Origin of the sequence: Ferrovibrio sp. (genome assembly GCF_017994015.1) — a bacterium.
Classification (GTDB): domain Bacteria; phylum Pseudomonadota; class Alphaproteobacteria; order Ferrovibrionales; family Ferrovibrionaceae; genus Ferrovibrio.
Map to the genome: position 1 here is coordinate 1 of NZ_JAGOLP010000026.1, position 46,898 is coordinate 46,898.

Consider the following 46,898-nt stretch of genomic DNA (forward strand, 5'->3'; position numbering starts at 1 on the left):
GCGCCAGCCCGCTACCGCGGAAATGCGCCTTGAAATAGTCGCGGTCGGAGAGATTGATCGGCGGCGGCGGGTAGCTACGGGTGAAGTTCAGAATGTCGCCATTCAATGCCACCACGGTTGCTACATCCACTTGCGGCACCACGCCGGCGCGTTGCAGCAGGCGCTCGTAGGTATCACGCCCGGCCATCATGGCCCGGAACTGCTCCGGTGTGCGGGCATCGGCGCGGCGCACATCATCGGCCACCGATTCCAGCACGATATTGGCGGCGGTAAGTATCTGCTGCGTATGCGCCGCCAGCAGGCGTGAACGCCCTTCCAACTCGCGCTTCGCATTATCCAGCGCTTCGTTGCGCTCGTAATACAGCACAAAGGCCACACCGGCCGCCTGTATCACAGCGAAGGCCAGTCCGCAGACCAGGACCGTCGCAGACAGGCGGAGGCGAAAACGTTTCAACAATGCATGCATGGTGGCTCACCGAAAATGCAAAATGCAGTTAGTGCGCCGCACTACTAGCCGCAAAAAAAGTCCGCAGAACGTTACTTTTTGCTAACCGGAGCGCCTGTTAACGCAAAGTTCGTTGGCCGCAGCCGGGCGCGTTAGTAAAGCAGCGGCACTGACATGCGACAGGTAAGATGCAGATTCGGAACGCGACAATACTGGTGGTAGACGACAACGAGAGCATGCGGCGTCTGGTTCGGCTGCTGCTGCGTGATCTCGGCGTGCGCGACGTGCTGCTGGCCGCCACGGTGGATGAAGCATTTACCGCGCTGCAATCCAGGCCAGTCGACGTGATCTTCACTGACTGGGAGCTGGACGGCGAAACCGGGCTGCAATTGCTGCAAAGGCTGCGCATAGCCGGCGATGGCCGCATACGCAGATTACCGGTGGTGGTGATGACCGCTCATGCCGAAAGCTGGCGGGTGGCTTCGGCCCGTGATGCCGGCGCCTCGGAATTCCTGGTCAAACCGCTATCGCCGGCGCAGGTTTCAGCCAAGCTGCGCGCCGCGCTGCTGCATGGCCGCAATTTTATCCATAACGATGCCTATTCCGGCCCGGATCGCCGCCGCAGCCAGCGCCCGTTTTTCGGCCCCGACCGACGCCAGAACAGCAATGACGACGGGCAATCCGAAAATGAAAATGTAACTGCGGCGGAAATGGCCGATGCCCTGGCCACATTGGCCCGGTTGCGCGCCGAATTCGAGCGCTTCCTGGCCGATGCCGCGCACCAGATTACGCTGGATGCGCGTAATGCCCGCATACGCCCCGAACTGGCGGCGGAAATCAGTCAGCGCATTTTCCGCCTGGCGCATAACATCAAGGGCCAGGGCAGCAGCTTCGATTACCCGCTTGCAACGGAAATCGCCAATGAGTTGTGCAACTTCCTGCGCAATAGACAGAATATCGGCGAGCGCGATGCCGCCCTGATCAGCGGCTATGCTGCCGCCTTGGATACCGTGGCGCGCAACAAGGTGCAGGGCTCCGGCGGCGAATTGGGCCAGCGTCTGATTAGCCGCCTGCGCAGCTTTGTCGCCGCCTGAGGCACAGAGCGGGGCTGCCCCCTTGCCGAATGCTGGCAGCTTGGCTAGAAACGGCCCCGGCCCAGCCGGGTTAGCTCAGCGGTAGAGCAGCGGTTTTGTAAACCGAAGGTCGGGGGTTCAATCCCCTCACCCGGCACCATCCACATTACAGCTTAGTGAATATTTTATCGGCAGCTTAATTTGCCAACAGCAATATTGACGAAAATCGGCAAATTCGTTTAGTCTCCATGCTGGAGTTGCAAAGTGGGCGAGAAACGCGCCCTTTGTTCAAAGATATACAGCGGGGGACCCCAGATTATGATCCGCAAGCTTTTCCTTGCCTTGGCCGGCTTCGGCATGATGGCCGCAGCGCCGGCATTCGCCGCTTCCGATGTGAGCAATAGTGGCGCCGTTTCGGTGCAGGCGACCACGGCGGTTGCCTCCCCAATCGCTGCGGGCCAGACCGTGAGCATCATCAGCGGCGCGGTCAGCGGCGGCTTCAGCGGCGCGGTCGGCGGCTTCAGCGGCGGCGGCGGCGGCGGCTTCTCACCGTCTGGCGGCGGCGGCGGCTTCAGCCCGAGCGGCGGTCAGCAGCGGAGTTTCCTCAATTCGCGCGATGCCGGCCGCGCCGGCGGCGCGGGCGACAAGCGCTTTGGCGCCTGGATGCAGGGTGCCTATTCCACCATCGACAACAACCAGGCTGGCCTGCTGTTTGATGGCTCGGTCTACAATCTTGTTGCCGGCCTGGATTACATGCTGTCTGACCGCGTGGTGGCCGGTGTGGCCTTCGGCTACGAATCGCTTGATCTCACCACCGCGTTCAACAACGGCAGCACCGAAGGCACCGGCCTTTCGATCACGCCGTATATCGGCTTCTCGCTGACCAATGCCTGGAGCGTCGATCTGGCGGCCAGCTATGGCACGATTGATTATGACGTGGTGCGCAACACCAACATCCGTGGTTCGTTTGACGCCGAACGCTGGTTCGTGGCGGGTAACCTGAACGGCGATTATGGCTTTGGCCGCCTGCGCGTTATGCCGAAGGTGGGTGTGCTGTATCTCGAAGAAAAGTCGGATAGCCATGTCGACTCGACCGGCGCCACCGTGGTGGGCAGCACCACCAAGCTGGGCCGTATTTCGGCCGGCGGCCGCGTCGGCTATGCCTTTGATTCGGTGATGCCTTATGTGAAGGTGATCGGCGAGTATGATTTTGAGAAGAATGCACCGGTGGCGTTGTCCAACGGCACCTTCTCGCATGACGACGATATGGGCGCCCAGCTTGGTGTCGGCTTCGATTTCTACGGCTCGAACACTTTCTCGGGCACTGTGGAAGCCGCCTATCTCTCGGCCGGCCGTACCGATCTGGATGTGTGGACCACCTCGGCCCGCCTGCGCGTCAAGTTCTGATCCAAGCGGCATCAGCCGCAGCAAAAGAAAGGCCGGAGCAATGCTCCGGCCTTTTTTTGTTGCCCGTTATTTGAACGGGTATGGCCCCGGGAAATCGTCGATATAGACGTAATTGGAAACCAGGCCGGTTTCCGGGCGCCAATCATGCAGCACGATTTTGGCCGGCTCCAGGCAGAAGCCCAGCGGCGCCGCTTCGCGCAGGTCGAGCGTGATCTGGTGCGCCGAGGATGGCGCCAGCAGCACCGGCACGCCGCCAATGGCAGCATGAATCACCCGATGCACATGGCCGCAGAGAATGCCGGCAATGCGCCCGGCCTTGGCCGTTACCAGGGCGCGGAATTCGTCCAGCCCCTGTAACAGGCCGCAGGCATCCATCGGCGCAATGCCGGTGCGGAAAGGCGGATGGTGCATGAAGATCAGCGCCGGCCGCGCCGCATCGGCCTGATCCAGCTGCGCCGCCAGCCAGGCCAGGCGCTGCGCACAGAGCGCACCTTCGGAACGGCGCGGCACGATGGAATCAAGCCCGATCAGCCGCAATGGCCAATCCGGCTGCGCCGCCGCGACGCAGAAAGGCGCATCCTCCGCCCCGGCCTCAGCCGCCGCCATGCCGGGAAACGCCCGGCGCATCGTGGCGCGATCATCGTGATTACCCGGCACCACATAATACGGCAGCCCTAGCGGCGCCAAGGCCGCCTTGAGATAGGCATATTCCTCATCGGTTGCCGTCTCGGTCAGGTCGCCGGTGATCAGCAGCAGGTCTGGCCGTGGCTCCAGCCGGGCCAGCCGGGCCACGCATTTATTCAACGCCGCCCTTGTATCGACGCGGCCGGCGAGCAATTCCCCCGCCCGGGTAACATGCAAATCGGTGATCTGGGCAATCAGCATGGCAAATCTCCACAAACTGGCTGGGCTGGCCGTATTTCCAGCCATGTCAGACAGGAAATAAGCGGTCTGAACCCGTTATGCGAGATTTATTTTGTGGCATTTTGACTAAAATTGCGGCTAACATTTCAGGCAAATACCGATTGTTTCCACACAAACAGTCGGAATTTGGGGGGATAAAACCAAATAAACGCACAAATTTCATCATAGAGTCATCAAACCGTAAAGCATGGCACGGAATGTGCTGTTCCCGCCTGGGAACACCCGCTCCGGCGGCTGGATGAGTGGCGTACCAGGACTGGCTAAGACGGACATAACCAAAAGGGACAGACGCGATGAAGACGACAAACTTCCACATTTCCAGGCGGCATTTCCTCAAGGGCAGTGCCGCTGCGGTTTCCGTCGCCGGCATGTTTGGCGCAAGCCCGCTGCTGGCGCAGGGCAATGACGTGGTGAAGCTGCAATTCATGTACCCGATCGGCGTATCGGGCGACATCAACCGCATCGTCACCGGCATGATCAACGAATTCAACGCCGCCCATGAGAAGATCAAGGTGGAGGCGATCTACGCTGGCAGCTACGACAACACCGAGCAGAAGGTGATGACCTCGCTGGGCGTGGGCGAGCCGCCGGCGACCTGGCTGCCGATCAATTCCGCGCTTCAGACCTTCCTGGGCATGGATGCGCTGGCCGATGTGACGGCTCTGGCCAAGGCCGACGACATCTATCAGGATTTCCTGCCCGGCTTCCTCGGCATCTGCGAATCCGACAGCAAACTCTACGGCCTGCCGTTCCAATGCTCCACCCCGGTGCTGTATTACAACAAGGCCGCCTTCGCCAAGGCCGGCATCACCAAGGTGCCGGATACCTGGAACGAATTGCTGGAAACCGCCAAGGCGCTGACAGTGCGCAGCGGCGCCGACGTGACCCAGTGGGGCCTGACCATCGGCGGCGGCTGGCATGACTGGATTTTTGAAAGTTATGTGCGCCAGAACGGCTTGGTGCCGTGGCAGAAGGACAAGGTGATGTTCGAGGCGCCGGAAGCCGTCGACGCCCTGGAATTCTGGGTCAAGATGGTGAAGGCGGGCGTGATGCCGGCGGCTTCCACCTGGGAAAGCTCGGCCAATGATTTCATGGCCGGCCGCACTGCCATGCTGTATCACTCCACCGGCTCGCTGACCAACCTGCGCAAATCCTCGCCCTTCGATGTGGGCGTCGCCTTCATGCCGAAGAACAAGACCTACGGCGCCACCATCGGCGGCGGCCCGATCTTCCTGGCCAAGAAGCAGCCGGAAGCGCATCTCAAGGCCAGCTGGACCTTCGCGCGCTGGATGACCAACACCAAGAACCAGACCGAATGGTGCCAGGCCACCGGCTATATCGCGGCGCGCAAATCGTCGTGGGAAAGCGCCGAACTGAAGAAGTTCGTCGGCGAAGTGCCGGCGGCCAAGGTGGCGCTGGATCAGGCCGCCTATGCCGGCGCCTTCCTGCAAGTGCCGGGCTATCACAAGGTGCGCGAATTCCTCAAGAGCGCGCTTGATCGCACGCTGGCGGGTGAAATCGCGCCGGGTGCTGCCCTCAAGGAAGCCAATGCCAAGTCGAATCAGGAAATTCAGCGCCTGATGCGTCGCCGCGGCTAAACCTCCCGCCCCGGCCGGCGCCACCTCCGTCGCCGGCCGGGGATTTCCTTCCACTTCCTCTTTCCGTTTTGGTTTTTTCGCATGCGACGCATCCTATCGGCCCCGACGCGCGAAGCCCTGGTGGCAGCCATCATGCTGCTGCCCTCGCTGGTTTTCCTCGCCGCCTTCACCTATTGGCCGATCCTGCGGTCGCTGTATTTCAGCTTTCACGATGTGATGCTGGGCTCCAGCAAGATCATCTACCTGGGCTGGGAGAATTATGAGCGCCTGTTCCAGGATGATCTGTTCTGGAAATCCTTCCGCAACACCGCCTTCTACACCCTGATCACCATCCCGCTGGCGCTGATCTGCGCCCTGCTGCTGGCTGTGGCGCTGGATAGCAAAATTCGCGGCATGGCGATTTACCGCTCGGCCTTCTTCTATCCGGTGATGATCCCCTCGGTGGCCGCCGGCATGGTGTGGGTGTTCCTCTATGCGCCGGGTTATGGCCCGATCAACGGCATGATGGATTTCCTCGGCCTGCCCAAGCTGGAATGGCTCTATTCATCCGACTGGGCGATGCCGGCCATCATCGTGATGAGCATCTGGAAATATTCCGGCTATTTCATGCTGATCCTGCTGGCCGCACTCCAGCTTGTGCCGCGCGACCTGTATGAAGCCGCCAAGCTGGATGGTGTGTCGGCCTGGCATCAGCTGATTCACATCACCATCCCGCTGATTTCGCCGACAATCTACTTCGTCATCGTCATCGGCATCCTGCATTCCTACCAGATTTTCGACTATGTGTTTGTGATGACGCTGGGCGGCCCGGCCGATGCCACCAATGTGCTGACCTTCTACATCTACCAGAATGCCTTCCAGTATCAGGATATCGGCTTCGCCAGCACAGTCGCCAACATGCTGCTGCTGTTCATCGGCGGCCTGATCGCCATCATCGCCTCGACCATCGGTCGGCGCGTACATTACCTGGGGCGCTGAGCCATGCTGAAACTTTTCAAGCGCAACTGGCTGCATCTGGTGCTGATCCCGGTCACGCTGTTATGGCTCAGCCCGCTGGCCTGGATTCTCATCACCTCGGTGAAAAGCCGCATCGAGGTGTTTGATCCCAATGCCGGCATCCTGCCGCAAAGCTTCATCTGGGAGAATTATCCCGCCGCGCTGGCAGTGGCGCCTTTCGGCACCTATCTGCTCAATTCGATCATTGTCACCGGCAGCATCCTGGCCACGCAGCTGGTTTCCATCTCACTCGCCGCCTATGCCTTCGCGCGGCTGAACTTCCCGGGGAAGAATTTTATCTTCGGGCTGTTCCTGCTGCAAATCATGTTTCCGATCTACGCCATCTTCCTGACCAACTTCGTCACCGTGCGCGAAATGGGCCTGCTCAACAGCCTGCCGGCCATGGTGGTGCCGTTTGTCGCCAGCGGCTATGGCACCTTCATGCTGCGGCAATCCTTCCGCCAGGTGCCGACCGAACTGGGCGATGCCGCCAAGCTGGATGGCTGCGGCCATTTCGCCACGCTGTGGCATGTCTACCTGCCGCTGGTGCGCCCCACCCTGATCGCCTTCGGCATCATTTCGGTGGTGACACACTGGAACGACTATATGTGGCCGTTGCTGGTGACCAATTCGGAAGCGGTGCGCACCATGCCAATCGGCCTCGGCCTGCTGGCCAAATCGGATAGCGGCGCCGACTGGACCCGGCTGATGGCAGCCACCGTGATGGTGGTGTCGCCGCTGCTGCTGCTCTTCGTGATTTTCCAGCGCCGCTTTGTCGACAGCTTCATGCATGCCGGTCTCAAGTAAGTAAGGACGATATTCCATGGCCACCGTTTCCCTGCAACGCATCACCAAACGCTATGGCAACCAGACCGCCGTGCAGGCGCTCGATCTGGAAATTGCCGACAAGGATTTTATGGTGCTGGTCGGTCCCTCGGGCTGCGGCAAATCCACCACGTTGCGCATGGTGGCCGGGCTGGAGGACATTACCGAAGGCAAGCTGCTGATCGACGGCGTGGATGTGACCGAGACCGAGCCGCAGAAGCGCGACATCGCCATGGTGTTCCAGTCCTATGCGCTCTATCCGCATATGACTGCCTATATGAACATGGCCTTCGGCCTGATGAAGACCACCCGCTTGAGCAAGGCCGAGATCGAGGCCCGCGTGCTGGAGGCGGCCGATATCCTGAATATCCGCGAGCTGTTGCAGCGCAAGCCAAAAGAAATGTCTGGCGGCCAGCGCCAGCGTGTTGCCATCGGCCGCGCCCTGGTGCGCAAGCCCAAGGTCTACCTGTTCGACGAGCCGCTTTCCAACCTGGATGCCAAATTGCGCGGCCGCATGCGTGCTGAACTGAAGCGCCTGCATGGCGAACTCGGCATCACTGTGATCTATGTGACGCATGACCAGGTGGAAGCGATGACACTCGGCACCCGCATCGCGGTGATGCATGATGGCCGCATCCAGCAGCTTGACGAGCCGATGACGGTGTATCGCCGGCCCAGCAACACTTTCGTGGCTTCCTTCATCGGCGCGCCGGAAATGAACATGCTGCATTGCCAGCTTGATGCCGGTGGCCTGTCGCATCCTGCCTTCCTCAAGCCGCTCGGACTTGCCGGCGGCAACGGAGCCGGTGCCGTGCTGCTGGGTGTGCGGCCCGAGGAAATCGCCCTTACCGCGCTGGAGCAGGCCACCATGGCCGGCGAGATCGAGCGGGTGGAACTGCTCGGCGCCGAAGCGCTGGCCGATATCCGCGTTGGCGGCGACCGCCTCACGGCGCGGCTGCCGGTGGAAGGTGTGCCGCCAGTTGGCGCCCGGGTTGGCCTTTTGATTGACAGAAGCCGGGCGCGGCTTTTCAATGCCGGCACCGGGCAGGCACTCGACCTATAAGCGATATCCAAGGCGGAAAATCGATATGCGAGAGGGCGTAGCACTGAATATCCGGCAACAGAATATTGCCGAATGGCTGCAAAAAACCCAGTCGGCCTCGATCCAGGATCTGAGCGAGCAGTTTCAGGTTTCGGACGAGACGATCCGCCGCGACCTGCGCTATCTGGCGCAGCAGGGCCTGGTGGAGAAATTCCATGGCGGCGTGCGGCTCAACGAGGAGCGCACCGAGGCGCCATTTCAGCGCCGCATGCGTGAAATGGCCGATGCCAAACGCCTGATCGGCATTGCCGCCTCTGCCTTGATTGCCGACAAATCCACTGTCTTTCTCGACAATTCCTCCACCTCCTGCTTCCTGGCACGGCAACTGGCCTTGCGCAGCGGCCTTACGGTGATCACGCTGTCGCTGGAAGTGGCGAAAATCCTCTCGGCTTCCGGCCAGCGCCACCGCGTCATCCTGCCCGGCGGTGAATTGCGCGTGGATGACCAGACCCTGATCGGCGCCGATGCGATCCGCTTCGCTTCACAATTCACGCCGAATTACTGCGTCATCTCGGTGGCGGCGGTCAGCCCCGACCATGGCTGTATGGATTTTGACCTGTTCGAGACCGAGTTCAAGCGGGTGATGATGCCGCTGGCCGAAACCGTGATCCTGCTGGCCGATAGCAGCAAGTTCCGCAAATCCGGCCTGATCAAGGTATGCGACCTCGCCGCCTTTGACATCATGGTGACCGAGGCTGCTCCGCCGGCCATCATCGCCGACCAGCTCGACCATGCCGATACCAGCCTGGTGATCGCACCGGGCGAGGCTGGCACGTAAGCTGCCCCGCCTCGCCCAGCATCCTGATCAGGCGCGCTCGCCCGCTGCTGCTTCCAGCAATTGCGCTTGCAGCAATGTGGCGCTGCTGACCGCCTTGGCGGCGGCAAGCCTGGCTTGTTCCAGATCCTGCTCCATCATGGCCGGCATGGTGCGGAACTGGATCGGCGGCACTTTGGCATATTGCGCTGCTGTCATGGCAGCATCGCCCTTCTCTATGCTGCCGCCAAGCGCGCGCGCAATGGCTTCGGCGCGGGCCTGGGCCAGTGCCGGCCCGCTGCCTTGCGGATTGCCAATCTGTGGCAACCCGTTGAGCTTCGACGCCATCGCGTTGGAACACATCATGGCGCCGCTGTTGTAGAGCGTGGCAACCACCTTACCCTTCACCTTGACCTCGGCATAAACCTGCTGCGACGGGTGATCCTGCAAATTGACCGGCTCCTGGTATTGCTGTTCCAAGAGGCGGCGGAACTCTGCCATCTGCTCGTCGGACAGCTTTACCGGCTGCAATACGGCGCTGAGCGGGGTGAAATTTTCTAGGCTTGATATGGCTATGCCGGGCATGGGTTTTCCTGCGATTTTTTTTGACGCAGCAACGGCAGCAGGAACCATGCCAGGCATAACCAACCCGTGCCGGCGCGGATTTCCGGTGCTTTGTGGTTATGGTTAGTTTTGTTTAGGATATTTCCTGCCGGGTAGGCGGCAAAGTCTGCTCAGCCAGCCATCAGCATCTCCACAACCAGCCACACGAAATTTACCCATGTTCAGCCCGCCCTCCTCCCATGCCATTGCCGCCGGTCTGCTGGCAGCCTTTGTCGGCTTTGCCTCGTCCTTTGCCGTGGTGGTGCAGGGCCTCACTGCGGTTGGCGCCAGCCCGGCCCAGGCGCCTTCCGGGCTAATGGCGCTGAGCCTGGCGATGGGGCTGTGCTCGATCCTGGTTTCGCTGCGCAATCGCATGCCAATCAGCATCGCCTGGACCACGCCGGGCGCTGCCCTGCTGGCGGCTTCCGGGGATGCGGCAGGCGGCAATTTTGCCCTGGCGGTGGGCGCCTTCATGATCTGCAACCTGCTGATCGTGATTGCCGGGCTGTGGAAGCCGCTGGGCCGCTGGGTGGCGGCGATCCCGGCGCCGCTGGCCAATGCCATGCTGGCCGGCGTGCTGCTGCCGCTTTGCCTGGCGCCGGTAAAAGCAGTGGCGGCCGATCCCTGGCTCGGGCTGCCGATTGTGCTGAGCTGGGCGCTGATGGCGCGCTGGAAACGGCTCTGGGCGGTGCCGGTGGCGGTGCTGGTGGCGGTGGTGCTGATTGTGCTGGCCACGCCGCCGATCACGCTTGATCCGGCCACGTTATGGCCGCGCCCGGTGCTGGTGCTGCCGGAATTCTCCTTCGCCGCGCTGGCCGGCATTGCGCTGCCGCTGTTCATTGTCACCATGGCGTCGCAGAACATCCCCGGCTATGCCGTGCTGCAAGCCAATGGCTATCACCCCGATCCCAGCCCGCTTTTCCGCGATACCGGCCTGTTCAGCCTGGCGGCCACGCCCTTTGGCGCCATATCGGTGAACCTGGCCGCCATCACTGCCGCGATCTGTGCCGGCCCGGAAGCCGATCCCGATCCGAAGCGGCGCTACTGGGCCGCCACCGTGGCCGGCCTCGCCTATGTGCTGCTCGGCCTGGGCGCCGGGCTGGCCACCGCCTTCCTGATCGCCGCGCCGCCCTTGCTGATCCAGGCGGTGGCAGGCCTGGCTTTGCTGGGTTCCTTCGGCAATGCGATGATGGGCGCCCTGGCCGATGCCCGCGACCGCGAGGCGGCAGTGATCACCTTTCTGGTGGCCGCTTCCGGCCTCAGCTTCCACGGCATCGGCGGCGCCTTCTGGGGCCTGCTCGCCGGTGGCGCGATCTATGCCCTGAGCCGCTCGCGTAAGGGAAGCTGACTTGTCCCGCAATATGGAACGGCGTCACATTCAATCACAATCCGTTTTAATTGTGTGGAATGTTGCCTCTAGGTTGCGCCAAGCCTGGTGGCTATGCTGATCCGAGCGTCGGCCAATGTGGCAGGCGAAGGATTTAGCGTCATGACTCTTCAGAGCCTCAATCTGGGCAGCCTCAACTTTCTGGTCGCCGATCCAAACCCGTATTTCCAGAGCCTGTTGAAAGGTGTGCTACAGGCTTTTGGGGCGCGCCATATCACGACGGCGGAAACCGGCAGCCAGGCATTGGACCTGACCCGCCACCACGCCTACGACCTGCTATTCTGCGATTGCTATCTGCCGCTGCTGGATGGCTTTGATCTGGTGCGCCAGGTGCGCGCCGATAACCTGAACCAGAACCGCTATACACCGATCATCGCCCTGACCAGCCATACCCAGGAGCGCAATGTGGCACGCGCGCGTGATTGCGGCACCAGCTTTGTGCTGGCCAAGCCGATTGCGCCGAAGCAGCTTTATGATCGCCTGCTCTGGGTGGCGGAAGACCCGCGCCCTTATGTGATGGCCGAGAGTTATGTCGGCCCCGATCGCCGCTTCAAGCGTGATGAGCGCAATATGCCGCGCGAGCGGCGTGGCATCGCGCTGCCGGAGGCCCCGGCCGCTGCCGCCACCGGCGCCGAGATAGCACCGGCCATGCTGCCGGTGGCCAGCGTTGATCCCGCCCTGGCGAGGCTGTGATGCTGCTGCAACGCCCCAAACCCGCCACCCTGCTGCCGGTGACATCGCGCTTCTCGCGCCTGGCCTTGCGCGATGGCGGCAAAAGTGCCGGCGATGCCCTGGCGGCGGCGGAAGCCTTTATCGCCGCCGAGCAGGAGAAGTATTTCGGCTGGGTGGCGGCTGATCTGGATGAACTGGACCGGCGCCTGGCCCGCTTGGCAGCCGAGCGCGACAATGCCGAGGCCAACGAGGCGGCCTATATCAAGGCCAGCCATATCCGCGATCTGGGCGGCAGCTTCGGCCATGACATCATCACCCAGGCCGCCGACAGCCTGTGCGAATTGCTCTACCGCCTGCGCGCCGCGCAAACCTACAGCCAGGAAGCCATCTCGGCGCATCGGGCGGCGTTGAAGCTGGTCTGCGCCATCAGTTTTGGCGCCATGCCGCCGGAAAGCGGCCCGGCGCTGCTGGCCGGTCTGCGCCAGGTGGTGGACAAATATCCCCGGCCGACGCGCTAGCGGATAAAAAAACAGCGTTACGGGTTGGCTTGCCGGGCGCCGCCTTGCGGTATATGGGTTGGATAACCCAGACCGTAAAATCAGGCCAGAACCCCATGCCGCTTTCCCCTCCGGCGCCGCGCCGGCACTATCATACCCGCGCCATCGAAGCGCAGGGCTTCCGCCGTGATGACGGCATGTGGGATATAGAAGCCCATATCCGCGACACCAAAGCCTACGAATATGAGGAATTCTATCGCGGCACCATGCCGCCGGGCCGCCCGGTGCATGACATGAGCCTGCGCCTGACACTGGATGACGACATGATCGTGCGCGGCGTGGAAGCGGTGACCGACGAGGCGCCCTACATGCCCTGCCGCGAGGTGGCGCCGAATTTCCAGAGCCTGTTGGGCCTGCGCGTTGGCGCCGGCTGGCGCAATGAAGTGCGCCGCCGCCTGGGCGGGATCAAGGGCTGCACCCATATGGTGGAATTGCTGGATGTGATGGCCACGGTGGCATTCCAGACCACCGCCGGCGGCACCGAGCCGGCCAACCGGGCGGTGAACCAGGATTGGGGCGCCGATGGCAAACGGCCGTTCTTCCTCAATGGCTGCCATTCCTGGGCGGTTTCCAGCAGCGTGGTGCGCGACCAGTTGCCGCAATTCTACCAGCCTGCTGACACCGCCAAGACCGGGGAATAATGCCGGTCATGACACAGCAGCATGATCGGCTGGATACGCTTTCCATCGCCACCATGGTGGTGTTGTGTTTCCTGTGGGGTGTGCAGCAGGTGGTGATCAAACTCACCACGCCGGAAATTCCGCCGCTGCTGCAAGCCGGCCTGCGTTCCGCCATCGCCAGCCTGCTGGTGCTGGCCTGGCTCGGCTGGCGCGGCGTGGCGCTGTTTGGCCGTGACGGCTCGCTGCGCGCCGGGCTGCTGGCCGGCAGCCTGTTCGCGCTGGAATTTGCGCTGATCTATCACGGCCTGCAATTCACCACCGCCTCGCGCGCCGCCATCCTGCTCTATACCGCGCCGTTCTGGGTGGCTTTGGGCGCGCATTGGCTGATCCCGGGCGAACGGATAGGCCGCGCCCAGCTGGCCGGGCTGCTCTGCGCCTTTGCCGGCATCCTGGTGGCTTTCGGCGATGCGCTGCATGTGCCCAATCCCGACGAGTTGTTTGGCGATGCCCTGCTGCTCGGCGCGGCCTTGCTGTGGGCCGCCACCACGGTGGTGATCAAGGCCAGCGTGCTGACCCGGATTCATCCCGGCAAAACCCTGCTGTATCAGCTTGGCCTTTCGGCCCTGCTGCTGCCGCTGGCCTCGCTGGCGCTGGGCGAAGGCGGCATGGCCAGCCCGAGCCGTTTCGCCATCGGCTCGCTGGCCTTCCAGAGCATTGTGATTGCCTGCGTCAGCTACATGATCTGGTTCGGCCTGATCGCGCGCTATCCGGCTTCGCGGCTTTCGGCGCTGAGTTTTCTCACGCCGCTTTTTGGCGTTGCCATCGGCGCCTTGTGGCTGGGTGAACCGCTCACCCTGGCATTGCTGCTGGCCCTGCTGCTGGTGGGCTTGGGTATCCATCTGGTGAACCGGCCGCGGCCTGCAACCTGATTGTTGACGCGGCGCCCGCAAGCCTGCCAAGCTGGCGCCATGTGCCGTTGGTGCGATAGCGATCCCGATCTGAGCCAGATGCCGCCCGAGGCGCGTGGCGTGCAGCGCCGCATCGAGATGCTGCTGCCGCTGATCGAAACCCCCGACGCCCTGCCCGCCCCCGATGCCCTGCGCATCAGCCAGACCATCCTGGCCCTGCTGGATCAACTTGATAGCCTGCTGGGTGATGACCGCCCCTGCCAGGCACGTTTTGGACTGCCGCGCGCCCAGCCCGGCCAGCCGCCCGCCTTTTCACCCTTCGCCTGAGGACAGAACCGCATGACCGCCCAGCCCACCAATCTGAAAACCGCGCAGCGCTCGGCCCATGCCTACAGCCTGATCGACGCATTGCTGCCCGAGCTGGAGCGCATCTATCTTGACCTGCATGCGCATCCGGAATTGTCGCTGCAGGAAGTGCGCACTGCTGGGATCGCAGCAGATTGGCTGGAACGCTGCGGCGCCGAGGTGCATACCGGCATCGGCAAGACCGGCGTGGTTGGCCTGCTGAAAAATGGCGACGGCCCGGTTATTCTGCTGCGCGCCGATATGGACGGCCTGCCGGTGAAGGAAAAAACCGGCCTGCCCTATGCCAGCCAGGCCAGCGGCGTGGATCGCTTCGGCCAGTCAGTGTCGATCATGCATGCCTGCGGCCATGACATGCATGTCACCTGGCTGATGGCGGTGATGAAAATCCTCAGCGAAACCCGCGATAGCTGGCGCGGCACGGTGATGGCGGTGTTCCAGCCGGCCGAGGAGATCGGCGCCGGCGCCAGCGGCATGCTGGCCGATGGCATGGTGAAGCGTTTCCCCAAGCCCACGGTTTGCCTGGGCCAGCATCTGGTGCCGCTGCCGGCCGGCCAGGTCGGTTATCGCGCCGGCACCGCGATGTCGGCGGCGGATAGTTTTGAAGTGAAGATGTTTGGCCGCGGCGCGCATGGCTCGCAGCCGCAGAACAGCGTCGATCCGGTGGTGATGGCCTCGGCCACTGTGCTGCGGCTGCAAACCATCGTCAGCCGCGAAGTGGCGATGATGGATAGCGCCGTGGTGACAGTTGGCACCATCCAGTCCGGCCTGAATGAAAACGTGATCCCGGATGAGGCGATCCTGCGCCTCAATGTGCGCAGCTTCAAACAGCAGGTGCGCGAGCGTGTGCTGGCCTCGGTGAAACGCATCGTGGAAGCCGAAGCCACCGCCTCGAATGCGCCGAAGCCGCCGGAATTCACCGTGATCAGCCAGTTCCCGGTCACCATCAACGACGAGGCCGCCGCCGCCCAGACCATGGACGGCATGGCTTTGCATAGCGGCCTGGCGCCGCTGCATTTGCCCGAGCCGCTCACCGGCAGCGAGGATTTTGGCCTGTTCGGCACTGCCTGGAACGTACCATCCGTCTTCTGGCTGGTCGGCGGCACCGATCACGCCATCTGGCAGGCGGCGCAGGAAAAGGGCGAACCATTGCCGGTGAACCATTCACCCTTCTTCGCCCCACAACTGCACCCCACGCTCAAAACCGGCGTGCAGGCCATGCTCGGCGCCGCCTTTGCCTGGCTGGAGTGAGGCGGGTTACGCCGCCTCAAACGAAAGCAAAATACTGCTTCACCACTCACCATGCCTGCATTATAATGCAGCGAAGGCCGTGAAGGCGGCTTTGGGAGGGGTGGCTATAAATGTGCGTCGGGTTCACCGGCGCCGGGGGTGATTTCTCTCAAATCCTGGCTTGACGTGATCGGTCTTGGCGTGGACTTGCCGCGCTGCTGCCGCTAGGTTTTGCGTCGATAGGTGCTGCGATAAGCACGCCGCATCGGGCTGATCGGGTAATTCATAATGGCGGGGCCATGCAGCCCTGGCCGCAACGGGAGAGAAACGATGACATTTTCCACGCTGCTGCGCATGACCTCGGCGCTGACGCTGGCTGCCCTGCCTTTCCTGGCGCAGGACGCGGCGGCCCAGGCCAACAAGAAGATCAAGATCGGCTTTGTCACCACCCTCTCGGGCCCGAATGCCGCCTATGGCCAGGACATGAAGAATGCCTTCGACCTGGCGCTGGAACATCTGGGCAAGAAGATGGGCGGCATCCCGGTGGAAGTGGTTTATGAAGACGACGAGCAGAAGCCGGAAGTAGGCAAGCAGAAGACCGAAAAGCTGTTGCAGCGCGACAAGGTGGATTTTGTTGCCGGCTTCATCTGGTCGAATGTGCTGCTGGCTTCCTACAAGCCGGTGGTGGATAACCAGACCTTCCTGATCTCGGCCAATGCCGGCCCGTCGCAGCTTGCCGGCGAGATGTGCAATCCGTATTTCTTCGCTGCCTCGTGGCAGAATGACCAGAACACCATGGCGATGGGCGAATTGCTCAATCAGAAGGGCGCCAAGAAAGCCTATCTGGTGGCGCCGAACTACGCTGCCGGCCAGGATATGGTGAATGGCGTGAAGGCCACTTTCAAGGGCGAAGTGGTGGGCCAGGACATGACCAAATGGCCCGACCAGCTTGATTTCTCGGCCGAGATTTCCAAAATCCGCGCCGCCAAGCCGGATGCGGTGTTTGTGTTTTTCCCGAGCCGCTGGGGTGTGCAATTCTACACCCAGTATGCCCAGGCCGGCCTGAAGAAGGACATCCCGCTTTATTCCACCTACACCGTGGACGCAGTTACGCTGAAGCTGCAAAAGGACCTGGCGCTGGATACTTTCCTGACGCTGTGGTGGGCGCCCGACCTGCCCTATGCCGCCAACCAGAAGCTGGTGGGCGATTTCAAGAAAAAGCATGGCTCCAGCCCGACCTTCTACGGCGCGCAGAGCTATGACGCCGCCAACCTGATCAATTCGGCGGTGGTGGCCACCAAGGGCAACCTGAAGGACAAGGAAGCAGTGCGCGCCGCGCTCAAGGCCGCCAAGTTTGATTCCGTGCGCGGCCCGATGAAGTTCGGCAACAACCAGTTCCCGATCCACAACATCTACCAGCAGGAAGTCTACAAGGTGTCGGAAACCGAATACGACATCCGCACCGTCAGCACCGTGTTGAAGGATTTCCAGGACCCCTATGCCAAGAAATGCACCATGAAGTAAGCCGATTGTGCATGGCGGCCCGGCCCCGCAAGGGATAGCCGGGCCGCCATTTGCGTTAAACATCATTCATCCGTAACGTATCGGCCAGGGGGAAACATCCGCAGGGCTTGAAGCCACCAACGGCAGCATTGGGCAGCTTTTAACAGCCAGCCAACGCGCCGCCTTTCATTCCTGTAGGAGCCAGTCATGCCGCCGCGTCCTTCCTCCCCCTCCCGTCTTTTGCCGGCCTTTGCCGCCCTGTCGATGCTGGGCCTGGGCCTTGCCGCGCAGCCTGCCGCAGCGCAGCCGAGCAAGAAGATCAAGATCGGCTTTGTCACCACCCTCTCGGGTCCCAATGCCGCCTATGGCCAGGATATGAAACAGGCCGTGGAACTGGCGCTGGAGCATCTCGGCCGCAAGGCCGGCGGCGTGGCGCTGGATGTGGTGTTTGAGGATGACGAGCAGAAGCCGGAAGTGGGCAAGCAGAAGACCGAAAAGCTGCTTCAGCGCGACAAGGTGGATTTCCTCGCCGGCTATATCTGGTCGAATGTGCTGCTGGCTTCCTACAAAGCCGCCACCGACAGCCAGACCTATCTGATCTCGGCCAATGCCGGCCCGTCGCAACTGGCCGGCGAAGCCTGCAATCCGTATTTCTTCTCGGCTTCCTGGCAGAATGACCAGCCGCATATGGGCGTGGGCGAATTGCTGAACCAGAAGGGCGCACGCAAGCTTTACATCGTGGCGCCGAATTATGCCGCCGGCCAGGATGGCGCCAATGGCGTCAAAAGCCTGTTCAAAGGCCAGGTGGTGGGCCAGGACATGACCAAATGGCCTGATCAGCTCGATTTCTCGGCCGAGATTTCCAAAATCCGCGCCGCCAAGCCGGATGCGGTTTACGTGTTTTTTCCCGGCCGCTGGGGCGTGCAGTTCTTTACTCAATACAGCCAGGCCGGCATGAAGGCGGAAGTGCCGCTCTATTCGGCTTTCACCGTGGATGCCGTGTCGCTGAAACTGCAAAAGGACACCGCGCTGGATACCTATCTGGCGATGACCTGGGGGCCGGACCTGCCCTATGCCGCCAACCAGAAGCTGGTGGGCGATTTCCGCAAGAAGCATGGTTCCAGCCCGACCTTCTATGCTGCGCAGAGTTACGACACGATCAACCTGATCGCCTCGGCTGTGGCCGCCACCAAAGGCAATGTGAAGGACAAGGCAGCGCTTGGCGCGGCGCTCAAGGCGGCGCAATTCGATTCCGTGCGCGGCCCGTTCAAATTCGGCAACAACCACTTCCCGATCCAGAATATCTATCAGCAGGAAGTGTATAAAACGGCCGATGGCGGCTATGACCTGCGCACCATCAGCACTGTGCTGACGGCGCATCAGGATGTGCATGCCGCCAAATGCCTGATGAAATGAACCCCTAACCGGAACGCCCCGCGCCCATCATGTCGGTATTGATTCTAGAGCAATTCCTCAATGGCCTGCAGATCGGCCTTTTGCTGTTTCTGCTGGCTGCCGGCCTCACCCTGGTCTTCGGTATCATGGATCTGGTGAATCTGGCGCATGGCTCGCTCTACATGATGGGCGCGTATTTCGCTGCCGTGTTTGTGCAATGGACCGGCAATTTTTATATCGGCGCGCTGCTGGCTTTGCCGGCCGGCCTGCTGCTCGGCGTGGTCACCGAATATGTTGCTTTGCGTAATCTCTATTCCCGCGACCATCTGGATCAGGTGCTGGCGACTTTTGGCCTGATCCTGTTTTTCAACGAACTGGCCCGCCTGGTTTTTGGCGCCGGCGGCATGGCGATTGAACTGCCTGCCATCCTGGCCGGCCAGATCGAAATCCTGCCCGGCCTGCCCTATCCCACCTATCGCTTCGCCATTATCGCCATGGGCCTGCTCTGCGCCCTGGTGCTGTATCTGCTGGTGCAGAAAACCCGGCTTGGCATGCTGATCAGGGCCGGCGCCTCGAACCGCGAAATGGTTGGCGCGCTCGGCATCGATGTCAAGCTGCTCTTCACCCTGGTCTTCGGCCTCGGCTCGGCCCTGGCGGCTTTGGCCGGGCTGATGGCCGGGCCGATTGCCACGGTGCAGATCGGCATGGGCGACAATGTGCTTATCCTGTGCTTTGTGGTCATCGTCATCGGCGGCCTCGGCTCGATCCGCGGCGCCTTCATCGCCGCCGTGCTGGTGGGGGTGCTGGAAACCATGGGCCGCGCCTTCCTGCCGCAAATCCTCGGCCAGTTCCTCAATCCGTCGCAGGCCGGCTTCCTGGCGCAGTCGCTCTCCTCCATGCTGGTTTATATCCTGATGGCCGGCGTGCTGGTATTGCGCCCGGCCGGGCTGTTTCCGGCACCCGGCTCCAGCATCGGGCGCTGACCATGCAGAAACCTTTCTCCGTCAGCACCGCCGTCGCCCTGCTGCTGCTTGCGCTGCTGGCGCTGGTGCCCACCGCCTCGCAGGTCTTCAGCGACCCGTTCCTGCTCACCCTGTTCACCCGCATCGTCATCCTGGCTTTGGCCGCCGTGTCGCTGAACTTCATCCTCGGCTATGGCGGCATGGTCAGCTTCGGCCATGCGGCGTTTATCGGCGTGGGCGGCTACAGCGTCGGCATCCTGGCCAAGCACGAGGTATTCGCCGCCTGGATTCAATGGCCGGTGGCTTTGCTGATGTCAGCCCTGGTGGCGTTGTTCATGGGCCTACTGTCACTGCGCACACGCGGCATCTTCTTCATCATGATCACGCTGGCGCTGGCGCAGTTGGTCTACTACATGGGCAATGGCGCCTATGCCTATGGCGGCGATGACGGCCTCACCATCCTGCGCCGCTCGGATTTTGGCGGCCTGATTGATCTAAAGCACCGGCCCAGCTTCTATTATCTGTGCTGGGCTTTGCTCTGCCTGGCCTTGTTCCTCACCCATCGCGTGGTGCGCGCGCGCTTCGGCATGGTGCTGCAAGGTGCCAAGAGCAATGATCGCCGCATGGCCGCCATCGGCTTTCCGGTCTTCCGCTACAAGCTGGCGGCTTTTGTCATCGCCGGCACGGTTTGCGGTCTGGCCGGCGTGCTGCTGGCCAACCATACCGATTTTGTCAGCCCGGCATTGATGCACTGGACCCGCTCGGGCGACCTGATCGTGATGGTGGTGCTGGGTGGCATGGGCAGCCTGTTCGGGCCACTTTTCGGCGCCGTGGCTTTCCTGGCCTTGGAGGAAATCCTCTCCAGCTATACCGAATACTGGAAACTGTTTTTCGGCCCGATGCTGGTGCTGGTGGTGTTGTTCGCCCGTGGCGGCATCGATGGCGCCATCCAGCGCGGCCATGGCGGCGTACTGCTCAGCATCCTGGCCGGCTTTGTGCTGTTGCATGGCATCCACCTGTATTACGAGGATATGTGGGGCATCCCCGCCGCCCTGCTGGGTGCTGCTGCCGGCCTGGTCTGGCTGGTGGTGTGGCTGCAACAGCGGAGGCAGGCATGAACACGCCGGTGCTTGAGGTGAACAACCTGGTGAAACGCTTCGGCGGCCTCACCGCCACCGATGATTTCTCGATTGATATCCGGCCCGGCGAAGTGCATGCGGTGATCGGCCCGAACGGCGCCGGCAAGACCACGCTGATCGGCCAGTTGATCGGCGAATTGCAGCCCGATGCCGGCAGCATCCGCTTTCTCGGCCACGACATCACGGCGCTGCCGGTGCATAAACGCTCGCATCTCGGCCTTGCCCGCTCGTTCCAGATCACCTCGATCTTCCAGGCCTTCACGGCGTTGGAGAATGTTGCCCTGGCGGTGCAGGCGCATGACGGTCATTCCTTCCGCTTCTGGCGCCCGGTGGCCGATGATGCCGCCCTGCGCGCACCGGCCTTGCGGGCGCTGGAACTGGTGGGCCTGCACCAGCGTGCCGATATTCCCGCCAATGCGCTGAGCCATGGCGAACACCGCCAGCTTGAACTGGCGATGGCGCTGGCAACGCAGCCGAAGCTTTTGCTGCTGGACGAGCCGATGGCTGGCATGGGGCCGGATGATTCGGCACGCATGGTGCAGATGCTGCTGAAACTGAAAGGCAGTGTTTCGATCCTGCTGATCGAGCATGACATGGAAGCGGTGTTTGCGCTGGCCGACCGCATCACCGTGCTGGTTTATGGCCGCGCCATCGCCACCGGCACACCGGAGGAAATCCGCGCCAATGCCGATGTGCGCGAAGCCTATCTCGGCGCAGAGGCCCAGCCATGACTAGCCTGCTGGAAGTGGATGGCATCAACACCTTCTACGGCCGCAGCCAGGTGCTGTTCGGCATGCATCTGGCAATCCGCGCCGGCGAAGTGGTGACGCTGATGGGCCGCAACGGCATGGGCAAAACCACTACGATCCGCTCGATCATGGGCCTTACCCCGGCGGCCAGCGGCAGCATCCGGTTTCGCGCCAATGATATCCGCGCCTATCCGTCTTATCGTGTTGCCAAGATCGGCATCGGCCTGGTGCCGGAGGGGCGGCAGATTTTCCCCAATCTCAGTGTGCGCGAGAATCTGATTGCGACCGCAGCCAACCGGCGCGGCGCGGCCCAGCCCTGGACGTATGACAAGGTGGTGGCGCTGTTTCCGCGCCTCGCTGAACGTGCCGGCAATATGGGCAACCAGCTTTCCGGCGGCGAGCAACAGATGCTGGCGGTGGGCCGGGCGCTGATGACCAATCCGCATCTGCTGATCCTGGATGAAGCCACCGAAGGCCTGGCGCCGCTGATCCGGCAGGAAATCTGGGCCTGCATCGCGCAGCTCAAGGCCGCCGGGCAATCGATCCTGATCGTCGACAAGAATGTGGAAGCGCTGACCCGGCTGGCCGATCGCCATTATGTGATCGAAAAAGGCCGCGTGGTGTGGCAGGGCTCGTCGCCGGAACTGGCCGCCAGCCCGGATATTCAGCATCGTTATCTCGGAGTCTGATTAAACTTTCGCCGCATATGACATTGTGACGAAATCTTTCTGAATCGGCGCCAACGGCGTTGCCAAGCCCAGGTTGTTGCCGCCACAATGCAGCCTCTATCCGGAGGATTGGTTTGCTGAACGACGACATGCAGCGCGCGGCGGAATTTGCCCATGCGGCCGTGGCCAGCATGGCCCGGCATGGCATCCCGCCCACCCCGGTGCATTTCACCGTCTGGTATGAATATCATGCCGGCCGCGATCATGCCCTGGGCCGTGCCATGGATGCCCTGGTAGCGGCCAATCAGGCTTTCACGCCCGAAGTGGTGCGTGCGCTGTATGAGCAGCATCTTTCGCCTGCCCGGCTGTTTCATGCCTCGCGTGATGCAGCAGACAAGCTGGATGCCGTGATGGATGAATTGCGCGACCATATCGGCAGCGCCGAGGAAACCACCCGCGCCTATGGCGACCAGCTTGAGCGTTTCTCCGACAAGCTGGATGCCGAGCCGGCCACCGCCCCGGCCCAGGTGGATGGCATCGTGGATGCCATGCTGCTGGAAACCCGCGCCATGCAGGAGCGCAACAAGGAGCTGGAAACCCGCCTGGCCGAAGCCACGGCGGAAGTGACCGAATTGCGGCGCGGCTTTGAGCAGGCCCGCCGCGAGGCTCTCACCGATCCGCTCACCGGCCTGGCCAACCGCAAGGCTTTTGAGCAGGCGATGCACCTGCTGGTGCGCGAGACACAGCAGGATAATGCGGCTTTGTCGCTGCTGATGCTGGATATCGATCACTTCAAGCATTTCAATGATAATTTTGGCCACCAGACCGGCGACACCGTGCTGCAACTGGTGGGCCGCATGCTGGCCGATAATGTGAAGGGCCGCGATGTGGCAGCGCGTTATGGCGGCGAGGAATTTGCCATCCTGCTGCCCTTCACCCGGCTGGATCAGGCACATGGCTTGGCCGACTCGATCCGCCGCGGCATCAGCGCCCGCAAGCTGGTGAAACGCAGCAGCGGCCAGGAGCTTGGCCGGGTCACGATCTCCGTAGGTGTGGCCGAATACCGCCCGGGCGAGCCGCTTTCCGGCCTGGTGCAACGTGCCGATGATGCGCTTTATGCTGCCAAGCATGCCGGGCGCGACCGCGTGATCACCGAGCGTGAAATCGGCATCCCGGCCGGCGGCGGCTAACCCTCTACTGCCGCGCCTTGCCGTGACGGCAGGCTTTTGCTGCCGCACAGCCTCGGCTAACATGCGTTTGAAAAAGCCTGTCCGGGAGAGAAACGCATGGCCTACGCCACCTTGCTGGTTGATAAAAAAGACCGCGTCGCCACTATCACGCTGAACCGGCCCGAGCGGCTCAATGCGCTCAGCGCCGAATTGATGACCGAATTACTGGCCGCTTTGCGCGAGATTGAAAATGACGGCGAAAGCCGCGCTGTGCTGCTGACCGGCGCCGGCCGCGGCTTCTGCTCGGGTGCCGATCTGGCCAGCGGCGATCTCGGCCAGGGCGATGGCCCGCCTGATCTGGGCGTTGCGTTGCATGATCGCTACCATCCGGTGATCCGCAAGATGAACGGCTATCGTATGCCCATCGTCTGCGCCGTGAATGGTGCGGCGGCGGGCGCTGGCATGAGCCTGGCGCTGGCCGGCGATATCGTGATTGCCGCCAAGTCCGCCACCTTCCTGCAAGCCTTCTGTAATATCGGCCTGGTGCCGGATGCCGGCTCCACCTGGTTTCTGCCGCGCCTCGCCGGCTCGGCCCGCGCCCTGGGCATGACCATGCTGGGCGAAAAGCTGCCGGCGGCCACGGCTGCAGAATGGGGCCTGATCTGGAAATGCGTCGAGGATGCCGAATTGCTCGGCGCCGCTCAGGCCATCGCGCTCAAGCTTGCCAACGGGCCGACGCTGGGCCTCGGCCTGATCCGCAAGATTGTGCGCCAGTCGCAGACCAATTCGCTCGACGAACAGCTTGAAGTGGAGCTTGAGGCCCAGCGCGTCGCCGGCCGCAGCCGCGACTTTGTAGAGGGTGTCACCGCCTTCCTGCAAAAACGCCCGGCCAAGTTCACCGGCCAGTAAGAATGCCAGAAGGCATGACACCAAACCCGCAGCAGGCAGACCCGCAGCAGGTGGCCGAGGCAGTGGGCCGCGCCATGTATGCCGCCGATGCCGCCACGCGGGGTTTGGGCATCGAACTGCTCGATATCGGCCCGGGCCGCGCCCGCCTGCGCATGGCGGTGCGGCCCGACATGCTGAACGGCCATGGCATCTGCCATGGCGGCTTCATGTTCACGCTGGCCGATTCCGCCTTTGCCTTTGCCTGCAATTCCTACAACAAAGCTGCGGTGGCGCAGCGCGCCGATATCAGCTTCCTGGCCATGGTGCCGCATGATGCGGTGCTCACTGCGGAGGCGCGCGAAATGGCCGGCGGCGGCCGCAGCGGTGTTTACGACATCGAATTGCGCGACCAGCATGGCAAGCTGGTCGGCCTGTTTCGCGGCCATTCGCGCCAGATCAAGGGCGAGGTTGTGCCGGGCCTCACCTGAGCGGGGCTTGCCACCATCGCATACGCATTCTAACATTGGTTAGGTCGCCGGATGGTCCGGCGGCCAACGTTCTCAGGGCGGGGTGAAAGTCCCCACCGGCGGTATATGCCATGGCTTCGGTCCGGCATGAGCCCGCGAGCGCCTGGCCGCTTTCATTCGGCAGCCGGGGTCAGCAGATCTGGTGCGATGCCAGGGCCGACGGTCATAGTCCGGATGGAAGAGAGCGGTACAAGCGACAGGCCCTGGCCTGCGGCGTTGCCTGCCGCCGGCTTGGCATGCCGTTATGGCCGTGCGCCCTGATTCTGGCTGGCAAAAGGAGCCCCCATGAATCAGCGCCTGGAACTTTCAAGCGTGAATACCAAAACCGCAGCCGAACCGCGTGTGGCCTTTGTACAGGCCTGCTGGCATCGCGATATCGTCGATCAGGCCTGGGAATCTTTCCTGCCTGAAATGGTGCAAGCCGGGCTGCCGCAACGCTGCATCGATCGGTATGAACTACCCGGTGTGTTCGAAATCCCGCTTCAGGCCAAATTGCTGGCCCAGAGCGGGCGTTATCACGCCATTGTTGCCGCCGGCTTTGTGGTGGATGGCGGCATCTACCGCCATGATTTTGTCTCGGCGGCGGTGATCGACGGGCTGATGCGGGTGCAGCTCGACACCAGCGTGCCGGTGCTGAGCTGTGTGCTGACACCACATCGTTTCCATGAACATGAAGAGCATGGCAGCTTCTTCCGCAGCCATTTCCGCATCAAGGGCCGCGAGGTGGCCCTTGCCTGTGCCGCCACGCTGCACAATATCGCAAGCCTGCGCCAAGCCGCGTAACATGCCGCCCCGCCGCCCAGTCCAAAACAACCGGGCGACGGGGCTTTTTCCAGGGGAGGAAGATCGAATGACGATGCCGCAACGCAGCCTTGGCAAGCACGGCCCGCTAGTTTCCGCCCTCGGCCTTGGCTGCATGGGTATGTCGGAATTCTATGGCCCGACCGACGACGCCGAATCGCTGCGCGTGCTGCACCGTGCCGCCGACCTCGGCGTCACGCTGTTTGACACGGCGGATATCTACGGCTTCGGCCGCAATGAGGAGCTGCTCGGGCGCTTCCTGAAAGAAACCCCGCATCGCGTGCATATCGCCAGCAAGGGCGGCATCGTGCGGCGTGAAAATAGTTATGAGCGCCGCATCGACAATTCGCCGGCTTATCTGCGCCAGGCCGTGGAAGACTCGCTCGGCCGTCTCGGCGTGGAGCGTATCGACCTCTATTACATTCACCGCAATGAAGCCGGCCGCGCCATCGAGGAAGTGATCGACACCCTGGCGGCGCTGGCCCGCGCCGGCAAGATCGGCCATATCGGCCTCTCGGAAGTTTCTGTCGCCACGCTGCGCCGCGCCGCCGCCGTGCACCCCATCGCCGCCGTGCAGAGCGAATATTCACTGTGGAGCCGCGAGCCCGAAGACGGCATGCTGGCCGCCTGCGCCGAACTCGGCACCGCCTTTGTGCCCTATTCCCCGCTTGGCCGCGGCTTCCTGTCGGGCCAGTTCGACAGCAGCGACGACCTGCCCGATGGCGATTTCCGCAAGGGCAATCCGCGTTTCCAGGCCGACAGCCTGGCCCGCAACCGCGCCGCCCTGGCCGGCTTCCAAAAGCTTGCCGCGCGGCTTGGCTGCACCCCGGCGCAACTGGCACTGGCCTGGGTGCTGGCCCAGGGCGACCACCTGATCCCGATCCCCGGCACCAAGCGGCTGGCCTATCTGGAGCAGAATCTCGGCGCGCTGGCCATCCCGCTCGACGCCACCACCCTGGCCGAGATCAACACCCTGCTGCCGCGCGGCTTCGCCGCCGGCGCCCGCTACACCCCGGAAGGCTTCAAAGGCACCGAGACGGCGGAGGCGTGAGGTAACAAACCGATTGACCGCCGCCCCGCCTGCATGCTGAATTATCCGACCAATTGGTCGGATAATATAAAAGCCGGGAGGGACCATGACGGGAGCGGGACAGGCGCGCGCGCTTAAGCGGGCGGTGGCGGGGGCCGAGCGCGCCTTGCAGGAACCGATTGAACATGCGAGCCGCGACGAGATAACCGCCTTGCAGCTTTTCCGCCTGCAATGGAGCCTGCGCCACGCCTATGACAATGTGCCCGCTTATCGCGCCAAGTTTGACGCTGCCGGGGTGCATCCCGATGACCTGCGTGATTTGAGCGACCTGGCGCGTTTCCCCTTCACCACCAAGGCCGACCTGCGTGATGGCTATCCCTTCGGCATGCTGGCGGTGCCGCGCCGCGACTGTATCCGGCTGCATGCCTCTTCCGGCACCACCGGCAAACCCACCGTGGTGGCCTATACCCGCGCCGATATCGACAACTGGGCCGGGCTGATGGCGCGCTCGATCCGCGCCGCCGGCGGCCGGCCGGGCGATCTGGTGCATGTGGCCTATGGCTATGGCCTGTTCACCGGCGGCCTGGGGGCGCATTACGGCGCCGAGAAACTCGGCTGCACCGTGGTGCCGATGTCTGGCGGCCAGACCGAGAAGCAGGTGCAGCTGATCCAGGATTTGCGGCCCGACATCATCATGGTGACGCCGAGCTACATGCTGGCCATCGCCGAGGAATTCCGCCGCCAGGGGCTGGAACCGCGCAACACAAGCCTGGCGATCGGCATCCATGGCGCCGAGCCATGGACCGAGGCGATGCGCGCCGGCATCGAGCAGGCTTTCGGCATCCAGGCGGTGGATATCTTCGGCCTCTCGGAAGTGATGGGGCCGGGCGTGGCGAATGAATGCGTTGAGAGCAAGGACGGGCTGACGCTGTGGGAGGATCATTTCTATCCCGAGATCATCGACCCTGAGACCGGCGCGGTGCTGCCCGAGGGCGAGCGCGGCGAATTGGTGTTGACCACGTTGACCAAGGAAGCGCTGCCGCTGATCCGCTATCGTGTGCGCGACCTGACCCGGCTGCTGCCGCCTTCTGCGCGCAGCATGCGACGGCTGGACCGCATCACCGGCCGCGCCGACGACATGCTGATCATCCGCGGCGTGAATGTGTTTCCGAGCCAGGTGGAAGCTGTGCTGTTGCAGGAACCGCGCCTGGCGCCGCATTACCAGCTTGAAATCCGCCGCGACGGGCCGCTCGACGACCTCACCATCGTGGCCGAATTATTGCCTGAGATATTCAATGCCGATGCCGCATTGAAAAACCAGATCGGCGCCGCCATCCTGCGCCGTGTGAAAGACCTGATCGGCGTTTCCGCCCGCATCGACCTGCGCGACCCGGGCGGCATCGAACGCTCACTCGGCAAGGCGCGGCGGGTGGTTGATCTCAGGCGCAAGGAATGATGATGGCGCAGCTCAATACCGAACCCAACCTGAAAGACCCGGATGGCTTTTACGAAAAGCTGATCCGCATGACTGCCGGGCTGGAAGACCGCCAGGCACGGCTGGCCACCGCCAAGCTGGCGTTGCTGCTGGCCAACCATATCGGCGACGACGCCGTGCTGGATGAAGCGATGCGGCTGGCGCGCGGCGCAGCCGAGTAGGCTCAATCAGCGGCGATGCCGTGCCATGCCGGTGCGGCGGCTCGGCGGCGGGGTTTCCGCCTTCTGCTTGCGCGCCACGGCATAGGCCTTGCGCGCCCATTCCAGCAGCGTCTCCGGTTCGTCGATCACCTCGGCCGGCAATTGCCAATAGCTCATCGCCACCGGCTTGCCCTTGCCCGTATAGACAAACGGACCCACGCCACGCGCCTCGAAATCACCCTTGGTCTCGGCATCAGCCTTGAGATAGAGCGTGTCGTCAACGATCAGCGCAAACATCACGCCCCGGCAATATACGCCCGCACCGCCGAACATGCGGCGGACGGCAATGGGGCCGAGCGGGGCGAATAACTCGGCAGCGTGTTCCATGAAATCATTCGAGGCGGTCATGGCGCGCAGACTAACGCGGCCATCGCCCTGGGAAAAGGGAAAGCGGCGGAAACTTTGACGCTGCAAAGCGATTCGTTTAGCTTGCCGCCATGCAAGCCTATCTCCTCATCGCCTTTGGCGGCGCACTTGGCAGCATGGCGCGCTATTGGATGGCCGGCAGCATCGATGGCCGCCATGGCAGCGGGTTTCCCTGGGGCACCGTGCTGGTGAATATCAGCGGCAGCTTTGTGATTGGCCTGGCCGCTGCCCTGCTGGCCGGGAAAACCGGCTGGGGCGACAATGCGCGCGCCTTGGTGATGGTGGGCCTGTGCGGCGGCTTCACCACCTTTTCCAGCTTCAGCCTGCAAACCCTGGCGTTGCTGCGCGACGGCTATCTGCTGCGGGCCGGCGGCCATGTGGCGCTTTCGGTGCTGGCCTGCCTGTTTGCCACCTGGGCCGGCATGGCCCTGGTGCAAGCTTTCGGAAAAGCCGCTTAACCCATCATATTGCGTGTGGCGGTGGGCAGTTTCACCACCAGCCCATCCAGCGCCTCGGTGATCAGCAACTGGCAGCCGAGGCGCGAGGTCTTCGTCAGGCCAAAAGCGAGGTCGAGCATGTCTTCCTCGTCCGGCTTGGCCGCCGGCAGCTTGCCATACCAGGCCGGGTCCACCACCACATGGCAGGTCGAACAGGCCAGCGAGCCCTCGCAGGCGCCTTCGATATCGATGCCGTGCTTATGCGCCACTTCCAGCACCGACAGGCCAAGCGGCGCCTCCACCTCGCGGCGCGAACCATCGGTCTGGATGAAGGTCATCTTCGGCATGCTGGTTGCTCCTTTTATGCGCCTGATATAGCGCCTGGGGCACGCAGCGGCAACTAGCCCCGCTTGCGGCGATACAGCGCGATCCAGGCCTGGGCGGCGCGGTCGGCATCTTCGGGCTGGCTGGTCCAGCCGAAACTGAAGCGCACGGCTTCGCGCGCCGCCGGCTCGCTCTGCCCCATGGCCCGCAACACATGGCTCGGCCGCATCTTGCCGGAGGAACAGGCGGCGCCGGCAGAAACCGCGATGCCGGCCAGATCAAACGCCATCACCTGCAATTCCGCCGCCACGCCGGGCATGCCCAGGCAACTGGTATTCGGCAGCCGGGGCGCCGAGGCGCCATGCACCACAACCTCCTGGCAGGCGGCGCGGATGGTTGCCTCAAAGGCATCGCGCATGGCAGCCAGGTCGGCCATGCGGCCCAGATCGCGCCGGGCAGCCGCCGCCGCAGCGCCAAAGCCGGCAATCCCGGCCAGGTTTTCGGTGCCGGCACGGCGGCCCAGTTCCTGGCCGCCACCAACTTGCTGCGCCACGATGGCCAGATCGCCGCGCAAAACCAGCGCGCCGCTGCCGGCCGGGCCGCCCAGCTTATGGCCGGACAGGCTCATCATGTCGGCTTGCAGACGCGAGAAATCCACCGCCAGCTTGCCCGCCGCCTGCACCGCATCCACCAGCAGCAGGCCGCCCGCTGCCCGTACCAATTCGCCCGCCTCGGCCACCGGCTGCACCACGCCGGTTTCGTTATTGGCCAGCATCAGTGCCAGCAAGGCCGGCCGGGGCGCCTCGGCCAGCAGGCGCTCCAGCGCCGCCAGATCGATCTGGCCACTGGGCAGGGCCGGTAGGATGTAGAGCGGTCGGTCAGGCCGCTTTTCCACCCCGACTCGGGCCGGGGCCAGCACCGAGTCGTGCTCCAGGGCCGAGACAATCAGGCTGGCAGCCGGGGTTGCCTCTAGGGCAAGGTTATTCGCCTCGGTGCCGCCGGAGGTGAACAAAATCTCCGCCGGCTCGGCCCCGACCAGGGCTGCCACAGCCGCCCGCGCCGCCTCCATCCGCGACCGCGCCCGACGCCCGAAAGCGTGTATAGACGAAGGGTTACCGGGTTCTGCCAGTGCCGCAAGCATGGCCTCGCGCGCCTCCGGCCGCATGGGCGCGGTGGCGTTGTGATCGAGGTAAAGCGGGCTGCGGCTCACGGTGGCTTTCCTGGTTTATTCCGGGCAACAATCTTTCGGGGGCGCGTTTTTAGCTTGAATCCCGACCTGCGGCTTATGGTAAAATCCCGCTGCTTTCAATCTCTTAATGTAACACCAGCCTCCGAAGAACCCAGATCATGCCTGACGTCATTTTTCCCGGTCCTGATGGACGCCTGGAAGGCCGGTACCAGCATGGCTCGGAGGTCAACGCGCCGATCGCCCTGATTCTGCATCCGCATCCGCAATATGGCGGCACGATGAATAACAAGGTGGTCTACAACCTGTTCCATGTTTTCGCCAAACGCGGCTTCTCGGTGTTGCGCTTCAACTTCCGCGGCGTCGGCCGCAGCCAGGGTGTGTATGATCATGGCGAGGGCGAATTGTCGGATGCCGCCTCGGCGCTCGATTGGCTCCAGGGCGTCAATGCCAATGCCTCCGCCGTGTGGATCGCCGGCTTCTCGTTTGGCGCCTGGATTTCGATGCAGTTGCTGATGCGGCGGCCGGAGATTGATGGCTTCATCTCGGTGGCGCCGCCAGCAAATATGTTCGATTTCGGCTTCCTGGCGCCCTGCCCGTCCTCGGGCCTGATCATCCAGGGTACCGATGACAAGATCGTGCCGGAGAATGATGTGGCTAAGCTGGCGCAGCGCCTGTCGCTGCAAAAGGGCATCAAGATCGACTACCGGAAGGTGCCGGGCGCCGATCATTTCTTCGAAGGCAAGCTCGACGACCTGACCAGCGCCGCCGACAAATACATCAAGGCCGCCCTCGTCGCCGCAGCCGGCCAGCGCCCTGCCTCGGGCAAAACCAGCCTGTTGCCGTAAAACTGCGTCAGACCGGATAAATCCGCCCGCCGCTGGCTGGAAAGGCCACGCCAGTGGTGCCGGGCAGGCTGAGCGGCAGGCCGGCCGCGGCGCGCGCCGCCAGATAGGCGAAAGCCTCCGCTTCAAGCGCATCGCCGCGCCAGCCGACCGCCTCCACCGGCTCCACCGGCATGGCCAGCCGCTCGGCCAGTTCCCGCATCATGGTGGCATTATGCCGGCCGCCGCCGGTGACCAGGCAGCGCAATGGCCGCGCCGGCAGATGCTCCAAGGCCCTGGCCACGGCCGCCGCTGTGAAGGCGGTGAGCGTGGCGGCGCCGGATGCCGGCCAGAGATGCGCCACCGCCTCGGCGGAAAAATCATCGCGGTCGAGCGATTTCGGCGGTCTGGAGGCGAAATAAACATGCGCCAGCAGCCGCGCCAGGGTGGGCTGATCCACCTCGCCCTGCGCGCCCAGCCGGCCGCCGGTATCAAGCCGCTCACCGGTATGGCGCAGCAGCCAGTCATCCAGCAGGGCATTGCCCGGCCCGGTATCGAAGGCCAGCAGGTCGGCATCCTCCGGCCCGCCGATATAGGTGATATTGGCCACGCCACCGATATTCAGCACCAGCAATGGCGGCGCCAGGCCGGCCCAGCGCGCCAGGGCGGCATGATAGAGCGGCACCAGCGGCGCCCCCTGCCCGCCCAAAGCCACATCCTGGGCACGGAAATCAGCCACCGTGGTGATGCCGGTCAGCCGCGCCAGCAGCCCGCCATCGCCGGCCTGCCAGGTGCGGCCGCGTTCCGGCCGGTGCAGCAGGGTATGGCCATGAAAGCCGAGCAAGGCCACATCCGCCGGCTTCAGCCCGGCCTGATCCAGCAGCCGCGCCACCGCCTCGGCATGGGCTTCGGCCAGGGCGCGGGAAACCCCCAGCGTGTCGCGCCCGGCCTCGCCCAGCGCGGCACGGATACGGTCGCGCAGCGCATCCGGATAGGGCAAGGTCAAAGCCGCGCCGAAGCCGGCAATGTCACGGCCATCGCTGCGCAACAGCGCGGCATCGATGCCATCCATCGACGTGCCGCTCATCAGGCCGATCATCCAGGGCAGCTGGGACAAGTCAGGAACTCCATCGCTAGGCTTACAGCCGGGCCTATGCTAAACCAACGCCGCTTTTAACGGCAGTATTGGTGGCAACCATGATCGAGTACAAATCCGACTTTCTGCGCATGATGGTGGAACGCGGCCATCTGCATCAATGCACCGAGCCTTCCAGCCTGGATGCCAAGGCGGTGATGCCGGCCGGCATCACCGCCTATGTCGGCTATGATTGCACCGGCCCGAGCCTGCATGCCGGCCATCTGCTGTCGATCATGATGCTGCGCCGGCTGCAACAATGCGGCCACAAGCCGATTGTGCTGATGGGCGGCGGCACCACCAAGGTAGGCGATCCCTCGGGCAAGGACGAGCAGCGCAAGCTGCTTTCCGACGAGACCATCAATGCCAACATGGCCAGCATCAAGCGCGTGTTCAGCCGCTTCGTGCGCTTCGGCGACGGCCCGACCGATGCCATCATGGTGAACAATGCCGACTGGCTCGACGGCCTGAACTACATTGCCTTCCTACGTGATTACGGCCGGCATTTCTCGGTCAACCGCATGCTCAGCTTTGATAGCGTGAAGTTGCGGCTGGATCGCGAGCAGCCGCTCAGCTTCCTCGAATTCAACTACATGATCCTGCAAGCCTACGATTTTGTTGAACTGGCCAAGCGCCATGGCTGCAACATGCAGATGGGCGGCTCCGACCAGTGGGGCAACATCATCAATGGCGTGGAGCTGGGCCGCCGCGCCGCCGATCTGGAATTGTTTGGCCTGACCTGCCCGCTGCTCACCACCACCTCGGGCGCCAAGATGGGCAAAACCGCCAGCGGCGCGGTCTGGCTCAACGAAGACATGCTGTCGCCCTATGATTACTGGCAATACTGGCGCAATGCCGAGGATGCCGATGTGGGCCGACTGCTGCGGCTGATGACGGATCTGCCGCTGGATGAAGTGCAGCGGCTGGAACGGCTGCGCGGCGCCGAACTGAACGACGCCAAGAAGGTGCTGGCTACCGAGGTGACGGCTTTGTGCCATGGCCGCGAAGCCGCCGAGGCCGCCGCCGAAACCGCCCGCAAGGCCTTCGAGCAGGGTGAATTCGGTGGCGAATTGCCGGTCATCAGCGTGGCGCGCGACCGCCTCGCCGCCGGCATCGAAGCCTTCCAGTTGGTGGTCGAGGCCGGCTTTGCCAAAACCGGTGGCGAAGCCCGGCGCCATATCCGCGGCAACGCGATCCGGCTCAACGAGCAGCCGGTGGCGGTGGAAACCCAGACCATCGGCCTGGCCGATCTGGGCGATGATGGTCAATTGCGCCTCAGCTTCGGCAAGAAGCGCCATGTGCTGGTGCGTGCCGAGTAAACTTCTTTAGGGCGCGATATTCGGCTGTTGCGGTGGCGGCGGGGCTTTCTCGCCGCCATTCTGGCCGGGTTCTGCCGGCGCTTCGCTGCCGCTGGCCTGGAAGATACGGCGCAGGAAACCCGGCGCTATGGCGGAAAGCGGATTGACGCTCATCTCGGTTTTCTCGCGCGGCCCGCTGACGGCGAAATTCACCCCGATGATGCCGTCGCCGAAAAACAGTTCGCCAAGCACCGGTATGTTGCTCAGCAGCGTGTTGAGCACAAAGGCCGGCACGGCAGTGCCGGTGACATTGACATGATTCTGCCGCCGATTGACGGTGCCTTCCAGGGTGATGGCGAGCTGCGGCCCACGGATGCGGCTGCTTTGCACAGTCAGCACGCCATCTTTCTGGCTGAATGGCACCACCGCCGTCTCGAAGCTGATACCTTCGCCTGAAAGCAGCGCCGCAAGGCCGGTGAACGAGCCGATGCCGAGCAGCCGGGCCAGGAATGGCGCCTGCACGGCCTTGAAATTCTGTGCCATCAACCGGCCAGTGAGCGGCCGACCCGGCTTGGCATCGTCATAGACAGCATCCACGCTCAGGTTCCCACCCTGCACATTCTCGATGCCGAGATATCCGAACACGGCGCCGGCATTGTCGCTGCGCACGGTGAAAACCCGCTGCCGCCTGGCAGCATCGGCATGCGGCTCGATCCGCGCCGCCAGCGTGCCGCCGGAGGTAAAGGCGCCGGTCAGATCAAGCCGCTCGGTAACCAGCGCGCCGCGCGCCAGATCAAGGGCAAAATTGCGCAGGGCGGTTTTTTCATCCAGTTGCGCCTCATCGAAGCGTAGCCGCAGATCCAGCTTTGGCTGCGGCTTTTCCTCGGTGCCGGGCGGCGGTTCGGCATCGCTTGCCTTGACAAACTGCGTCAGGTCAAACCGCCTGCCCTCGGCACGCACCGTCATATCGCCATTGGCAATGCGGCGCAGATCAACACTGGCTTCGCTATCGCCCAGCCGCAGCAGGCCAAGCTTGATAGACCAGCTGTTGTCGTTGCCCAAACTGGCACTGCCATCGGCAACAAATCCATCCGCCGCAACCCGCAAGCCCTCGAACAAGGTGGGCTGATTGGCCCGCAGCCGCGCAGTGAAATGAGCAGCGCCGGGTTTTCCAACCGGCTTGGCCCAGAAGATATCAGCGATCTCCACCTTGGCCGGCGCCAGATCAAGCTGAGTGCGGATCACGGTTTCGTTGTCGCGCCGGCTCTCGATCTCGGCCAGCGCTTCCACCGGGCCTGAGACAAAGGGCGCCAGGTCAAAACCCAGCGCCTTGCGGCCGGGATCATCCACCCGGCCAGCCAGCTTGTAGCGCGCCTGCACCGGCAGCTTGCCGTCAAATTCCTGGCGCCAGCTCAGCCGCACCGGCACATCATTCAGCGCCGCCGTGCCTTCGGCATCCAGGCCTTTGGGATCAACAGTAAGCTGCATGGTGCCATCACTCAGCGCAAACCGATCCTGGATATCGGGCAGCGCCAGATTAAGCAGCCTGGCCTTGGCAGTGAATTTCACATCATCCAGTTTCAGCTTGTGATCCAGCGGCAGGCGGAAGCTGGTATCCACCCGGCCGGTGCCGGCCACGCTGGCCGGCTTGATGCCGAGCTGGCTTGGATAACCCAGCGGCTTCTGATCGATCAGGCTGAGCAAATCCTTGTTGGCGCCATCCACCGTGATGGCGATATCGGCAAACTGGTCACGTGCCTGCAATCCATCCACGCGCAGCTTGCCATTGCTGGCCTGTAACGGGCCAACCCGGCCGGATGTTACGGTGAGATTAAATTCATCGGCATCCAGCACGGCCTGGCCTTCGGCCTCGGTCATGCGGGCGAGCGGCGGGAAATAATCCACGCTCAGGCCCTTGAACTGGAAAGCCAGCCGCACGGCATCACGTGGCAACTTCTGCTTGCCGGCCAGCATGGCCGGGCTGAGTTGGGCGACGAATTCGCCCATATCGACACGGCCGCCCCGGATGCGCGCCACGATCCAGTCACGCGCATTCTTCGCCATGTCACGCGGCCAGTAACGCGGCAACAAATCCACCGGCAGGTCAGTGAAGCGGCCCTTCACCTCCAGGCCCAGTTCGCCCACGGCCGGCCGGCGCAACAGGCCATCAAAGGCAATGGCGATGCCATCCTGGAATTGCGCCGTGGCGGTTTCGATGCTCAAGGTTTCGCCAATGCCGGGCGTGGTGCCGGTATCGATCCGCCCGGTCAGCTTGGCCTCACGCAGAGCCAGCGGTTCGGCCCATAATTCCGGCATGGCGATATACCCGGCGCCGGCGGTGAGCGCAAAACGCAGATTGGCAATATCGCCGCTCTGCGCCAGGCGGAAAGCGACCGTGCCGGCCAGCGGCATATGCATGCCGGCCAGCGGCCTCAAATCAGGCGAGAGATCGGCAAAATCTGCCGGCTCCAGGCCCTCGAAACGCAATTCGGCTTCGGCGGCGCGCTCGGCCGCCACATATTCCGCATTCAGCCCCAGGCTGACCTGCTTGCCGCGCCAGTCCAGGCTACCCACCAGCACCGCCCGCGCCCTGCCCTCGCCACGAAATGCCTGCAACACCGCGCCGGGTGCTTCCCAACGCTGGCCCAATTTGCGATCCAGCAGGATCAGACGCGAAATCTGGATTGAAACCGAATTGATCTGGCCCAGCGGGTCGCGCAAATCCATCGGCTGCGACAGGCGATCGAACAGACTGGCAAAAAGCAGCGCCATGAAATTGTCGTTGCTGCTGGTCTCATATTCCTGTGGGCTGTCTGGCGCATCGGGCAAGCCAAGATGGAAGCGGCCCTCGGCATCGCGCAGCAAGCGGGCTTCCACACCGCGCACCCGCAGATGCGTTGGCGCGATCACACCGCGCAGCAACGATGCGCCGCTCAAGCCCATATCGATTTCCGGCACCCGGAAGGCCACGTCGCGTTCACCCAGGAAGGTGGCATTCACCACCCGCAGGCGCAAAGCCTGCTCCTCGGTATTCCAGGCCAGGACGGCATCTTCCAGATTGACCCGCACGCCGATATCGGTCAGCGCCAGACTTTCCTGCAAATACGGCAACAGGAAATCCAGCGATAGCGGTTCACGATTGACGCGCCAGACCAGGGCGGCGCCGAGCGCCAATACCGTGGCACTCAGACCCAACACCGTGCGGATGAACCATCGGCTCCAACGCAACATTCCGAACCAGCTTGCCTTTCCAATCATTTAGCGGGGTCCGCCGAATGCTTGACCCATGCCGGAGTTTAGCCGAACTTGGCCCGCGATTTCGAGGGCAACGCCATGGCAAAACCAACCAAATCACCCGGCCTGCCGGATTGGCGGCAAATGCCGGCCAACGGCGATCCCGCAATCCAGGCGCGTGGCTTTGATGCCTGGGCGACAATGCTGGCCGAATTGCCCGAGGAAGGCCGCGCTGCCGCCAAGCTGGCGCAGCAACTGGCGGCCGAAAGCGCCAAGCCGGGCGCAACATTGCTGCTGGCCAGCCTGTTTGGCCACAGCCCCTACCTGACATCCCTGGCCCTGGCCGAACCGCAGGCCATGCTGACCCTGCTGCGCCAGGGGCCGGAAGTTCTGCTGGATCAGACCCTGGCCGACTTGCGCAAAATTGCCGGCAAGGCAGCAGCAGACGAGCTGATGCAGCCGCTGCGCCAGGCCAAGCGGCGTGTGGCGCTGGCCGTGGCGGTGGCGGATATTGCTGAAATCTGGCCGCTGGAGCGTGTCACCGGCGCCTTGAGCGATTTTGCCGCCCTGGTGATTGATACCGCCATGGCCGCCACCCTGCGCGATGCCGCCGCGCGTGGCGATATTGACCTGCCGCATCCGGAACAGCCCTGCCTGGGCAGCGGCTTTGTGGCGCTGGGCATGGGCAAGCTGGGCGCGCGTGAATTGAATTATTCCAGCGATATAGACCTGATCATGCTGTTTGATCAGGAGGTGGTGCGGTATCGCGGCCGTAAATCGGCGCTGGAATGTTATGTGCGCCTGACTCAACAAATGGTGCGGCTGCTGCACGAACACAATGCCGATGGTTATGTGTTCCGCACCGACCTGCGGCTGCGGCCCGATCCCGGCTCCACGCCGGTGGCATTATCGATGGCGGCGGCAGAAACCTATTACGAAAGTTTTGGCCAGAATTGGGAACGCGCTGCGATGATCAAGGCGCGCCCGGTGGGCGGCGACATTGTGGCCGGCAAGGCTTTCCTGGCTCGGCTGACCCCCTATGTGTGGCGCAAGAATCTGGATTTTGCCGCCATCGAGGATATCCATTCGATCAAACGCCAGATTCACGCCCATAAGGGCCATGGCGAGATTGCCGTGGAAGGCCATAACCTGAAGCTGGGGCGCGGCGGCATCCGCGAGATTGAGTTTTTTGCCCAGACCCAGCAATTGATTGCCGGCGGCCGCGACAGCCGCTTGCGCGCCATCGGCACGGTGGAGGCGCTGAACGCCCTGGTGGCCACCGAACGGCTTGATCCGGCCACGGCGCGCGAACTGACCGCCGATTACGGCTATCTGCGCAAAGTGGAACACCGGTTGCAGATGGCGAATGACGAGCAGACCCACAGCCTGCCCGGCGATGCTGCCGGCATTGCCCGCATTGCCGCCTTTCTGGGCGAGCCGGATGCGGCCAGCTTCCGCGCCAAGCTGCTGGCTTTGCTGCATCGGGTGAAGACACATTACGATGCGTTATTTGCCGAAGCGCCTAATCTGGGCAGCGATCAGGGCAGCCTGGTTTTCACCGGCACCGACGACGACCCGGAAACCCTGGCGACATTGCAGCGCCTGGGTTTCGCCCAGCCAGCGGACATTGCCGCCATGGTGCGCGGCTGGCATTTTGGCCGCTACCGCGCCATGCGTTCGGAACGGGCGCGCGAAAAGCTGACCGCGATCATGCCCAGCCTGCTGGAAGCCTTCAGCGGCACGGGCAGCCCGGATGAAGCGATCCGCCGTTTTGATCTGTTCCTCAGCCTGTTGCCGGCCGGCGTGCAGCTTTTCAGCCTGCTGCAAAGTAACCCGGCGGTCTTGACCGTGCTGGCCGAACTGCTCGCCGCCGCGCCGCATCTGGCCGACAGCCTGGCGCAGAACCCGGCTTTGTTTGACAGCCTGCTGGAATATGCCGAGACACCGCCGGATTTTGCCCCCGAACGCCTGGCCGCCAGCCTGGCACGGCAGCTTGGTTCGGCGCGCGACTTCCAGGATGTGCTGGACTGGACCCGGCGCTGGACCGGCGAATTGCGCCTGCAAGTGGGTATCGGCCTGCTGCGCGGGCGGCTGGATGGCGCCGCTGCCGGCCGCGCGCTGAGCAGCGTGGCCGATGCGGTGCTGGCGGAGTTGCTGCATCATGTGCAGGCTGAATTCGCCCAGGCGCATGGCGCCATCCCCGGCGCCAAGCTGGCATTGATCGGCCTGGGCCGGCTCGGCAGCCGCGAATTGACCCTGGAATCCGATCTTGATCTGCTGCTGCTGTATGAACACAGCGCCAAGGCGCAGCAATCCGATGGCAAACGGCCGTTGACCCCGGGCCTGTATTTTGCCCGGCTCTGCCCGCGCTTCATCAACGCGATCACGGCGATGACCGGGGAGGGCCGCCTGTTCGAAGTTGACATGCGGCTGCGCCCTTCCGGCAATGCCGGGCCGATTGCCAGCGACCTTCAGGGCTTTGGCGACTACCAGCGCAAGGAGGCCTGGACCTGGGAACATATGGCGCTGACCCGCGCCCGCGTGGTGACGGCCGCGCCGGCCCTGGCAAAAAAATTCAATGCGCTGCGCCTCGCCGTGCTGGGCAGCAAACGCGATCCGCGCAAGCTGCTGGCCAATGTGGCCGATATGCGCCGCAGGCTGGCCCAGGCCAAGCCGGGCAAGAGTATCTGGTCGCTCAAGCATCATCGCGGCGGCTTGGTGGATATCGAATTCATCACGCAATATCTGCAATTGCGCGATGGCCATGCCAAGCCGGCGATTCTCGATCCGAATCCATTGCTGGCATTGCAGGCAATCCGCGATGCCGGCTGCCTGCCCGGCCCCGATGCCGACATGCTGCTGGATGCGGCCCGGCTACAAGGTGATCTGCTGGCGCTGACCCGGCTGGCCGGCGCAGATGCCGGCAAGCCGACGCAATGGCCCCCTGCCCTGGCGAAACGCCTGCCGGCCCTGCTTGGCGAGCCGGATCTGGAGCGGCTGACACTGCGACTCGAGGCCGCGCAAGCCGCTGTTTATCAACTTTATGATTCGCTGGTCGAACAGCCGGCTGCACCCTATCTCTCGCTGGCCGACATGATCGGCGGCAGCCATAATTCAGGAGATCAAGCATGAGTGGCAAAGGTGTGGACCTGAAACCCGGCGACAAGGCCCCGGCCTTCACCCTGCCCGGCGATGGCGGCAGCAAGCTGGCGTTGAATGCCTTCAAAGGCCAGCCTGTGGTGCTGTATTTCTATCCCAAGGACGACACATCGGGCTGCACCAAGGAGGCATTGGAATTCACTGCGGCGCAGAAGGCTTTTGACAAGCTGGGCGCGGTGGTGATCGGCTGCTCGCGTGACAGCATAACCTCGCATGACAAATTCAAGACCAAGCACAAGTTGAGCGTGAAGCTGGCCGCCGATGAGGATGGCAAGGTCACCGAGGCTTATGGTGTGTGGGTGGAGAAAAGCATGTATGGCAAAAAATACATGGGAATCGAACGCGCCACCTTTCTGATTGATGCGAATGGCAAGATTCGGCAGGTGTGGCGCAAGGTAAAAGTGCCGGGCCATGTCGAGGCCGTGCTGGCCGCCGTTCAGGCGTTGTAGAATCAATCACTTGCTCGTTCCATCCACAGCCTGTGAGTAATTGGCGCGACAAATACGGCCATGTGTTTGCCGCGCCTCTATTTCAATTTGCAACAGATACTGGCTTGCATTAACCAAGCTAAATACGTCCTAATTCCATAGAGCCAAACGGCATCAGCATTTTTTGAGATTGGGGGGCCAGTGAGCAGACGCGCATTGAGGCAATGGCGGGAGTGGCGCGACCGCAATTTTCCGGAGCGGCAGATCATTTTCCGCAGCCGCGGCGACGTGCGTTACATCGCGCTGTCGGGTCGCAGCCAATTGTTGCTCGGAAGCTGCCTGCTGGCTTTTGCCGGCTGGCTTGGCTATGCCTCAGTGAATGCGATCTATCGTGACACGCTGATCGAAAGCCGCGACCGCCGCATCGCGGAACTGACCATTGCCTATGAACGGCTGGCACAGGATTTTGAGCGCAATCAGGAGAATTTCCTCGTCGCATCGCGTGACCTGGAAGAGCGCTATCGCAAACTGCACGAGATGGCGAGCAAGCAGGGCCTGACCCATGGTGATCAGGCCGCAGCGGGCAATGATGCCAAACCAGCCACAAAAACCGCGGCTCCAGTGGCACTGGCCGCCAAGCCGCCAGAAATCAAACCGGCTGAAATCAAACCGGCGGAAGTTAAGCCTGCAGAAAAACTTGCTGAAAAGCCGGCGCCCGAAAAACCCGCCCCGGCGCCTGACAAGACCGCACTGGCATTAGCCACGGCGGCCCTGCCCAGTGTCGCGCCGGTGGTCAACCCGGCACAGCCGGCGGCAACCAGTAATGCCGATGGCAACCCGCGCAGCATCGAAGACCTGGAGGCCATGCTGCGCGCCAGCCGGCAGAAGCAGATCGGCGCCGCGCCCAAGGCCGGCGATATCGAGGCGCGTATCCTGGGCCTGCGTGGCCGCCAGCGCGATGTGGTGGAAGACCTTAGCCAGCGTACCGAAAAAAGCGTGGCGGCTTTGGAGACAAGCCTGCGCGGCACCGGGCTGGATGTCGAGTCGCTGCTCAAGCGCCATGCCGCTGCCCGCGCCGAGGTTGGCATTGGTGGCCCGCTGCGCACCGTGGCCGATGCTGCCGGCAATATTCCGCCCGCCATTGGCGTTGCCGTGGATGGCCAGATCAAGGACCCGATCGACCGCGATGTTGCCAAGCTGGAAGGCAAGCTCGGCCGCTGGGGTGAATTGGTGGCCCTGGCGCAGCGCCTGCCACTGGCTTTGCCGGTTGATCCAGAGGAGACCGAAACCTCCAGTGGCTTTGGCCGCCGCATGGACCCGTTCACCAAGCAATGGGCATTTCATGCCGGGCTTGACCTGATCGGACCGCGCCACGCCCCGGTGCTGAGCACAGCACCGGGCGTCGTGGTGTTTGCCGGCCGCAAGGGACCCTATGGCCGCGCTGTGGAAATCGACCACGGGTTGGGTATCAAGACCCGCTATGCGCATTTAAATTCGATTGCCGTACAGGTGGGAGACACGATAGCTTTCAACAAGCGCATTGGCACCATGGGTTCCACCGGCCGCAGTACCGGCCAGCATTTGCACTACGAAATTCTGCTCGACGACGAACCGGTCGATCCCAGCAAATTCATTGAGGCGGGCTACCATGTTTTCAAGCAACAAGAAGATACCAACCCCGGTCGCTAACAAGGCGCCGCCGTCCCTGCTCAGCGCCGGCCTGACGGTCAATGGCGATCTCAGCAGCGATGGCGAAGTGCAGATCGACTGCATCGTCAACGGCGATGTGGTGGCTGATCGGCTGGCCATTGGCGAGAATGCCCGCGTGGTCGGCGAAGTGGTGGCTGAGCATGTGCTGATCCGGGGTGAAGTAATCGGCCGCATCCGTGCCAAATCGGTGGAGCTGGACAAGACCGCCCGGGTGCGCGGCGATATCTGGCACGAATTGCTCTCCATCGCCGCCGGCGCCAAGATTGAGGGCCTGTGCAAATATGCCGAGAACCCGCGCGAGGCCGAGGCGAAATTCAGCGTGGTGACGCAGATCACCAACAATCCCGACCCGCAGCCCGGCAAGCTGGAGCGCATCGAGAAGGCCGACAAGGGCGACAAGGGCGAGCCGCAAGTGGTCGAGGCATTGCGCGCCACATCGTAACGCCTGCCGCTACTCCAATCAGAAACGGCCGTGTTGCAGAAAATGCAGCACGGCCGTAATCGTTCGTGCATCATCGCAGATGAAGGTATGCGCCAGCGGCAGGCTGAGAAAATCGGTCATGCCCGGCAGCATGGCGGAATCAAGCTCCACCGTGCCGTCATGCGGCACCTCGCCGGCCAGCAGGCTGTTGATCCAGCTTGCCGGATTGAGCGGATGGAATCCCTTGGTGCCGGCAATCACGCCGATCTCGGCGGCCGGCATGCCGATTTCACCCAGCCAGGCGGCATCACGGCCCAGTTCCAAAGCCGGGCGGCCAAACAGGCGCGGCAGATCAGCCAGCAGCCGCGTGGCCGTTAGGCGCGAGATGATGCCGGCGCCGCGATTGGGCGAGGCGATCAGCACCAGCCGGCCAAGCGGGAAGCCGGGATCGTGGCCGGTCAAGCCGGCCCGGATCAGCAGGCCGCCCAGCGAATGGCCGACAAAATGTGTGTGTTTCGGCTGCTGCGCCAATTCGGTAGCGCAAAAACTGCGGAACAACTCGACCAGCTCGGCCACGCTATGGCGCCGGCTGGGATAATCCCAATTCACCACCTCGTAACCGGCGCCTGCCAGCGCCTGCTCCAGCCGCGCCATCGAGCGCCGCGTGCGCGACAGGCCATGCAAAAGCACCACGCGCTGCGGCTGCGGCCCGGTTTCAGCGGCGGATGCGGTCATGGCAGCAGATGGACAATCGAATTGGCGTAATAACGCAGGATCGCTGCATCGGCCGGGTTGGCGCGATACAGCCCGGCCATGTCACGGCTCAGAATGCGGCGCAGGCCAAACATGCGCAAGCCGGTTTCAATGCCGTAATCCAGGTCGCCGCGCGGCACATAGATGCGCGCCCCGCCAGCCTGCAAGCGCTCGATCAGCGCCTGGCAACGCGCCTTCACTTCCAATGCGCTCAAGCCGGCCTCGCCGGCATCCAGCAACACCTGCGAAACCAGCGCTGTGGGCAGCACCGGCACCACGGCGCCAACCCGGCTCATCAATTCGGCACCCAGCGCTGCCACATGCGCCGCCCGCGCTGCCTTGTCATGCAGGCGCAGATCGCCGGCGCCACATTGTTGCAGCCAGGCCCGCAGCGAAAGCGGTGTGCCGAAATTGACGCAGGCATAGCCGAAGCGATACCAGCGTCCTTCCAGAGCGCGCAGCAGATTGCGGCCAGCAAAGCGCAACATGGTGCCGATGGCGGCGGTGGCCCCTACCCGCTTGGCTTCGGGATCGAGCTTGCGCAACAGCGAGCGGTCTTCAAGTACGCGATCGTAATTGATACCCACTGGCACAAATACCACATCGCGCCCCTCCACCGGATCGAAGGCGCGGGCCAGATAATCCAGCAGGCCGAGCTTGGGCGCCCGCATGCGGCCATCCAGGGTGAGGCCGCCTTCCGGGAAGATCGCCTGCGGCACGCCGCCGGCCGTGGCGGTCTGCACATATCGCTCCAGCACCTTGCGATACAGCGGATCGTTGGAATTACGCCGGATGAAATAAGCGCCCATGGCGCGGATCAGTTGCTGCAACGGCCACACCCGGGCCCATTCGCCCACGGCATAACTCAGCGCCGCCTGATCCGCTGCCAGATAAGCCACCAGCACGTAATCCATGTTGGAGCGGTGGTTCATCACAAACACCACCGTGGCATCACGCGGCACTGCATCCAGCCCGGCCGCATCGGTGTAGCCCACGCGCACCCGGTACAGGCTGCGCGCCAGCCGCCGCGCCAGCCAATAGCCAATGCGGAAATAGAAATAGGCATTGAAGGCCGGCACAATCTCGCGCGCATAACGCTCCACCTGCGCCATCGCCACCTCGCGCGGCATCTCATGCTCGGCGGCATGGGCTTCGGCAGCGGCCACCACCTGGGGATCGTAAAGCAGCCGGTCGATCAGCGATTGCCGGCGGGTCAGCGTGATCGGCCGCAATTTCAATTGCAGCCGCTGGTTCAGGTCGTCGATCACCCGGTTGAGCCGGCGGCGCAGAAACCAGCGCACCCCTGGCACCAGCAGGCGGTCGGCCAGGCCAATCAGCGCCAGCACGGCCGCCAGGATGGCGAACCAGAGTGGTATCTCAATGGTTTGCTGCATGGCCCCGCCTCCCGGCTTTCCGTGGGGCGCGGCCAACCTTGTGCCGGCTTATTCCGCCTTGGCGCCCACCTGGGATGCTAGCTGGGCAGCCATGAACATGTCCAGGTCGCCATCCAGCACTGCCTGCGAATTCGAGGTTTCCACGTTGGTACGCAGATCCTTCACCATCTGGTAGGGATGCAGCACATAGGAGCGGATCTGATGGCCCCAGCCGATATCGGTCTGGCTGTCGATCACATTCTGCTTCTCGGCTTCGCGCTTCTTCAGCTCGCGCTCGTAAAGCCGCGCCTTCAGCATCTTCATCGCCTCGTCGCGGTTGCGATGCTGGCTCTTGTTGGTCTGGCAGGCCACCACGATGCCGGTGGGCATATGCGTCATACGCACGGCGGAATCAGTCTTGTTGACATGCTGGCCACCGGCACCCGAGGCACGATAGGTGTCGATGCGCAGGTCCTTTTCCAGCACCTCCACCTCGATGGTATCGTCGATCACCGGATAGGCACCCACGCTGGAAAAGCTGGTATGGCGCCGGGCATTGGAATCAAACGGCGAGATACGCACCAGGCGATGCACGCCGGTCTCGTTCTTGAGCCAGCCATAGGCATTCGGGCCACTCACCTTGATGGTGGCAGACTTGATGCCGGCTTCCTCGCCTTCGCTCTCTTCCTGGAATTCCACCTTGTAGCCATGCGCCTCAGCCCAGCGCACATACATGCGCAGCAGCATCGAAGCCCAATCCTGGCTCTCGGTGCCGCCGGCGCCGGCATGCACTTCCAGGAAGGCATCATTGCCATCGGCCTCGCCGGAGAGCAGGCTTTCCAGCCGCGCCTTCTCCACCTCGGCCTGCAAGGCAGCGACGGCGGCTTCGGCCTCGTCCACCACACTCTGGTCGCCCTCGGCCTCGCCCAGGTCAATCAGTTCCAGATTGTCAGCCAGGGATTGTTCCAGCCGGCGCTGGGTACCGATCTGGCGATCCAGCCGGTTGCGTTCCTGCATCACCGTCTGGGCGGCGGCGGGATTATTCCAGAGGCTGGAATCCTCTGCCTTGGCGTTTAGTTCTTCGAGCCGTTTGACTGAGTTATCCCAGTCAAAGAGACCTCCTCAGCAGTTCAAGCGACTGCTGGATCTCATCGGCCATGGCCTTGATTTCGGCACGCATGGTCTATTCCCACGGAATAAAGGTTTTTCGGGCGCGGACCATAAGGGCGGCCAGCGCTTCTGTCAAAGGGTCTGGCCACCGCGCCGGTCAGCCGCCGCGCTGCTGCTTCACCACCTGGCGCATGGTTTCCAGCGGAATCGCCCCCGGGATCAATTGCTCGCCGATGACAAAGCCCGGCGTGCCATCCACACCGATCTTCTGCGCCAGCGCCAGGTTGCGCTCGATCACCTGGCTCACCTTGGGCGCGGCCATGTCCTTTTTCAGCCGCTCGATATCAAGGCCAACACTGCCGGCAAGGCGGAATACTTCGCTTTCCGGCAACTGGCCACGATGCGCCATCATGGCATTGTGGAAATCGAGATACTTGCCCTTCTGCTCCTGCGACGCGATGGCGGCACGGGCGGCAAACATGCTGTCCGGCCCCAGCACCGGCAATTCCTTCAACACCACGCGCAGCTTGCTATCTTCCTTCAGCAGCGCAAGCAGCGGCCCCTGCACCTGCTTGCAATAGCCGCAGCGGTAATCGAAGAATTCCACCAGCGTCACGTCGCCCTTGGGATTGCCGGCGACATAGGACACGCCATCGTCAAAAATCTCCTTGGCATTTTCCTTGATCGCCAGCTTGGCACCGGCAGCGGCGCGCTCCTCCTGCTGGCGTTCCAGCGCCTGCATGGCCTCAACCAGAATCTGCGGATTCTTCACCAGGATGTCGCGCACCAGATTTTCCAGTTCCTTCTTCTGCTCGGGCGAGAAGGATGTTTGCTGCGCCAGGGCGGGCAGCGGCAACAGCAGCAGCAGGGCAACAAGCAGGCGAATCATCGGGATATTCCTATGCTGTAAAACGCGGCCACTATGGCGTTGCGCCCGGGCCGGAACAAGGCACGATCTGGTGAAGTGGGATTGCCTCAGCGGTTGCGCAGTTCGCGCCGCCGATCCTTGGTTGCCGCAATCACATCCTGCGCCCGCAGCCAGCCCGGGGTGCCTTCCTTGAGCAACCGGCTGGCGCGCTCGGCCTGGCCCTGGGCATCATGCAAGGCACCCTGCACCAGATAGCGCTCGGCGCTGGCCAGCGATGCCATG

46 protein-coding genes, 1 tRNA gene and 1 riboswitch are annotated in these 46,898 nt (G+C 63.1%); of the genes, 35 read left to right on the top strand and 12 right to left on the bottom strand.

Translation table 11 applies throughout. From position 1 onward, the window contains the following. Nucleotides 1-454, bottom strand: a 454-nt coding sequence (locus tag KBB36_RS13100) for a hypothetical protein (protein ID WP_290981444.1), incomplete at its 3' end; no start/stop codon positions are given. Nucleotides 455-633: 179 nt separating this feature from the next. On the opposite strand from KBB36_RS13100, the gene KBB36_RS13105 reads away from it, so the two are divergent. The 3 genes from KBB36_RS13105 (at nt 634) to KBB36_RS13115 (ending at nt 2,925) form a co-directional block, all read left to right on the top strand. Next, on the top strand, nt 634-1,539 hold the full coding sequence (locus KBB36_RS13105) for a response regulator (RefSeq protein WP_290981447.1): 906 nt from the start codon (nt 634-636) through the stop codon (nt 1,537-1,539). A gap of 64 nt (nt 1,540-1,603) precedes the next feature. Continuing rightward, nucleotides 1,604-1,678: transfer RNA gene (locus tag KBB36_RS13110), tRNA-Thr, on the top strand. A gap of 158 nt (nt 1,679-1,836) precedes the next feature. After that, on the top strand, nt 1,837-2,925 hold the full coding sequence (locus KBB36_RS13115; protein ID WP_290981450.1) for an autotransporter outer membrane beta-barrel domain-containing protein: 1,089 nt from the start codon (nt 1,837-1,839) through the stop codon (nt 2,923-2,925). A gap of 66 nt (nt 2,926-2,991) precedes the next feature. Here KBB36_RS13115 and KBB36_RS13120 read toward each other — a convergent pair whose 3' ends face one another. Next, entirely contained in the window at nt 2,992-3,810 is an 819-nt protein-coding gene (locus tag KBB36_RS13120) for a phosphodiesterase (protein ID WP_290981453.1), read from the bottom strand. Nucleotides 3,811-4,142: 332 nt separating this feature from the next. Here KBB36_RS13120 and KBB36_RS13125 point away from each other — a divergent pair, with 332 nt between their 5' ends. The 5 genes from KBB36_RS13125 (at nt 4,143) to KBB36_RS13145 (ending at nt 9,148) form a co-directional block, all read left to right on the top strand. After that, complete coding sequence (locus KBB36_RS13125; RefSeq protein WP_290981455.1) at nt 4,143-5,447, top strand: ABC transporter substrate-binding protein; 1,305 nt, start codon at nt 4,143-4,145, stop codon at nt 5,445-5,447. Nucleotides 5,448-5,528: 81 nt separating this feature from the next. Beyond that, the gene (locus KBB36_RS13130) at nt 5,529-6,425 is read left to right on the top strand and encodes a carbohydrate ABC transporter permease (RefSeq protein WP_290981458.1); all 897 of its coding nucleotides are present in this window, start codon (nt 5,529-5,531) and stop codon (nt 6,423-6,425) included. A 3-nt stretch (nt 6,426-6,428) separates the two neighbouring features. Further along, a complete protein-coding gene (locus tag KBB36_RS13135; RefSeq protein WP_290981461.1) occupies nt 6,429-7,250 on the top strand; it encodes a carbohydrate ABC transporter permease in 822 nt (273 codons plus the stop codon). Between the two features lie 16 nt (nt 7,251-7,266). Continuing rightward, nucleotides 7,267-8,331, top strand: a complete 1,065-nt coding sequence (locus KBB36_RS13140; protein WP_290981464.1) for an ABC transporter ATP-binding protein — start codon at nt 7,267-7,269, stop codon at nt 8,329-8,331. A 25-nt stretch (nt 8,332-8,356) separates the two neighbouring features. Next, the gene (locus KBB36_RS13145) at nt 8,357-9,148 is read left to right on the top strand and encodes a DeoR/GlpR family DNA-binding transcription regulator (RefSeq protein WP_290981467.1); all 792 of its coding nucleotides are present in this window, start codon (nt 8,357-8,359) and stop codon (nt 9,146-9,148) included. Between the two features lie 27 nt (nt 9,149-9,175). Here the strand turns inward: KBB36_RS13145 and KBB36_RS13150 are convergent, their stop codons facing one another. Next, nucleotides 9,176-9,709 (bottom strand): hypothetical protein, encoded by a 534-nt coding sequence (locus KBB36_RS13150; RefSeq protein ID WP_290981470.1) that lies wholly within the window; start codon nt 9,707-9,709, stop codon nt 9,176-9,178. A gap of 196 nt (nt 9,710-9,905) precedes the next feature. On the opposite strand from KBB36_RS13150, the gene KBB36_RS13155 reads away from it, so the two are divergent. The 20 genes from KBB36_RS13155 (at nt 9,906) to KBB36_RS13250 (ending at nt 27,951) form a co-directional block, all read left to right on the top strand. Then, a complete protein-coding gene (locus tag KBB36_RS13155) occupies nt 9,906-11,075 on the top strand; it encodes a benzoate/H(+) symporter BenE family transporter (protein ID WP_290981472.1) in 1,170 nt (389 codons plus the stop codon). A 141-nt stretch (nt 11,076-11,216) separates the two neighbouring features. Further along, entirely contained in the window at nt 11,217-11,807 is a 591-nt protein-coding gene (locus KBB36_RS13160; protein ID WP_290981475.1) for a response regulator, read from the top strand. Beyond that, nucleotides 11,807-12,304: a hypothetical protein gene (locus KBB36_RS13165; protein ID WP_290981478.1), complete on the top strand. Its 498-nt coding sequence runs from the start codon at nt 11,807-11,809 to the stop codon at nt 12,302-12,304. The genes KBB36_RS13160 and KBB36_RS13165 overlap by 1 nt, the downstream gene beginning before the upstream one ends. 95 nt (nt 12,305-12,399) lie before the next feature. Then, a complete protein-coding gene (locus KBB36_RS13170; RefSeq protein WP_290981481.1) occupies nt 12,400-12,984 on the top strand; it encodes a DUF2889 domain-containing protein in 585 nt (194 codons plus the stop codon). An 8-nt stretch (nt 12,985-12,992) separates the two neighbouring features. Beyond that, nucleotides 12,993-13,892 (top strand): DMT family transporter, encoded by a 900-nt coding sequence (locus KBB36_RS13175; protein ID WP_290981484.1) that lies wholly within the window; start codon nt 12,993-12,995, stop codon nt 13,890-13,892. A 39-nt stretch (nt 13,893-13,931) separates the two neighbouring features. Further along, a complete protein-coding gene (locus KBB36_RS13180) occupies nt 13,932-14,198 on the top strand; it encodes a hypothetical protein (RefSeq protein WP_290981487.1) in 267 nt (88 codons plus the stop codon). Between the two features lie 12 nt (nt 14,199-14,210). Next, a complete protein-coding gene (locus KBB36_RS13185; protein ID WP_290981490.1) occupies nt 14,211-15,485 on the top strand; it encodes an amidohydrolase in 1,275 nt (424 codons plus the stop codon). A gap of 309 nt (nt 15,486-15,794) precedes the next feature. Further along, nucleotides 15,795-16,988: an ABC transporter substrate-binding protein gene (locus KBB36_RS13190; RefSeq protein WP_290981493.1), complete on the top strand. Its 1,194-nt coding sequence runs from the start codon at nt 15,795-15,797 to the stop codon at nt 16,986-16,988. A gap of 186 nt (nt 16,989-17,174) precedes the next feature. Continuing rightward, nucleotides 17,175-18,383: an ABC transporter substrate-binding protein gene (locus tag KBB36_RS13195; RefSeq protein WP_290981496.1), complete on the top strand. Its 1,209-nt coding sequence runs from the start codon at nt 17,175-17,177 to the stop codon at nt 18,381-18,383. A 29-nt stretch (nt 18,384-18,412) separates the two neighbouring features. Further along, nucleotides 18,413-19,345 (top strand): branched-chain amino acid ABC transporter permease, encoded by a 933-nt coding sequence (locus KBB36_RS13200; RefSeq protein WP_290981499.1) that lies wholly within the window; start codon nt 18,413-18,415, stop codon nt 19,343-19,345. Nucleotides 19,346-19,347: 2 nt separating this feature from the next. After that, complete coding sequence (locus KBB36_RS13205; RefSeq protein WP_290981500.1) at nt 19,348-20,442, top strand: branched-chain amino acid ABC transporter permease; 1,095 nt, start codon at nt 19,348-19,350, stop codon at nt 20,440-20,442. Beyond that, on the top strand, nt 20,439-21,194 hold the full coding sequence (locus KBB36_RS13210) for an ABC transporter ATP-binding protein (RefSeq protein WP_290981502.1): 756 nt from the start codon (nt 20,439-20,441) through the stop codon (nt 21,192-21,194). Before KBB36_RS13205 ends, KBB36_RS13210 begins: the two co-directional genes overlap by 4 nt. Before the next feature lie 5 nt (nt 21,195-21,199). Beyond that, on the top strand, nt 21,200-21,901 hold the full coding sequence (locus KBB36_RS13215; RefSeq protein WP_290981577.1) for an ABC transporter ATP-binding protein: 702 nt from the start codon (nt 21,200-21,202) through the stop codon (nt 21,899-21,901). A 113-nt stretch (nt 21,902-22,014) separates the two neighbouring features. Continuing rightward, nucleotides 22,015-23,070 carry a diguanylate cyclase gene (locus KBB36_RS13220; protein ID WP_290981505.1) on the top strand — a complete coding sequence of 352 codons (1,056 nt, stop codon included), beginning with the start codon at nt 22,015-22,017 and terminating at the stop codon, nt 23,068-23,070. A gap of 96 nt (nt 23,071-23,166) precedes the next feature. Next, nucleotides 23,167-23,958, top strand: a complete 792-nt coding sequence (locus tag KBB36_RS13225; RefSeq protein ID WP_290981508.1) for an enoyl-CoA hydratase-related protein — start codon at nt 23,167-23,169, stop codon at nt 23,956-23,958. Between the two features lie 14 nt (nt 23,959-23,972). Continuing rightward, the gene (paaI, locus tag KBB36_RS13230; RefSeq protein WP_290981511.1) at nt 23,973-24,425 is read left to right on the top strand and encodes a hydroxyphenylacetyl-CoA thioesterase PaaI; all 453 of its coding nucleotides are present in this window, start codon (nt 23,973-23,975) and stop codon (nt 24,423-24,425) included. Between the two features lie 64 nt (nt 24,426-24,489). Next, nucleotides 24,490-24,654, top strand: a riboswitch (FMN riboswitch). A 95-nt stretch (nt 24,655-24,749) separates the two neighbouring features. Further along, a complete protein-coding gene (locus tag KBB36_RS13235; RefSeq protein WP_290981524.1) occupies nt 24,750-25,247 on the top strand; it encodes a 6,7-dimethyl-8-ribityllumazine synthase in 498 nt (165 codons plus the stop codon). 67 nt (nt 25,248-25,314) lie between these two features. Next, nucleotides 25,315-26,316 carry an aldo/keto reductase gene (locus tag KBB36_RS13240; RefSeq protein ID WP_290981527.1) on the top strand — a complete coding sequence of 334 codons (1,002 nt, stop codon included), beginning with the start codon at nt 25,315-25,317 and terminating at the stop codon, nt 26,314-26,316. Between the two features lie 85 nt (nt 26,317-26,401). Beyond that, the gene (gene paaK / locus KBB36_RS13245; protein WP_290981530.1) at nt 26,402-27,751 is read left to right on the top strand and encodes a phenylacetate--CoA ligase PaaK; all 1,350 of its coding nucleotides are present in this window, start codon (nt 26,402-26,404) and stop codon (nt 27,749-27,751) included. Further along, nucleotides 27,748-27,951, top strand: a complete 204-nt coding sequence (locus KBB36_RS13250) for a DUF2783 domain-containing protein (RefSeq protein ID WP_366933192.1) — start codon at nt 27,748-27,750, stop codon at nt 27,949-27,951. The genes paaK and KBB36_RS13250 overlap by 4 nt, the downstream gene beginning before the upstream one ends. A 6-nt stretch (nt 27,952-27,957) precedes the next feature. On the opposite strand, the gene KBB36_RS13255 is transcribed toward KBB36_RS13250, so the two are convergent. After that, nucleotides 27,958-28,338, bottom strand: a complete 381-nt coding sequence (locus KBB36_RS13255) for a TfoX/Sxy family protein (RefSeq protein ID WP_290981533.1) — start codon at nt 28,336-28,338, stop codon at nt 27,958-27,960. 89 nt (nt 28,339-28,427) lie between these two features. Here KBB36_RS13255 and crcB point away from each other — a divergent pair, with 89 nt between their 5' ends. Next, entirely contained in the window at nt 28,428-28,814 is a 387-nt protein-coding gene (gene crcB, locus KBB36_RS13260) for a fluoride efflux transporter CrcB (protein ID WP_290981536.1), read from the top strand. On the opposite strand, the gene KBB36_RS13265 is transcribed toward crcB, so the two are convergent. Together KBB36_RS13265 and KBB36_RS13270 are read right to left on the bottom strand one after the other, a co-directional pair. After that, the gene (locus tag KBB36_RS13265; RefSeq protein WP_290981539.1) at nt 28,811-29,140 is read right to left on the bottom strand and encodes a ferredoxin family 2Fe-2S iron-sulfur cluster binding protein; all 330 of its coding nucleotides are present in this window, start codon (nt 29,138-29,140) and stop codon (nt 28,811-28,813) included. The genes crcB and KBB36_RS13265 overlap by 4 nt on opposite strands. Before the next feature lie 53 nt (nt 29,141-29,193). Then, nucleotides 29,194-30,327 (bottom strand): cysteine desulfurase family protein, encoded by a 1,134-nt coding sequence (locus KBB36_RS13270; protein WP_290981543.1) that lies wholly within the window; start codon nt 30,325-30,327, stop codon nt 29,194-29,196. 137 nt (nt 30,328-30,464) lie between these two features. Between KBB36_RS13270 and KBB36_RS13275 the strand changes: the two genes are divergently transcribed. Beyond that, nucleotides 30,465-31,151: an alpha/beta hydrolase gene (locus KBB36_RS13275; protein ID WP_290981546.1), complete on the top strand. Its 687-nt coding sequence runs from the start codon at nt 30,465-30,467 to the stop codon at nt 31,149-31,151. A 7-nt stretch (nt 31,152-31,158) separates the two neighbouring features. On the opposite strand, the gene KBB36_RS13280 is transcribed toward KBB36_RS13275, so the two are convergent. Beyond that, the gene (locus tag KBB36_RS13280; protein WP_366933193.1) at nt 31,159-32,244 is read right to left on the bottom strand and encodes an anhydro-N-acetylmuramic acid kinase; all 1,086 of its coding nucleotides are present in this window, start codon (nt 32,242-32,244) and stop codon (nt 31,159-31,161) included. An 80-nt stretch (nt 32,245-32,324) separates the two neighbouring features. On the opposite strand from KBB36_RS13280, the gene tyrS reads away from it, so the two are divergent. Next, entirely contained in the window at nt 32,325-33,581 is a 1,257-nt protein-coding gene (gene tyrS, locus KBB36_RS13285; RefSeq protein WP_290981549.1) for a tyrosine--tRNA ligase, read from the top strand. A 6-nt stretch (nt 33,582-33,587) separates the two neighbouring features. On the opposite strand, the gene KBB36_RS13290 is transcribed toward tyrS, so the two are convergent. After that, nucleotides 33,588-36,791, bottom strand: a complete 3,204-nt coding sequence (locus KBB36_RS13290) for an AsmA-like C-terminal domain-containing protein (protein ID WP_290981551.1) — start codon at nt 36,789-36,791, stop codon at nt 33,588-33,590. A gap of 102 nt (nt 36,792-36,893) precedes the next feature. Here KBB36_RS13290 and KBB36_RS13295 point away from each other — a divergent pair, with 102 nt between their 5' ends. The 4 genes from KBB36_RS13295 to KBB36_RS13310 all read left to right on the top strand — a co-directional run bounded on the left by KBB36_RS13295 (nt 36,894) and on the right by KBB36_RS13310 (nt 42,533). Further along, a complete protein-coding gene (locus tag KBB36_RS13295) occupies nt 36,894-39,926 on the top strand; it encodes a bifunctional [glutamine synthetase] adenylyltransferase/[glutamine synthetase]-adenylyl-L-tyrosine phosphorylase (protein WP_290981554.1) in 3,033 nt (1,010 codons plus the stop codon). Further along, a complete protein-coding gene (bcp, locus tag KBB36_RS13300; protein ID WP_290981557.1) occupies nt 39,923-40,402 on the top strand; it encodes a thioredoxin-dependent thiol peroxidase in 480 nt (159 codons plus the stop codon). Before KBB36_RS13295 ends, bcp begins: the two co-directional genes overlap by 4 nt. Nucleotides 40,403-40,582: 180 nt before the next feature. Beyond that, nucleotides 40,583-42,070, top strand: coding sequence for a M23 family metallopeptidase (locus tag KBB36_RS13305; protein WP_290981560.1), 1,488 nt, complete (start codon nt 40,583-40,585; stop codon nt 42,068-42,070). Next, nucleotides 42,030-42,533, top strand: a complete 504-nt coding sequence (locus KBB36_RS13310) for a polymer-forming cytoskeletal protein (RefSeq protein ID WP_290981564.1) — start codon at nt 42,030-42,032, stop codon at nt 42,531-42,533. Before KBB36_RS13305 ends, KBB36_RS13310 begins: the two co-directional genes overlap by 41 nt. 18 nt (nt 42,534-42,551) lie before the next feature. On the opposite strand, the gene KBB36_RS13315 is transcribed toward KBB36_RS13310, so the two are convergent. From KBB36_RS13315 to KBB36_RS13330, 4 genes are all read right to left on the bottom strand, one after another. Next, nucleotides 42,552-43,247, bottom strand: coding sequence for an alpha/beta fold hydrolase (locus KBB36_RS13315; RefSeq protein WP_290981567.1), 696 nt, complete (start codon nt 43,245-43,247; stop codon nt 42,552-42,554). Next, nucleotides 43,244-44,659, bottom strand: a complete 1,416-nt coding sequence (locus KBB36_RS13320; protein ID WP_290981569.1) for a 1-acyl-sn-glycerol-3-phosphate acyltransferase — start codon at nt 44,657-44,659, stop codon at nt 43,244-43,246. Before KBB36_RS13320 ends, KBB36_RS13315 begins: the two co-directional genes overlap by 4 nt. Nucleotides 44,660-44,707: 48 nt before the next feature. Beyond that, nucleotides 44,708-45,818, bottom strand: a protein-coding gene (gene prfB, locus KBB36_RS13325) for a peptide chain release factor 2 (RefSeq protein ID WP_290981571.1) whose coding sequence is annotated in 2 segments (ribosomal slippage) — nt 44,708-45,748 and nt 45,750-45,818 — 1,110 coding nt in all. Because the reading frame shifts where the segments join, the coding sequence is not laid out codon by codon here. Between the two features lie 87 nt (nt 45,819-45,905). Further along, on the bottom strand, nt 45,906-46,637 hold the full coding sequence (locus KBB36_RS13330; RefSeq protein WP_290981574.1) for a DsbA family protein: 732 nt from the start codon (nt 46,635-46,637) through the stop codon (nt 45,906-45,908). Nucleotides 46,638-46,898 lie beyond the last annotated feature (261 nt).

Coding starts and splice junctions, on each gene's coding strand:
- KBB36_RS13105 (WP_290981447.1), top strand. CDS start 634: ATGCAGATTCGGAACGCGACAATACTGGTGGTAGACGACAACGAGAGC.
- KBB36_RS13115 (WP_290981450.1), top strand. CDS start 1,837: ATGATCCGCAAGCTTTTCCTTGCCTTGGCCGGCTTCGGCATGATGGCC.
- KBB36_RS13120 (WP_290981453.1), bottom strand. CDS start 3,810: ATGCTGATTGCCCAGATCACCGATTTGCATGTTACCCGGGCGGGGGAA.
- KBB36_RS13125 (WP_290981455.1), top strand. CDS start 4,143: ATGAAGACGACAAACTTCCACATTTCCAGGCGGCATTTCCTCAAGGGC.
- KBB36_RS13130 (WP_290981458.1), top strand. CDS start 5,529: ATGCGACGCATCCTATCGGCCCCGACGCGCGAAGCCCTGGTGGCAGCC.
- KBB36_RS13135 (WP_290981461.1), top strand. CDS start 6,429: ATGCTGAAACTTTTCAAGCGCAACTGGCTGCATCTGGTGCTGATCCCG.
- KBB36_RS13140 (WP_290981464.1), top strand. CDS start 7,267: ATGGCCACCGTTTCCCTGCAACGCATCACCAAACGCTATGGCAACCAG.
- KBB36_RS13145 (WP_290981467.1), top strand. CDS start 8,357: ATGCGAGAGGGCGTAGCACTGAATATCCGGCAACAGAATATTGCCGAA.
- KBB36_RS13150 (WP_290981470.1), bottom strand. CDS start 9,709: ATGCCCGGCATAGCCATATCAAGCCTAGAAAATTTCACCCCGCTCAGC.
- KBB36_RS13155 (WP_290981472.1), top strand. CDS start 9,906: ATGTTCAGCCCGCCCTCCTCCCATGCCATTGCCGCCGGTCTGCTGGCA.
- KBB36_RS13160 (WP_290981475.1), top strand. CDS start 11,217: ATGACTCTTCAGAGCCTCAATCTGGGCAGCCTCAACTTTCTGGTCGCC.
- KBB36_RS13165 (WP_290981478.1), top strand. CDS start 11,807: ATGCTGCTGCAACGCCCCAAACCCGCCACCCTGCTGCCGGTGACATCG.
- KBB36_RS13170 (WP_290981481.1), top strand. CDS start 12,400: ATGCCGCTTTCCCCTCCGGCGCCGCGCCGGCACTATCATACCCGCGCC.
- KBB36_RS13175 (WP_290981484.1), top strand. CDS start 12,993: ATGACACAGCAGCATGATCGGCTGGATACGCTTTCCATCGCCACCATG.
- KBB36_RS13180 (WP_290981487.1), top strand. CDS start 13,932: ATGTGCCGTTGGTGCGATAGCGATCCCGATCTGAGCCAGATGCCGCCC.
- KBB36_RS13185 (WP_290981490.1), top strand. CDS start 14,211: ATGACCGCCCAGCCCACCAATCTGAAAACCGCGCAGCGCTCGGCCCAT.
- KBB36_RS13190 (WP_290981493.1), top strand. CDS start 15,795: ATGACATTTTCCACGCTGCTGCGCATGACCTCGGCGCTGACGCTGGCT.
- KBB36_RS13195 (WP_290981496.1), top strand. CDS start 17,175: ATGCCGCCGCGTCCTTCCTCCCCCTCCCGTCTTTTGCCGGCCTTTGCC.
- KBB36_RS13200 (WP_290981499.1), top strand. CDS start 18,413: ATGTCGGTATTGATTCTAGAGCAATTCCTCAATGGCCTGCAGATCGGC.
- KBB36_RS13205 (WP_290981500.1), top strand. CDS start 19,348: ATGCAGAAACCTTTCTCCGTCAGCACCGCCGTCGCCCTGCTGCTGCTT.
- KBB36_RS13210 (WP_290981502.1), top strand. CDS start 20,439: ATGAACACGCCGGTGCTTGAGGTGAACAACCTGGTGAAACGCTTCGGC.
- KBB36_RS13225 (WP_290981508.1), top strand. CDS start 23,167: ATGGCCTACGCCACCTTGCTGGTTGATAAAAAAGACCGCGTCGCCACT.
- paaI (WP_290981511.1), top strand. CDS start 23,973: ATGACACCAAACCCGCAGCAGGCAGACCCGCAGCAGGTGGCCGAGGCA.
- KBB36_RS13235 (WP_290981524.1), top strand. CDS start 24,750: ATGAATCAGCGCCTGGAACTTTCAAGCGTGAATACCAAAACCGCAGCC.
- KBB36_RS13240 (WP_290981527.1), top strand. CDS start 25,315: ATGACGATGCCGCAACGCAGCCTTGGCAAGCACGGCCCGCTAGTTTCC.
- paaK (WP_290981530.1), top strand. CDS start 26,402: ATGACGGGAGCGGGACAGGCGCGCGCGCTTAAGCGGGCGGTGGCGGGG.
- KBB36_RS13250 (WP_366933192.1), top strand. CDS start 27,748: ATGATGATGGCGCAGCTCAATACCGAACCCAACCTGAAAGACCCGGAT.
- KBB36_RS13255 (WP_290981533.1), bottom strand. CDS start 28,338: ATGACCGCCTCGAATGATTTCATGGAACACGCTGCCGAGTTATTCGCC.
- crcB (WP_290981536.1), top strand. CDS start 28,428: ATGCAAGCCTATCTCCTCATCGCCTTTGGCGGCGCACTTGGCAGCATG.
- KBB36_RS13265 (WP_290981539.1), bottom strand. CDS start 29,140: ATGCCGAAGATGACCTTCATCCAGACCGATGGTTCGCGCCGCGAGGTG.
- KBB36_RS13275 (WP_290981546.1), top strand. CDS start 30,465: ATGCCTGACGTCATTTTTCCCGGTCCTGATGGACGCCTGGAAGGCCGG.
- tyrS (WP_290981549.1), top strand. CDS start 32,325: ATGATCGAGTACAAATCCGACTTTCTGCGCATGATGGTGGAACGCGGC.
- KBB36_RS13290 (WP_290981551.1), bottom strand. CDS start 36,791: ATGTTGCGTTGGAGCCGATGGTTCATCCGCACGGTGTTGGGTCTGAGT.
- KBB36_RS13295 (WP_290981554.1), top strand. CDS start 36,894: ATGGCAAAACCAACCAAATCACCCGGCCTGCCGGATTGGCGGCAAATG.
- bcp (WP_290981557.1), top strand. CDS start 39,923: ATGAGTGGCAAAGGTGTGGACCTGAAACCCGGCGACAAGGCCCCGGCC.
- KBB36_RS13310 (WP_290981564.1), top strand. CDS start 42,030: ATGTTTTCAAGCAACAAGAAGATACCAACCCCGGTCGCTAACAAGGCG.
- KBB36_RS13315 (WP_290981567.1), bottom strand. CDS start 43,247: ATGACCGCATCCGCCGCTGAAACCGGGCCGCAGCCGCAGCGCGTGGTG.
- KBB36_RS13320 (WP_290981569.1), bottom strand. CDS start 44,659: ATGCAGCAAACCATTGAGATACCACTCTGGTTCGCCATCCTGGCGGCC.
- KBB36_RS13330 (WP_290981574.1), bottom strand. CDS start 46,637: ATGATTCGCCTGCTTGTTGCCCTGCTGCTGCTGTTGCCGCTGCCCGCC.